The organism is Streptomyces guryensis, assembly GCF_021261325.1.
GTDB classification, from domain to species: Bacteria; Actinomycetota; Actinomycetes; order Streptomycetales; family Streptomycetaceae; genus Streptomyces; species Streptomyces guryensis.
In genome coordinates this window covers 284,245-340,602 of the sequence record NZ_JAJSBI010000004.1, presented here as the reverse complement: position 1 = coordinate 340,602, position 56,358 = coordinate 284,245, and the positions used below count along the sequence as shown (strand labels likewise).

Sequence of the window (56,358 nt, the reverse complement as noted above, 5' to 3'; positions counted from 1 at the left end):
CTGTGACCCTGACCCGGCCCTGTCAAAACGGCCTGCTGGAGGGTCGTATCGCACATCCCCCTCACGGGGGACGGCGATGGGACGCAGCGGAGGAGCGCGCGGTTCCCTTCACATGCGCCGGTCCGCGCCACCGGGCCGTGACGGACCACGGACCCGCACTCAGTGCCCGTAGTCCGTACTCAGTCCCCGTCAGTCCGCACTCAGTCCCCGTAGTCCGACATCGAGTCCAGCAGGCGGGCCGAGTTCGGCGGCACGATCACGCCGTGGATGAGTGACGGGGAGACCGGGCGGGAAGTGATGCGGTCGGGGGCGGCCCAGTGGGGGACCATCCGGGCACAGTCGCCGCGCAGCGACGCAAGGTCGCCTTCCAGGTCGACCGGGACCGGGGCATGGACCTTCAGGTTCGTCATAGCGGAACCGTATGCACGCGGCAGCCGCCCGAGAAAGATCTACTATCGGGTAGTTTTGGCCACTTCAGAGCCCGGCTACGACCCGGTAGCGTGAACTGTCCATTCGCCCTCCCGTCTCCCACAGGAGAGAGTCCCCGCCGTGCGCATCGCAGTCACCGGCTCCATCGCCACCGACCACCTCATGACCTTCCCCGGCCGCTTCGCCGACCAGCTCGTCGCGGACCAGTTGCACACGGTCTCGCTGTCCTTCCTGGTCGACAACCTCGACGTGCGCCGGGGTGGCGTCGGCGCGAACATCGCGTTCGGCATGGGCCAGCTCGGCACGGACCCGATCCTGGTCGGCGCCGCCGGCTTCGACTTCGACGAGTACCGCGCCTGGCTGGACCGGCACGGCGTCGACACCGACTCGGTCCGTATCTCCGAGACCCTGCACACCGCCCGCTTCGTGTGCACCACGGACGCCGACCACAACCAGATCGGCTCCTTCTACACGGGCGCCATGAGCGAGGCCCGCCAGATCGAACTGAAGACCGTCGCGGACCGCGTCGGCGGCCTGGACCTGGTCCTGATCGGCGCCGACGATCCGGAGGCGATGCTCCGGCACACCGAGGAGTGCCGCTCCCGCCAGATCCCCTTCGCCGCCGACTTCTCCCAGCAGATCGCCCGGATGAACGGCGACGAGATCCGGATACTGCTGGACGGCGCCACGTACCTCTTCTCCAACGAGTACGAGAAGGGCCTGATCGAGTCCAAGACGGGCTGGACGGACGCCGAGATCCTCGCCAAGGTCGGCCACCGTGTCACCACCCTCGGCTCCCGCGGTGTCCGCGTCGAGCGCGTCGGCGAGGACCCGATCGAGGTCGGCTGCGCGGAGGAGGAGCGCAAGGCCGACCCCACGGGCGTCGGCGACGCCTTCCGTGCGGGCTTCCTCTCCGGCCTCGCCTGGGGGGTCTCCCTGGAGCGCGCCGCGCAGGTCGGCTGCATGCTCGCCACCCTCGTCATCGAGACGGTCGGCACCCAGGAGTACCAGCTGCGCCGCGTCCACTTCATGGAGCGCTTCACCAAGGCGTACGGCGATGAGGCCGCCGTGGAGGTCCAGAAGCACCTGGCGTAGCCGGCGGCCGCCCGGTCAGGAGATCCGGCGGACCACATAGGCCGAGCCCCGGTCCGCCGGCTCCTCACCCACATACTCCTGGCCCCGCATCTCGCACCACGCCGGGATGTCCAGCCGCGCCGCCTCGTCGTCGGACAGGACCCGCACCGTGCCGCCCACCGGCACGTCCCCGATGACCTTGGCGAGCTCGATGACGGGGATCGGGCAGCGCCTGCCGAGGGCGTCGACGACCAGGGCGTCGTCCTGCCGCACGGTCGCCGCCGCAACCGGCGCCCCCAGCTTCTCGCGCACCTCTGCCACGGCCCCCGGCAGCACCGCCAGGAACCGCTCGACGTCCTCCTCCGGCGTCCCCATGGGCAGCGAAACCCTCACATTCCCCTCACTCAGCACACCCATCGCCTTCAGTACATGGCTGGGCGTCAGCGTGCTGCTGGTGCAGGAGGACCCGGAGGAAACGGAGAAACCCTCCCGGTCCAGCTCGTGCAGCAGGGTCTCCCCGTCGACATAGAGACAGGAGAAGGTGACGATCCCCGGCAGCCGCCGCTCCGGATCCCCGACCACCTCCACGTCCGGCACCGACCGCGGCACACGCACCCGGATCCGCTCCGTGAGCTCCCGCAGCCGTACCGCCTCCTGCTCCGCCTCCGCCCGCACGGCCCGCAACGAGGCGGCCGCCGCCACGATCCCCGGCAGATTCTCGAAACCGGCGGCCCGCCCCGACTCCCGCTCGTCCGCAGGCCCTTGTGACACGAACCGCACACCTTTTCGTACGACGAGCAGCCCCACCCCCGAGGGCCCGCCCCACTTGTGGGCACTGGCCGTGAGCAGCGACCAGTCGCCCTGCACCGGCCCCCACCCCAGCGACTGCGCCGCATCCACAAGCAGCGGCACGCCGGACTCCCGGCACACCGACGCCACTTCGGCCACGGGCTGCTCGGTCCCCACCTCGTGGTTGGCCGACTGAAGACAGGCCAGCGCGGTGTCCGGTCGGAGGGCGTCGGCGTACGACGCAGGCGTCACCCTGCCCTGCCGGTCCACCTCGACCTGCGCGACGCTCCCACCGCCGGCCTCGTGCGCGTCCGCCGCATGGAGCACCGAGGAGTGTTCGACCGCCGACACGATCAGGTGACGCCCGATCCGGTGACGCCCGCCCAACGCCCCCGCGATTCCGGCATGCACGGCCCGTGTCCCGGAAGAGGCGAAAACCAGCTCGTCGGCACGGCATCCCACAGCCTCAGCGGCCGCCTCCCGAGCGGCATCCAGCAACATCCGAGCCCGCCGACCCTCCCGATACAGCCGTGTGGGGTCGGCCCACCCCTCATCCAGAGAGGCCAACAGCGCCTGACGGGCGACGGGATGGAGAGGAGCGGAGGAAGCGGCGTCGAAATAGGGCATACGTAAACGCTATGACGTCCCTGGCTGCAGCGGGCCTACAGGGGCGCGGGGCGATGACATCAACGGCTCCGCCGCGGGGCACGACCGGCCACAAACAACCCGCAGCCGCCAATCCAGCGAACCCCCGGAGTGACTAGGCCCCCCTCCCCGCGAACCCCCGGAGGGCGTCGGCTAGGGTTTGGTCCGCATAAACATCCAAACCCCTGCCCGACGCAGGGCGGCGACCGACCAGCGAGAAGGCCGCAGCCAATACGCGCGGGCGAGACTCTCGGGAAGGCGCTACGTGAGTCCCAACGGCTCCGACCGCTCGCCGCGGCGCCCGATGCGGCGGAAGCTGCTGCAGGCAATGACTGCGGGCCTGGTCCTGGCGACCGCAACCGGTTGCACATCCAAGGACTTCCCTCGCCTTGGATTCCCCACCCCGACAACGGAAGAGGCTCCGCGGATCCTCTCCCTGTGGCAGGGCTCCTGGGCTGCCGCTCTGGCCACCGGCGTGCTGGTGTGGGGCCTGATCATCTGGAGCACGATCTTCCACCGGCGCAGCCGCACCAAGATCGAAGTTCCTCCGCAGACCCGGTACAACATGCCGATCGAGGCGCTGTACACCGTGGTTCCGCTCGTCATCGTCTCGGTGCTGTTCTACTTCACGGCCCGCGACGAGTCGAAGCTGCTCAGCCTCACCGACAAGAAGCCCGCGGTCACGGTGAACGTCGTGGCGTTCCAGTGGAGCTGGGCCTTCAACTACATCGAGCCCGTGCCCGGTGTCAGCGGTGACGCGAAGACCGACAAGAACCTGGACAACATTCCGGACCGGTTCAAGAAGGACTTCCCGGCGAGCGCCGGCGGTGTCTACGACGTCGGTACGCCCGCCACGAAGAACCCGCAGACCGGCAACCCGGGTCCGACGCTGTGGCTGCCGAAGGGCGAGACGGTCCGCTTCGTCCTCACCTCGCGCGACGTCATCCATGACTTCTGGGTGATTCCGTTCCTGATGAAGATGGACGTCGTTCCGGGCCACACCAACTCCTTCCAGGTGACTCCCAACCGGGAAGGCACCTTCAGGGGCAAGTGCGCCGAGCTCTGCGGCGTCGACCACTCCCGGATGCTGTTCAACGTGAAGGTCGTCTCCCCCGAGCGCTACGAGCAGCACCTCAAGGACCTCGCCAAGAAGGGGCAGACCGGTTACGTTCCCGCCGGCATCGCGCAGACGAGCCACGAGAAGAACCGGGAGACGAACAACCTGTGAGCATCCTCAACGACCCCCAGGGTGCCGCGGCAGAGTCCCACTACGCGGACGAACTGCCGGTCCGGCGCAAGCAGCCCGGCAACGTCGTGATCAAGTGGCTCACCACCACTGACCACAAGACGATCGGGACGCTCTATCTCGTCACGTCGTTCGCGTTCTTCCTGATCGGCGGCGTGATGGCGCTGCTGATGCGCGCCGAGCTCGCCCGGCCCGGTCTGCAGATCATGTCGAACGAGCAGTTCAACCAGGCGTTCACGATGCACGGCACGATCATGCTGCTGATGTTCGCTACGCCGCTGTTCGCCGGCTTCACGAACTGGATCATGCCGCTGCAGATCGGCGCGCCCGACGTGGCGTTCCCGCGGCTGAACATGTTCGCCTACTGGCTCTACCTGTTCGGCTCGACGATCGCGGTGGGCGGCTTCCTCACCCCCCAGGGTGCGGCCGACTTCGGCTGGTTCGCCTACTCCCCGCTGTCCAGCGCGGTCAACTCGCCGGGCATCGGCGCCGACCTGTGGATCATGGGTCTGGCCTTCTCCGGCTTCGGCACGATCCTCGGCTCGGTCAACTTCATCACCACCATCATCTGCATGCGCGCGCCGGGCATGACCATGTTCCGCATGCCGATCTTCGTGTGGAACGTGCTGCTGACCGCGGTGCTGGTCCTGCTCGCCTTCCCGGTCCTCGCGGCTGCGCTGTTCGCCCTGGAGGCGGACCGTAAATTCGGCGCGCATGTCTTCGACGCGGCCAACGGCGGCGCGTTGCTGTGGCAACACCTCTTCTGGTTCTTCGGCCATCCAGAGGTGTACATCATCGCGCTGCCGTTCTTCGGCATCATCTCCGAGGTCATCCCGGTCTTCTCCCGCAAGCCGATGTTCGGCTACATGGGCCTGATCGGCGCGACGATCGCCATCGCCGGTCTGTCCGTGACCGTGTGGGCCCACCACATGTACGTCACCGGCGGTGTGCTGCTCCCGTTCTTCTCCTTCATGACGTTCCTCATCGCCGTACCGACCGGCGTGAAGTTCTTCAACTGGATCGGAACGATGTGGAAGGGGTCCCTGTCCTTCGAGACCCCGATGCTCTGGGCGACCGGCTTCCTGGTCACCTTCACCTTCGGTGGTCTGACCGGTGTCATCCTGGCCTCGCCGCCGATGGACTTCCACGTCTCGGACTCGTACTTCGTGGTGGCGCACTTCCACTACGTGGTCTTCGGCACCGTCGTCTTCGCGATGTTCTCCGGCTTCCACTTCTGGTGGCCGAAGATGACCGGGAAGATGCTCGACGAGCGCCTCGGCAAGATCACCTTCTGGACGCTGTTCATCGGCTTCCACGGCACCTTCCTGGTCCAGCACTGGCTGGGTGCCGAGGGCATGCCGCGTCGTTACGCGGACTACCTCGCGGCCGACGGCTTCACCGCCCTGAACACGATCTCGTCGATCAGCTCGTTCCTGCTGGGCCTGTCGATCCTGCCGTTCCTCTACAACGTGTGGAAGACGGCCAAGTACGGCAAGAAGGTCGAGGTCGACGACCCGTGGGGCTACGGCCGCTCGCTCGAGTGGGCCACGTCCTGCCCGCCGCCGCGGCACAACTTCCTCACCCTGCCGCGGATCCGCAGCGAATCCCCGGCGTTCGACCTGCATCACCCTGAGATCGCCGCTCTCGACCAGCTCGAGAACGCGCCTCACGGTGAGAAGGCTCTGGCTGGTGGCAAGGAGGCCGGCAAGTGAAGGTTCAGGGCAAGATGTTCATGTGGCTGAGCTTCTTCGTCCTCGCCACGGCGGTGGTCTATGGCGTGTGGTCGAAGGAGCCGGCCGGTACCACGGCGCTCTTCCTGACCTTCGGTCTGTGCATCATGGTCGGCTTCTACCTGGGCTTCACGGCCAAGCGGGTCGACGTGGGTGCCATGGACAACAAGGAGGCGGACGTCGCGGACGACGCCGGCGAGGTCGGGTTCTTCAGCCCGCACAGCTGGCAGCCGCTCGCCCTCGGGACCGGTGGCGCGCTGGCCTTCCTGTCGATCGCGATCGGCTGGTGGCTGCTGTACTTCTCGGCGCCGATCATCGTGATCGGCCTGTACGGCTGGGTCTTCGAGTACTACCGCGGTGAGAACCGCACCCAGTAGCACGAGCAGAGCGCATCGGGAGCCCGGACACTCCGTGAGGAGCGTCCGGGCTCCCGCTTTTGCACCAATACCGTTCCCTCGTCCGGGTTACCCCGCGCGCCGTCCTTGACGAACGTCCATAGCGTGATGGCCATGACCCACTCTCCGCGCACCCGCACCGTCGTCAGCTGCACGCTGCTGGTGATCGCCCTAGGCGCGGGCGGCACCGCTTGCAGCGGCGGCGGCAACCCGCTGACCGACAAGCCGTACGACGCGACGGACCAGCTCTCCTTCAACGGCCTCGCGGGGGACGGGAAGAAGGCCGACCCGGACAAGCCCCTGGAGGTCACCGCCGAGGACGACGGCCGCATCACGGACGTCACGGCCACGGACGCCGCAGGCCGCTTCGTGGCGGGCGAACTCTCCGCCGACGGCACCCGCTGGCACAGCACCTCCCCGCTCGCCGCCAACGCCCACTACACGGTCCGGGTGAGCACGGAGGACGAGGACGGGGCGCCGGGCCGCAAGGTCCTCACCTTCGACACCAGCATCCCCACCGCCAAGAAGCGCCTGGGCGTGAAGCTCGGGCCCGACTCCGGTGACTACGGCGTCGGCCAGCCCGTCACCGCCCAACTGGACCAGCCCGTCAAGGACAAGGCACAGCGCGCCGTCGTCGAGCGGGCGCTGCGGGTGGACTCCGTACCGGCCGTGCAGGGCGCCTGGCACTGGGTGGACGACAAGGAACTCCACTACCGGCCCAAGGACTACTGGCCCGCCCACGCCACCGTCGAGGTGCACAGCAACCTGGACGGCATCAAGGTCGGCGACCGGCTGTGGGGCACCAGGAGCAAGCCGGTGAAGCTCACCATCGGCGACACGATCATCGCCGTCACCGACGCCGCGGCGCACTCCATGGCGGTGTACAAGAACGGCGAGGACATCAGGGATGTCCCCGTCACCACCGGCAAGCCCGGCTTCGAGACCCGCAACGGCGTCAAGGTCGTACTGGGCAAGCAGTCCTTCGTACGCATGCGCAGCGCCACCGTGGGCATCGCCGAGGGCAGCTCCGACTCCTACGACCTGCCCGTCTACTGGGCCACCCGCCTCACCTGGAGCGGCGAGTACGTCCACGCCGCCCCCTGGTCCGTGGGCTCCCAGGGCTACGCCAACGTCAGCCACGGCTGCACCGGCATGAGCACCGGGAACGCCGAGTGGTTCTTCAACACCGTGCACGAGGGCGACGTGGTGAAGGTCATCAACTCCAACGGCGACACCATGGAGCCCTTCGGCAACGGCTTCGGCGACTGGAACCTCACCTGGAAGAGCTGGCGCACAGGCAGCGCCCTGGTGGGCGGCACACCGGACGGCCCGAGCCCGGACGACGCGGCGAAGCTGAGGCCACAGAGCGTGTGACACGGCCTGAGCGTTTGACGCGGGCTGAGGGGCAGCGGGCCCCCGAGGGGCGCGGGCAACTGCGCGACAGGCCACGACGGACCCGGAGCCGCCAAGGATCCCGCACCCCCGAGTTCCTAGGCGCTCTGCTGAAGTGCCTTCCGCCGCAACAGAGAAGCCAACGCCGCCGCGAACTCCACAGGCTCCACAGGCAACGTCACAGCCGCATCCGCCCGACTCCAGGTGGCCAGCCACGCATCCTGAGGCCGCCCGATCAGCACGAGCACCGGCGGGCAGTTGAACACCTCGTCCTTGATCTGCCGGCACACCCCCATGCCTCCCATGGGCACGGCCTCGCCGTCCAGGACGCAGACGTCGATCCCGCCCCGGTCCAGCTCCTTGATGACGGCGGCCGGCGTCGCACACTCCAGGAACTCGACCACGGGAACATCGGGAGCGGGCCTTCGCCCGGTCGCCAGCCGCACCTGCTCGCGGGTGTTGGAGTTGTTGCTGTAGACCAGCACCGTGGCGGTCGGCTGCATAGTTCCTCCGAGGCGTCAGCGTCGTACGGAAAGGCCCGATGGGGCGGATGTTACTCCGTTCAACACCACGTCAACACCGGTATGGACGGCAGCAACACTCCGAACGGCACCCCCCGGAGTGAGGGCGGGATAAGCGACCGACATAATGTCGGTCGTGGCGACAGCAACGACAGTAGAAACCGGGCACGCGCACCCGTCGGTCAACCGGCCGAACCTCACCAGCGTCGGAACCATCATCTGGCTGAGTTCCGAGCTGATGTTCTTCGCGGCCCTCTTCGCGATGTACTTCACCCTGCGATCGGTGACCGGACCGGATCACTGGAAGGAGATGGCGAGTCATCTCAACATTCCGTTCTCCGCGACCAACACCACGATCCTGGTGCTCTCCTCCCTCACCTGCCAGCTCGGCGTCTTCGCCGCCGAGCGCGGGGACGTGAAGAAGCTCCGGGGCTGGTTCATCATCACGTTCGTGATGGGTGCGATCTTCATCGGCGGTCAGATCTTCGAGTACACGGAGCTGGTGAAGAAGGACGGCATCTCGCTGTCCTCCGACCCGTACGGCTCGGTGTTCTACCTGACCACCGGGTTCCACGGCATGCACGTGACGGGCGGCCTCATCGCCTTCCTGTTCGTTCTCGGCCGCACCTACGCGGCCAAGAGGTTCACCCACGAGCAGGCGACCGCGGCCATCGTCGTGTCCTACTACTGGCACTTCGTCGATGTCGTGTGGATCGGCCTCTTCGCCACGATCTACCTGATCAAGTAGCCGGGCCCGTTCCCGCGTGCGCCTGCGCGGCGCACAACCCGCAAGCATCGACGCAGAAGATCCTGACACCGGGGTAATCCGTGAAAAAGCTCTCCGCACGACGACGCCATCCCATGGCGGCGCTCGTCGTCCTACTCCTCGCGCTGGCATGCACCGGGGGGCTGTACGCCGTGTTCGCACCCGCGAGCAAGGCGCAGGCCGACGAAACCGCCCAGTCTCTCGCCATCGACGAGGGCAAGAAGCTCTTCTCCGTGGGCTGCGCCAGCTGCCACGGCACCGGCGGTCAGGGCACCTCCGACGGTCCGAGCCTCGTGGGCGTGGGCTCCGCGGCCGTCGACTTCCAGGTCGGCACCGGCCGTATGCCGGCCCAGCAGCCGGGCGCGCAGGTCCCGAAGAAGAAGGTCATCTACACGCAGGCCGAGATCGACCAGCTCGCCGCGTACGTCTCCTCCCTGGGCGCCGGTCCGTCCGTCCCGACCAAGGCGGAGTACGGCCCTGACGGTGCTGACATCGCCAAGGGTGGCGAGCTGTTCCGCACCAACTGCGCGCAGTGCCACAACTTCGTCGGCAAGGGCGGCGCGCTGACGCACGGCAAGTTCGCGCCGGACCTTTCGGGCGTCGCCCCGAAGCACATCTACGAGGCCATGCAGACCGGCCCGCAGAACATGCCGTCGTTCCCCGACACCACGATGACGCAGCAGAACAAGAAGGACATCATCGCGTACCTGAACGCGGTCAACGGTGACAACACCGAGAGCCCCGGCGGCCTTGAGCTGGGCGGACTCGGCCCGGTCTCCGAGGGCCTGTTCGCCTGGATCTTCGGACTCGGCGCGCTGATCGCGGTCGCCGTCTGGGTCGCCGCTCGGACCGCAAAGGCCAAGAAGTCATGAGTAGCCAAGACATTCCAGAAGAGAACCTGCCTGCCGAGCACTCCGCAGGACACAACGAGCACGGCGCGGTGACCGTCGCGGACGACAAGAACCCGTTCGCGGACCCCGGTCTGCCGCCCCACGAGCACCGGGTGCAGGACATCGACGAGCGGGCCGCCAAGCGGTCCGAGCGTGTGGTGGCCATGCTGTTCACGGTCTCGATGCTGGCCACGGTCGGCTTCATCGCCTCGTACGTGGCGATCCCGCACGACAAGTCGATCTTCGTGTTCCCGATCGGCCACATCAACGCGCTGAACTTCGCGCTGGGCCTGACCCTGGGTCTCGCCCTGTTCGCGATCGGCGCGGGCGCGGTCCACTGGGCCCGCACCCTGATGTCCGACGAGGAGATCGCCGACGAGCGGCACCCGATCGAGGCGCCCCCCGAGGTCAAGGCCAAGGTCATGGCCGACTTCAAGCAGGGCGCCAAGGAGTCCGCGCTCGGGCGTCGCAAGCTGATCCGCAACACGATGTTCGGCGCGCTGGCCCTGTTCCCGCTCTCCGGCGTCATGCTGCTGCGCGACCTCGGACCGCTGCCGGGGACCAAGCTCCGCCACACGCTGTGGTCCAAGGGCAAGCTGCTCGTCAACGTGAACACGAACGAGCCGCTGCGTGCCTCCGACGTCGCGGTCGGCTCGCTCACCTTCGCCAAGCCCGAGGGCCTGGAGGAGACCGACGAGAACTTCCAGACCGAGATCGCCAAGGCGGCCCTGATGATCGTCCGGCTCCAGCCGGAGAACATCAAGGACAAGCAAGAGCTCGACTGGTCGTACCAGGGCATCGTCGCGTACTCGAAGATCTGCACCCACGTGGGCTGCCCGATCTCCCTGTACGAGCAGCAGACGCACCACGTGCTGTGCCCCTGCCACCAGTCCACCTTCGACCTCTCCGACGGTGCCCGGGTGATCTTCGGCCCCGCCGGTCACGCCCTGCCGCAGCTGCGCATCGGCGTGAACGACCAGGGCTACCTCGAGGCGCTCGGCGACTTCGAAGAGCCCGTCGGTCCTGCATTCTGGGAGCGCGGATGAGCAACAACGAGAGCACCGAGGCACGGCGCGGCAAAGCGCCGGCCGGCGAGCGCGTCGCCGACTGGGCCGACGGCCGGCTGGGGATCTACGGCCTGGCCAAGTCCAACATGCGCAAGATCTTCCCCGACCACTGGTCGTTCATGTTGGGCGAGGTCTGCCTCTACAGCTTCATCATCATCATCCTCACGGGTGTGTACCTGACGCTGTTCTTCCACCCGTCGATGAACGAGGTGGAGTACCACGGCAGCTACATCCCGCTGCAGGGCCAGATGATGTCCGAGGCGTTCAACTCGACCCTGCACATCTCCTTCGATGTGCGCGGCGGTCTGCTGATCCGGCAGATCCACCACTGGGCCGCGCTGATCTTCCTCGCGGGCATGTTCGTGCACATGATGCGCGTGTTCTTCACCGGCGCGTTCCGCAAGCCGCGTGAGGTCAACTGGCTGTTCGGCTTCCTGCTGCTCGTCCTGGGCATGTTCACCGGCTTCACCGGTTACTCGCTCCCGGACGACCTGCTCTCCGGCACCGGTGTCCGCTTCATGGAGGGCGCGATCCTGTCCGTGCCGGTCGTCGGCACGTACCTGTCGATGTTCCTCTTCGGCGGCGAGTTCCCGGGCGGCGACTTCGTGGCCCGCTTCTACTCGATCCACATCCTGCTGCTGCCGGGCATCATGCTCGGCCTGTTGGTCGGCCACCTGATCCTGGTCTTCTACCACAAGCACACGCAGTTCGCGGGTCCCGGAAAGACGAACAACAACGTCGTCGGCATGCCGCTGCTGCCGGTGTACATGGCGAAGGCCGGAGGCTTCTTCTTCCTGGTCTTCGGTGTCATCGCGGCCATCGCGGCGATCGCCTCGATCAACCCGATCTGGGCCATGGGCCCCTACCGTCCGGACCAGGTGTCCACCGGCGCCCAGCCCGACTGGTACATGGGCTTCTCCGAGGGCCTGATCCGTACGATGCCGGGCTGGGAGATCAATCTCTGGGGCCACACGCTCGTCCTGGGCGTGTTCATCCCGCTGGTGATCTTCCCGCTGGTCCTGGTCGCGATCGCGGTCTACCCGTTCGTCGAGTCCTGGGTCACCGGCGACAAGCGCGAGCACCACATCCTGGACCGTCCGCGCAACGCCCCGACGCGTACCGGGTTCGGTGCCGCGTGGATCTCCTGGTACTTCGTGCTGATGATCGGCGGCGGCAACGACCTGTGGGCCACGCACTTCCACCTGTCGATCAACGCGATCACCTGGTTCGTGCGCATCGGCTTCTTCGTGGTGCCGGTCCTCGTGTTCATCGCCACCAAGCGGATCTGCCTCGGCCTGCAGCGCCGCGACAAGGACAAGGTGCTGCACGGGCGCGAGTCCGGCATCATCAAGCGCCTGCCGCACGGTGAGTTCATCGAGGTGCACGAGCCGCTCAGCCAGGACGCCCTGCACACCCTCACCGCGCACGAGCAGTACCAGCCGGCCGAGATCGGCCCGACGGTCGACGAGAACGGCGTCGAGCGCAAGGTCAAGGGCTCCGAGCGGCTGCGCGCCAAGCTCAGCGAGGCGTACTACGGCGAGGAGTCCCAGATTCCGAAGCCGACCGTCGAGGAGTACAGGGAGATCACGAGCGGCCACGGCCACCACTGATCGCTGCGGCTCGCCACAGCCACGGTAGAAGGGCCCTGTCCGGTCTTCGGACGGGGCCCTTCGCCGTGCCCCGAGGCTGGATAGGGTGGGGGTCGGACTCCCCGACGAGTCCACATACTCTTCTACGACACCCAGGAGCGGCCTCATGAGCGCTGTGACCCCCGCTGGAGGCGACACCGCGGCGGGCCGTTCCTGGCCCGAGGTACTGAACGCCCTGCTGTACGGCCGTGACCAGAGCGCCGACGCGACGGCCTGGGCGATGGACCAGATCATGCGCGGTGAGGCGACCGACGCGCAGATCGCCGGCTTCGTGGTGGCGCTGCGCGCCAAGGGCGAGACCGTCGAGGAGATCACCGGTGTGGTCCGGGCGATGTACGAGCACGCCAAGGTCATCGAGGTGTCGGGCCGCACGGTGGACATCGTCGGCACGGGCGGCGACGGCGCCAAGACGGTGAACATCTCCACGATGTCGGCGATCGTGGTGGCCGGAACCGGCGCCAAGGTCGTCAAGCACGGCAACCGCGCGGCCTCGTCGGCGTCGGGTGCCTCGGACGTCCTGGAGAAGCTGGGTGTCAACCTCGACCTCACCCCCCAGCGGGTGGCCGAGGTCGCGGAGGAGGCAGGCATCACCTTCTGCTTCGCGGTGAAGTTCCACCCGGCGCTGCGTCATGTCGCCGCCGCGCGCGGCCAGTTGGGCATCCGGACGGTCTTCAACGCCCTCGGCCCGCTGACCAACCCGGCGAAGGTCAGGTCCCAGGCGGTCGGTGTGGCCGACCCCCGTCTGGCACCGATGATCGCGGGGGTGCTGGCCGAACGCGGCAACTCCTCCCTGGTCTTCCGCGGCGACGACGGCCTCGACGAGCTGACGACCACGGCCACCTCCCACGTCTGGGTGGTCCGCGACGGCAAGGTCACCGAGGAGACCTTCGACCCCCGTGACGTCGGCATCGAGCTGGTCCCGGTGGAGGCCCTGCGCGGCGGCGACCCGTCGTACAACGCGGAGGTCGCCCGCAGGCTCCTCGACGGGGAGAAGGGCCCCGTACGGGACGCCGTACTGCTGAACTCGGCGGCCGCGCTGGTCGCTCTCGACCCGGCCCCCGGGACGCTGGCCGAGCAGATCCGGGCCGGCATGGACAAGGCGGCGGAGTCGATCGACTCCGGCGCGGCCAAGCGGACGCTGGACCGTTGGGTCGCCGCCAGCAACGCGTAGCACAGGACCGCGGTCCCGCAATCCGGACAGGAGTTGCGGGACCGCGATCACTTCACGTACGTTCGTGTTCAGGTCATGAGTGACAGTCATGAGGCCCCGGCCGACTGTCCGGCAACCCTCCGTCCGTGGCGGGGTGCCCCGGGTGAGGACCAGGCCGTAGGCAGCGAGGTCTACGGCAAGCGCGGGCCCCTCTCGAAACCAGGGGTCCTGGTCGTTCGAGGGAGCCTTCTGTGAGCAAGCGAATGCGATAGGGCGTAGAGCCCCGCTTCCGCGTACCCCTTTTCACTTTTTCCCGTGCCGTCGACGCGATCGTCCGGTACGGCGATTCCGCTTGCCCCTCACAGGAGTTCGCCATGTCTGTCTCCACCGCTGCCATCGCCCAGACCGTTTGTGCCCCCCTGCCTGTTCTGGGCCGAGATGTCACCGTCCCGCTCGTCACGGGCGGCGAAGTCACCTACGCCGCGCTCGACTACGCGGCCAGCGCCCCCGCCCTGCAGCGCGTGTGGGACGACGTGGCGGCGTACGCGCCCTACTACGGCAGCGTGCACCGCGGTGCCGGCTACCTCTCCCAGCTGTCGACCGACCTCTTCGAGAACGCCCGCAGGACGGTCGCCGAGTTCCTCGACTGCCGGGCCGACGACCAGCTGATCTTCACCCGCTCCACGACGGACTCCCTCAACCTGCTGGCCCAGGCCCTCCCGGCCGACTGCCAGGTCTTCGTCTTCGAGACCGAGCACCACGCGAGCCTGCTGCCCTGGAAGGACGCCCGGGTCACCTACCTCAACGCCCCGCGCACCCCGCAGCAGGCCGTCGAGACGCTGGAGAAGGCCCTCGCCGCCCGCGACCCCTACGGCCCGGCCCTGGTCTGCGTCACCGGCGCCTCGAACGTCACCGGCGAGCTGTGGCCGGTGCGCGAGCTCGCCGCCGCCGCCCACGCACACGGTGCCCGTGTCGTCCTGGACGCCGCCCAGCTCGCCCCGCACCACCCGGTCTCCGTGCAGGACCTCGACGTCGACTGGGTCGCCTTCTCCGGCCACAAGCTGTACGCGCCCTTCGGCTCCGGCGTCCTGGCCGGCCGCGCCGACTGGCTGCGGGCCGCCGACCCCTACCTCGCGGGCGGCGGCGCCAGCCGCAAGGTCACCCGTCGCGAGGACGGCGGTGTGGACGTGGAGTGGCACGACAGCGCGGCCCGCCACGAGGCCGGTTCCCCGAACGTGATCGGCGTCCACTCCATCGCCTCCGCGTGCAAGGCGCTCACCGAGGCCGGCTTCGACACCCTGGTCGCCCGCGAGCAGCACCTGATCGAGAAGGTCCGCCAGGGCCTCGCCGAGGTCCCCGAGGTCCGTGTCCTCTCCCTGTTCGGCGACGACGCCCCCCGCGTCGGCGTGATCTCCTTCGTCGTCGAGGGCTGGAACAGCTCGCACTTCGCCGCCGCACTCTCCGCCGAGTACGGCATCGGTGTCCGCGACGGCCTGTTCTGCGCCCACCCGCTGGTCCGCACCCTGCTGGGCAGCGACCCGCAGACCCAGGGCGAGTGCGGCGCCCCCGAGGCCGCCCCCGGCGAGAAGTCCCTCAACGCGATCCGCGTCAGCTTCGGCGCCGGCACCCCCGACGAACACGTCGACCGCTTCGTCACCGCCGTGAAGGAACTGGTGGCGGACGGCGCGAAGTGGCAGTACCGCACAGAGGACGGCCGCTGCGTCCCGGCGGTGTGAGCAGCGGCCGTCAGGGGCGCGGGGAACTGCGCGGGCAACCACGGACGGCCCGCAGCCGCACACACTCCGCGCTCCCGCGGACGCCCAGCCAGGCGTCGATCAGGAATCCAGCCCGATGGCGAACGCGGCCTCGAGGTCATGCTGCGAGTACGTCCGAAACGCAACATGCGTATCCGTCGCCTCGACACCGGGGATCTTGCTGATACTCCCGGGAATCACGTCGGCAAGATCCTCATGCTGACGAACCCGCACCATCGCGATCAGGTCGTACGTACCGGTGACGGAAAAGACCTCACTCACGCTCTCCAGCGAAGCGATCCGCTCCGCGATCTCGGGGATCCGGTCCACGCTGGTCTTGATGAGGACGATCGCGGTGATCACGGCTGGTTCTCTCCCTCGGGGGCCGGAGCTGGGGCGGACTTCACTCTAGTCGCACGGCCGAATCGCACCCAGGCGTAGAGGAAGCCCAGGCCGAAGCCCACCAGGTGGGCGAGATAGGCCACCCCCGGTCCCGTCGCCGCATGCCCCGCCGCCAGCCACTGCAGGGCCGCCCAGAAGGGCAGCACGATCCAGGCCGGGAAGCGCAGGGGGAGGAAGAAGAGGAACGGGAGAAGACTGGTCACCCTGGCGCCGGGGAAGAGGTAGAGGAAAGCGCCCAGGACCGCCGAGATCGCCCCGGAGGCGCCGACCAGGGACTGCTGGGACGTGGAATTGGCCGCCGCGTACCCCAGCAGCGCGAGGTAGCCGCAGCCGACGTAGAAGAGCGTGAACTGGGCGCGGCCCATCCGTTCCTCGGTCATCACCCCGAAGACGTAGAGGAAGAGCATGTTGCCGAGCAGGTGCACCCAGCTGCCGTGGACGAACAGGGCCGTGGCGGGGGTCAGGGCGGCCCAGGGGGAGCCCTGGAACAGCTCGGCCGGGACCACGCCCCAGCGGTGGAAATAGGCGCGCTGGGCGGCGAGCAGCGCCTCGCCGGAGCCGTGGACCGGATTGAGGCCCGCTGCCGGTCCGGTGACGAAGAGCAGACCGCACAGGGCGATCAGCGTGTAGGTCACGGGCGCCGAGGGGCGCCGGATCGCTCTGCCGACGGTCGCGCTCCACTTGCCGATCATGAACACAGAGCATGACGTAACGGGACGCAGTCGCACAGACCGCCTCGCCGCCGCGGACGGGCGGGCGGTGAGTCGGCACCAGGCCGTAGGGTTACGAGCCACACGCCCGGGGAAGCTCGGGCGTCACTGACAATAGAAGGCCTAGAAGGAAAGAGCACAGGCACGATGACGGTTCCTCTCCCGACCGCCACGACGCGGTGGCGCTGCACCCTCTGCGGCAACCTCACGCGTTTCGACGTGACCCGCTCGTCGAAGGTCGTCGAGTACGTCCACCTCGATCTGGCCGGTGAGCCCAAGGTCGAGGAGCGCGAGGTGGTCAGTGAGACCATCGAGTCGGTGCGCTGCCGCTGGTGCAACGCGGTGGACCAGGTGGAACTCGTGGACAGGCCGGGCGCCGACTCCTGAGCGGAGCGGCCCCACAGGTAATGGGGTGTGACGGATGGTGGAGACCACAGGCGGGGGGCCGGACGACGGCACCGCCGAGGTGCTTGACCGTCCGCTGCCCGACGGAGTGCGCCGCAGGGTCGTCCAGATCGTCTCGGACGGCTTCGGCGGGCTGACCGTCGGCGAGCTGCCCGCGCAGCTCCGGCAGTACGCCCGTTTCGCTCCGAACCGGCGGGCCAAGTTCGCCGGCAACGCGATGGCGGCCGCACTGGAGACCGATCCGCTGTTCCGGCAGCGCATCGGGGAGAAGCTCAGAGAGGCCCAGCCGGAACTCGCCGGCGCCCTCGACTCCGGCTCGCCGCCCCCGGCCGCGGATCCGCTCGACGTGGCGGCCGCGGCCTATGTTCTGCGGCCCACCGGCTGGGTGAAGCTCGTGACCGCGGCCGGCGAGGAGGCCCAGCGGGCCGACGCCGAGCGCGCCGACGAGGAGAGCCGGGCCGAGCTGGAGCGCTTGCGCGAGGAGCTCGGCCGGGCCCGGGAGCAGACCCGGACCGACACCGAGCGGTTGCGCGCCGAGCTGGACGCGGCCAAGAAGGAGGCCGACTCGCTGCACCGCAAGCTGCGGGCGGCCCTCAGCGACGTCAAGCGGGGCGAGGCCGCCCTGCGCAAGATCCAGGGCGAGATCGAGACCGTACGCGCCGAGGGGCAGGCACAGGTGTCCGCCGCCGAGAGCGAGTCGCGGCGCCTGAAGTCGCGGCTCGGGGAGGCTGAGGCCGCCCTGGAGGCCACGCGCAAGGCAGCGCGCGAGGGGCGCAGTGTCGAGGACATGCGCGTGCGCCTGCTTCTGGACACCGTCCTGGACGCGGCCCAGGGGCTGCGCCGGGAGCTGGCGTTGCCGCCCGTGTCCGTACGGCCGGCGGAGACCGTCGATGCGGTCGAACCAGGACGAATGACCCCGAAGGACATCGCAGCGCGCGCTTTGTCCGAGAACGACCCCGCGATCCTGGACCAGCTGCTCGAACTGCCGCAGGCGCATCTGGTCGTCGACGGTTACAACGTCACTAAAACGGGTTATCCCCAAATGCCACTGGAGAAGCAGCGGTTGAGGCTGCTCGGCCAGCTCTCGCAACTCGCTGCACAGACCGGCGCCGAGGTCACCTGCGTCTTCGACGGGGCCGAGCTGGCCGCTCCCGTGCTGCTCGCGCCGCCGCGCGGAGTGCGGGTGCTGTTCTCCAAAGCGGGCGTCACCGCCGACGAGTTGATCCGCCAGCTGGTGCGTGCGGAGCCGCCCGGGCGGCCGGTCATCGTCGCCTCCACGGACCGCGAGGTGGCCGACGGAGTGGCCCGCGCGGGGGCCCGTCCGGTCGCCTCGGCGATGCTCCTGAAGCGGCTCTCCTGAGCCCCTTCCCGGGCCGCTGTCCCGAAGGTCGAACTTCTAGGTTTAATGCCCGAATTGGCGCAATCGTCACGCAACGTAGCGTCAACCTGGCGTCACCGCATGTGGGTTATGTGCAAAGAATGCATTGCGTCACTAGGATTTTTCACGCGAGGATTTGAAGTGATCACAGGAAGGTCACTAAGGTCTGGCCTCGAACCTCCGAACGGGTGATCACTCACAAGAAGGAGCCCGCGTCCGTGGCGTCCCATCGTCGACCGAAGCAGCCGAGCCGGGCTCGCGTGACTGTGCTCACCACCGCAGCTGCTGCCGCTGTTGCTATCAGCGCCCAGGCCGCGAACGCCGCGCCGAGCGAGAAGCCCTCCAAGGACGAGGTCAAGGCCAAGGTCGACAAGCTGTACGAGGAGGCCGAGCAGGCCACCGAGAAGTTCAACGGCGCCAAGGAGAAGCAGCAGAAGCTCCAGAAGGAGATCTCCACGATCCAGGACAACGTCGCCCGGGGTCAGGAAGAGCTCAACGGGCTGCGCGACTCGATCGGCCTGGCGGCGGCCTCCCAGTACCGCACCGGCACCATCGACTCGTCCCTCCAGCTCTTCCTGTCGTCGAACCCGGACGACTACCTGGACAAGGCGTCCACCGCCGACCAGCTCAACGCCCAGCAGGTCGAGGCGCTGAAGAAGATCCAGGAGAAACAGCGCGAACTCGCCCAGGAGCGCGCCGAGGCCTCCGACAAGCTCAAGGACCTCGCCTCCACCCGCACCGAACTGGGCAAGAAGAAGCAGGACATCCAGGGCAAGCTCGCCGAGGCGCAGAAGCTGCTCAACTCGCTCACGGCCGCGGAGCGCGCGTCGCTCGCCGCCGCCGACGCCCGCGCCAGCCGCTCGGCCAGCGAGCGGGTGGACCTCGGCAACGCGACCGCCGCCTCGGCCCGTGCGCAGGCGGCCTTCCAGGCCGCCCAGACCCAGCTCGGCAAGCCGTACGTCTACGGCGCCACCGGCACCGCCTCCTACGACTGCTCGGGCCTCACCTCCTGGGCCTACGGCCAGGCCGGTGTCTCGATACCGCGCACCTCGCAGGATCAGGCCAACGCCGGCACCCGGATCTACTCCGAGAGCCAGCTCAAGGTCGGCGACCTCGTCCTCTTCTACGGCGACCTGCACCACGTCGGCCTCTACGCGGGCAACGGCATGGTGCTGCACGCCCCGCGCACCGGCACCGTCGTGCGCTACGAGGCGATCAGCGACATGCCGTTCCAGTTCGGCGTCCGGATCTGACACGCACCCCTGAGGATCCGTTTCGAGATCAGGACACTGGTCCGCCCGAACGGGCGAATTACCTGAACCCGCACTGACCCCACGCCCCGCCCATGACCTGCGTCAGAGGCGGGGCGTCACGTTGCGTGGCCACGGAGGTCTTTGGCCGGTGCCCGACCGCGGGGCTACTGTCTGCCGCGTTTCCCCGCTGAGGCGGGGAGGCAGTCCTTGTCGCCAGCGGAAGGAGCGCGGCTTCCCGTGGGGTCTCATCGCCGCCTTGCACCGACGTCCGGGTTCAACCGGGGCGCCGGCACCGCCCTGTGTGTGCTGTCCGCCGCGGCCTCCGCCCTCGGCGCCGTCCCGGCCGACGCCGCTCCGTACGACCACACCCGGGCCGAGGTGGACCGCCTCTACGCGGAGGCCGAGAAGGCGACCGAGGCCTACAACAAGGCCGACGAGCACGCCGACACTCTGCGCAGACAGGTGAGCGACGCGCAGGACCTGATCGCCCGGCAGCAGGACCGCATCAACACCATGCGGGAGTCGCTCGGTTCGCTGGCCGTCGCCCAGTACCGCTCCGGCGGCCTCGATCCGACCCTCGCCCTGCTCTTCTCCGACAACCCGGCCGACTACCTCGACAAGGCCTCTGTGCTCGACCGGATCACCGCCGAGCAGACCGGCGAACTCAGGGACCTCCAGTCCGAGATGCGCAATGTCGCCCAGGAACGCGCCGAGGCGGTCGGCAAGCTCGCCGAGCTGGACAGGAGCCGCAAGGCCGTCGCCACCCACAAGAAGATCGTCGAGCGGAAACTCGCCGAGGCCCGCCGGCTGCTCAACTCCCTGCCGTACGGGGAGCGTGCCGCCTACGGCCGCGCCTCCCGGGGCGGCCGCGGCGACCTCTTCCCCGACTTCGGCAGCGCTCTCCCGGCCTCGGCCCGCGCGGCCGCCGCGATGGCCGCCGCCCGCTCCGCACTCGGCACGCCGTATGTCTGGGGCGCCACCGGCCCCTACGGCTTCGACTGTTCGGGCCTGATGCAGTGGTCGTACGCGCAGGCCGGAGTCCAGCTGCCGCGCACCTCGCAGGAGCAGGCGTACGCCGGTCGGCAGATCCCGCTCTCCGAGGCGCGCCCCGGTGACCTGGTCATCTACCGGTCCGACGCCAGCCATGTCGGGATGTACATGGGAAACGGTCAGGTGATCCACGCGCCCTACCCCGGCGCGCCCGTGCGCTACGACCCCGTGGACATGCTGCCGGTGTCCTCGGTCACGAGGGTCTGACCAACCGCCCCTGTCGGCCTTACGATCGGAAAGTGGCTGGTCGTGGGCGGGCGTCGAGGTTCTCAGTGGTGGCGCTCGTGCTGCTGCTCGTCTCGCTGGTGGCGTGCGGCGGGCGGCCGCCCGCCGGCGGTGCCGAGGCCGATCTGCAGCGGGTGCTCGACCGGCGGTCCACCGCGGTCCTCGACCGCGACCGGACGGCCTTCCTGAAGACAGGCGCGCCGGGCTGGTTCGAGAACCTGCGCGGAGTGCCGCTGGCGTCCTGGTCGTACCGTGTGACCGCCCTGCGCCGCACCGGCGACAAGGCCACCGCCGACGCCGAACTGCGCTACCGCATCGAGGGATACGACAACGCACCCGTCACCGTCGGCCGCACCCTGGCCCTCTCCCGGGAGACCGGCGGACGGTGGTACGTGGACGCGGACACCCCCGCCAGGAAGTCCGCCCAGCAGCTGTGGGACCAGGGCCCCGTGACCGTCGTACGCGGCAGCCACAGCATCGTTCTCGGCACCGGGCAGTCCAGCGAGTCGCTGCACTCGTACGCCGACCTCGCGGACCGTGCGGTGCCGGCCGTGTCCGGGGCCTGGGGCACCGACTGGGCGGGGCACGTGGTGGTGCTCGTGCCGGGGTCGGTGGAGGGCATGGCGGGGCTGCTCGGCTCGCCCGCCTCGCAGTACCGCGGGATCGCGGCGGTCACCACGGGCGAGGTGGGCGGCCCGCCGACCGCGCCCGCGGACCGCATCATCGTCAACCCGGACGCGTACGCCCTGCTCGGCCCGCTGGGCAAGCAGGTCGTGCTCACCCACGAGGCCACCCACGTGGCGACCCGTGCCCACACCAACGCCGCCACCCCGCTGTGGCTGTCCGAGGGGTACGCCGACTGGATCGGCTACCTCGGCACCGGCCGCACCGCGGCCGAGGCCGCGCCCGAGCTGTCGCGCGCGGTGACCGAGGGACACGTGCCGCAACTCCTGCCCACCGACAAGGACTTCGGCTTCAGCGGCGACGCGACGAAGCTGGCGCAGGCCTACGAGGGCGGCTGGATGGCCTGCAGGCTGATCGCACAGCAGTGGGGCCTGGAGCGGCTCGGGCAGTTCTACCGGGCGGTCGGTGACCACCAGCAGCGGGCGGGCTCGGTGGAGGGCGCGATGAGGCAGGTACTGGGGACGACGCCGGAGAAGTTCACCGTGCAGTGGCGGGACTATCTCCGGGCCCAACTGGGCTGATCCAGCCGGACGACGGCCTCGCCGAGCCGGGCGCACTCGGGGCCGGCCTGCCCGGTCCTTCTCAGGAGGAAGCCGAGGTCTCCCAGGTGCGGGCGGCCTGCGCGGGCAGGGGCGGGACGGGGTCGCGGGAGACCGTCGACCGCCACAGTTCCACGGCGCCGAGCACGGCGGCGACGACCAGCAGGCCGTTGCGGACGACGAGGAGGGTGACACCGAGCCTGTCGCTCGCGACGACGTGCACGAACCAGAGGGGGAACTCCAGCACCGTCACGAACGCGGCGGCGAGGACCAGAGCCACCGGCACCCTCATCCGGCTGCTCCTGAAGCACAGGCAGACGGCCGCCGTACCGACCAGCCACACCATGTACTGCGGGCTGATCACCCGGCTGGTGACCGTGAACATCAGCACCCCCACGAAGGCCGCGTCGGCGAGCGTGTTCGGCAGGAACCGGGTCGCCATCAGCCGCCACAGCAGCAGCCAGCCGAAGACGACACCGGTCAGGAACAGGGCAGCCGAGCTGACCAGACCGACATACGGGCCGAGGAACTCGATCGAGCCGTAGTTGAGCTGCACCTGGCCGTTCCAGCCGAAGTGCCGGGCGATGTGGAAGACGAGGGAGCCCAGCGACTCCACCTCGGTGCCGCGGTTGCGCTGGAAGGTCAGAAAGGCGAAGGCGCCGGGCATGGTCACCGCGAACACCGCCGCCAGCGCGGCCACGGCTGCCACCGCCCAGGCCCAGGTGCCGCGCTTGCGCACGCCGACCAGCAGGAGCGCCGGCCACACCTTCAGCATCGCCCCGAAGCCCACGAGCAGCCCCATCACGCGCGGATGCCGGGCGCCCGCCAGCAGCCCGGCCACGGCCACCGCGGTGACCATCACGTCGTAGCGCGCGTACACGGTCGGTCCGAGCAGCGGTACGCCCAGCACCCACACCCAGGCGCCGCGCAGGGTCTTGCCGGGGCGCAGGCCCGCGTATGCGAGCAGCGCCAGGACGACCAGGTCCGCCAGGAAGGCGAGGACGAAGAAGGCCGTCGCGTAGTCGAGGAAGCCCAGCAGCGCGGGGGAGAGGATCGGGAGGGCGGCGGCGGGCGGGTACTGCCAGGTGACGTCGTCCAGCGGGAAGGTGCCGTGGCGCAGGGTCTCGTACCAGCCCTGATAGATCACGGACACGTCGCTCGTGACGTCCGGACCTGGGAAGACGAACACCTTGAGGACGAACAGCAGCAGCATCGCCCTGGTCAGGCCCCAGGTCACCAGCAGCGCCGCAAGGGTCCGCCTTCCACCCGCAATGTCCACCGGAGCCCCGTTTCAGTCCGCTTCCCGTTCCGGTCTTGAGGGGAACATGATGTCCTGTACAGCTGTGTGCTTGCCATAAACGTGGCCGTGCCGAGCTGTGCGCGACCCGTTGGATAAGGTCGGCGGCGATGCACAAGACCCTGATCGTGACGAACGACTTCCCGCCCCGCCCGGGCGGTATCCAGGCGTTTCTGCACAACATGGCGCTGCGGCTCGACCCCGAGCGGCTCGTCGTCTACGCGTCCACCTGGAAGCGCGGCAAGGAAGGGATCGAGGCCACGGCCGCCTTCGACGCCGAGCAGCCCTTCACCGTCGTGCGCGACGCCACGACCATGCTGCTGCCCACGCCGGGCGCCACCGGGCGGGCCGTCGGGCTGCTGCGCGAGCACGGCTGCACGTCGGTGTGGTTCGGGGCGGCGGCCCCGCTCGGCCTGATGGCGCCGGCCCTGCGCAAGGCGGGCGCCGAGCGGCTGGTGGCCACGACCCACGGTCACGAGGCCGGGTGGGCGCAGCTGCCCGCCGCGCGGCAGCTGCTGCGCCGGATCGGGGAGTCGACGGACACGATCACCTACCTCGGCGAGTACACGCGCTCACGGATCGCCGCCGCGCTGACACCTCGGGCGGCCGGGCGGATGGTGCAGCTGCCGCCGGGCGTCGACGAGAAGACCTTCCACCCCGGGTCGGGCGGCGACGCGGTCCGGGCGCGACTCGGCCTCACCGACCGGCCGGTGGTCGTGTGCGTGTCCCGGCTGGTACCGCGCAAGGGCCAGGACACCCTCATCCTCGCCATGCCTCGCGTCCTGGGCGCCGAGCCGGAGGCGGTACTGCTGATCGTCGGCGGCGGGCCCTACGAGAAGGACCTGCGGCGGCTGGCCCACGAGACCGGCGTCGCCGACTCGGTCCGCTTCACGGGCCCGGTCCCCTGGTCCGACCTCCCGGCCCACTACGGCGCCGGAGACGTCTTCGCCATGCCCTGCCGCACGCGCCGGCGCGGGCTGGACGTGGAGGGCCTGGGGATCGTCTACCTGGAGGCATCGGCGACGGGCCTCCCGGTGGTCGCGGGCGACTCGGGTGGCGCCCCGGACGCGGTACTCGACGGCGAGACCGGCTGGGTGGTGAGGGGCGGCTCCGCCGAGGAGGCAGCCGACCGGATCGTGGTGCTCCTGGGGGACGCGGAGCTGCGGCGGCGGATGGGGGAGCGCGGCAGGGAGTGGGTCGAGGAGAAGTGGCGCTGGGATCTGCTCGCCGAGCGGCTGAAGGCGCTCCTTTAGGGGCGCGGGGAACTGCGCGACAAGCCACGAATCACCCGCAGACGCCAGATTGGGTACCCGGCGCCCCAAAAGGCGCCCCAAACCGGCAGAACCCCTAGGCGGAACGCGAAAATCCGCCCATGCTGCGCACATGACAGCAAAACTGATACAACGTCAGCTGACGAGACGTCAAATCCTCGGCATGATTGCCCTGCAGACGGCGGCCACGGCCGGCCTCACCCGCATCGGACTGCAGTCCGACCACGCAGCCGAACCCGACGCAGTCGACTCCGCCCCGGCGATCGTGGTCGGTTCGGGCTACGGCGGCGCAGTCGCTGCCCTCCGCCTCGGCCAGGCCGGCATCCGCACCCTCGTCCTGGAGATGGGCCGCCTCTGGAACACCCCCGGCTCCGACGGCAAGATCTTCTGCTCCACCGCCGCCCCGGACCAGCGCTCCATGTGGTTCCGCAACCGCACCGAGGCCCCGCTGGCCAGCTTCCTTTGGCTGGACGTCGTCAACAAGGACATCACGCCGTACCCCGGCGCCCTGGACCGGGTGCACTTCGACAACATGTCCGTGTACGTCGGACGCGGCGTCGGCGGCGGTTCCCTGGTCAACGGCGGAATGGCGGTCACGCCGCTCCAGTCGTACTTCACCGAGCAGTTCCCCACCGTGGACGCGAGCGAGATGTACAACACGTACTTCCCGCGGGCCCGCTCCATGCTCGGCGTCAACACCGTCGACCCCACGTGGTTCGAGTCCACCGAGTGGTACCAGTTCGCCCGGACCTCCCGTAAGGCCGCGGCGAACACCGGTCTGAAGACCACCTTCGTCCCGAACGTCTACGACTTCGACTACATGCAGCGCGAGGCGGCCGGAACGGCGACCAGGTCCGCGCTCGGGCAGGAGGTCATCTACGGCAACAACTACGGCAAGCGGAGCCTCGACAAGACGTACCTGGCCTCGGCGCTCGGCACCGGGAACGTCACCATCAACACCCTGGAGAAGGTGAAGGCCGTCAGCCGGGCCGGTGACGGGAGCTGGACCCTGACCGCGGACCGGATCGACAACACCGGCGCGGTCGTCGAGACCAAGCAGTACAGCTGCACGTACCTCTTCCTCGGCGGCGGCAGCCTCGGCACCACCGAACTCCTCGTCCGGGCACGGGACACGGGTGCCCTGCCCGCGCTGAACTCCAGCGTCGGCGCCGGGTGGGGGACCAACGGCAACACGATGCTCGGCCGCGCCAACCACATCTGGGACACCACCGGCGCCAACCAGTCGACCATGCCGGTCATGGGCATCGACGACTGGGCCAACACCGACAATCCGGTCTTCGCGGAGATCGCCCCGCTGCCGATCGGGTTCGAGACCTGGGTCAGCCTCTATCTGGCGATCACCAAGAACCCGGAGCGGGCGAGCTTCACGTACGACTCCTCCACCGGCTCGGTCAAGCTCGGCTGGAGTGCCGCGCAGAGTGCCGTCTCGGTGGCCATGGCCAAGAAGCTGTTCGACCGGATCAACTCGGCCAACGCGACCATCTACCGCTACGACCTCTTCGGCTCCTCCAGCAAGATCTTCGCCGACGACTTCTGCTACCACCCGCTGGGCGGCTGCGTCCTCGGCAAGGCGACCGACAACTACGGCCGGGTGAAGGGGTATTCGAAGCTGTACGTCACCGACGGCTCGCTGGTGCCGGGCTCGATCGGCGTGAACCCGTTCGTCACGATCACCGCGCTCGCCGAACGGACGATGGCGCGGGTCCTCGTGGAGGACACCGCGCCATGAGCCGTCGTCGGACCGGAGCGTGCTACTTCGCGTAGATCGCCTCGATCTCGTCCGCGTAGTCCTTCGCCACCACATTGCGCTTGAGCTTCAGGGACGGCGTCAGGTGGCCCGACTCCTCCGTGAACTGGGAGGACAGAATGCGGAACTTCCGCACCGATTCCGCCTTCGACACCGCGGCGTTGCCGTCGTCGATTGCCGACTGGATCGCGGCCTGCAGGTCCGCGTCCTCGCGCAGCGACGCCGCGGTGGACCCCGCCGGCTTGCCGTGCTCGGCGGCCCAGCGGCCCAGGAACTCGTCGTCGATGGTGACCAGCGCGCCCACGAACGGCCGCCCGTCGCCCACCACCATGCACTCCGCGACCAGGGCGTGCGCCCGGATGCGGTCCTCGATCACGGCCGGGGCGACGTTCTTGCCGCCCGCGGTGACGATGATCTCCTTCTTGCGGCCGGTGATCCTGAGGTAGCCGTCCTCGTCGAGGGTGCCGATGTCACCGGTGTGGAACCAGCCGTCGGCCAGCGCCTCCGCGGTCGCCGCCTCGTTGTTCCAGTACCCCTTGAACAGGTGCTCGCCGTGCAGCAGCACCTCGCCGTCGTCCGCGATACGGATCACCGAGCCGGGCAGCGGCTGGCCGACCGTGCCGATCTTCTGGCGGTCCCAGGGGTTGAAGGCGGTGGCGGCGCAGGACTCGGTCAGGCCGTAGCCCTCCAGGACCGAGAAGCCGATGCCGCGGAAGAAGTGACCCAGGCGCTCGCCCAGCGGGGCCCCGCCCGAGATGGCGTACTCGCCGCGGCCGCCGAGCACGGCGCGCAGCTTGCTGTAGACGAGCTTGTCGAACGTCTTGTACTTGATCTTCAGGCCGATCGACGGGCCGGACGGGGTGTCCAGCGCGCGGCTGTAGGCGATCGCGGTGTCCGCCGCCTTGTCGAAGATCTTGCCCTTGCCGTCCGCCTGCGCCTTGGCGCGCGCCGAGTTGTAGACCTTCTCGAAGACGCGCGGGACGCCTAGGATCAACGTCGGCCGGAACGAGGCCAGTTCGTCGGTGAGGTTCTTGATGTCCGGGACCAGGCCCAGCTTGATCGGCGCCATCATCGGCGCGATCTGCACCAGCCGGCCGAAGACGTGGGCGAGCGGCAGGAACAGCAGCACGGAGCAGTCACCCGTGCGGAACAGCGGGCGCAGCCGCTCCACGATGTTGCCGCACTCGGCGAAGAAGCTGCGGTGGGTGAGCACACAGCCCTTGGGGCGGCCGGTGGTGCCGGAGGTGTAGACGATCGTCGCCGGGTCGTCCGCCCGCGCCAGCGAGCTGCGGTCCTCGACCATGGCGTCGGTGACGTCCTTGCCGAGGTTGCCGAGCTCCTCCAGCGCGCCGGCCTCGATCTGCCAGACGTTCTTGAGGGCCGGCAGCGACTCGCGCACCGACTCGACGGCGGCCGCGTGGTTGTCCAGCTCGATGATCATGGCGGTCGCGCCCGAGTCGGACAGGATCCACTGCACCTGCTCCGGCGAGCTGGTCTCGTACACCGGCACGGTGACCGCGCCCGCACTCCAGATCGCGAAGTCCAGCAGTGTCCACTCGTAGCGGGTGCGGGACATCAGGCCGACCCGGTCGCCGGGCTGGACGCCGGAGGCGATCAGTCCCTTCGCGGCCGCGTGCACCTCGGCCAGGAAGACGGTGGCCGTCACGTCCTGCCAGGCGCCGCCCACCTTGCGGGCGATCACGGCGACGTCGGGATGCTGCGCGGCGTTTCTGCGGACGATGTCGGTCAGATTGCCGTCCGCAGGGACCTCGTACAAAGCCGGAAGGCTGAACTCGCGCAAGACTGCTGCTCCTCATAGGGCGCCGGCGCCACGACGTTGTGTGATGCGACGGTGCGTCCAAGGCTCGGGCAGGTGCTCAGAGATTCAGTGGTTGAAATGCTGAGCACGACTGGACTGCCCGGACGTTACCCGCCGGTATGGCTTCTTCGACAGGGGGTCCCGGCGAGATGTTCGCTGCGTCACACAGGTTGGTGTTCCTTTGCGTACGGTAGTCCACCGACTAACTGACTAGCCAGTAACGGCAGGACCGGCCGCCACTGTTCACGTACACCCCACACGCTTACCCTTGATCGCCATGGCATCCACACCCCCCGGCGGCCGCAGGACACGTGTCCACGTGGTCAGCGACGTGCACGGCAACGCCCGTGACCTGGCCAGAGCCGGCGAGGGCGCCGATGCCCTGATCTGTCTGGGCGACCTGGTCCTCTTCCTCGACTACGCCGACCACTCGCGCGGGATCTTCCCCGACCTGTTCGGCGAGGAGAACGCCGACCGCATCGTCGAGCTGCGCACCGCCCGCCGCTTCCAGGAGGCACGGGAGTTCGGGGCCCGGCTGTGGGGCGGCATCGGCACGGACCGGGCCGCCGCGATCGAGCAGGCGGTGCGCAAGCAGTACGCCGAGATGTTCGCGGCCTTCCCCACACCGACGTACGCCACCTACGGCAATGTCGACATGCCGCCCCTGTGGCCGGAGTACGCCCGCCCGGGTACGACCGTTCTCGACGGCGAGCGCGTGGAGATCGGCGGCCGCACCTTCGGCTTCGTCGGCGGCGGCCTCAAGTCCCCCATGCGCACCCCGTACGAGATCAGCGACGAGGAGTACGCGGCCAAGATCGAGGCCGTCGGCGAGGTGGACGTGCTGTGCACCCACATCCCACCGGAAGTGCCCGAGCTGGTGTACGACACGGTGGCGCGCCGCTTCGAGCGGGGCAGCCGGGCGCTGCTGGACGCGATCCGCCGCACCCACCCCCGCTACGCGCTGTTCGGCCACGTCCACCAGCCGCTGGTGCGACGCATGCGGATCGGGGCCACGGAGTGCGTGAACGTGGGGCACTTCGCGGGGACCGGGAAGCCCTGGGCGCTTGAATGGTGAATGAACGCAGGTGGGGGTGAAGGCGGGCGCCGACGTGCGCGGTAGCCTTCACGCTGCGCGCACCGTGCGCACCACGACCTCTTTACCGGCCCGCATCTGGAGGAGCCACAGCGATGGCGGAACACACCAGCTCGAGCATCACGATCGAGGCGGCACCGGCCGATGTCTTGGCGGTGATCGCAGACTTCGCCCGCTACCCGGACTGGACCGGCGAGGTGAAGGAGGCGGAGGTCCTCGCGACGGACGCCCAGGGCCGCGCCGAGCAGGTCCGCCTCGTCATGGACGCCGGCGCGATCAAGGACGACCAGGTGCTGGCGTACACCTGGACCGGTGAGAACTCGGTCTCCTGGACCTTGGTCAAGTCCCAGATGCTGCGGGCGCTCGACGGGTCGTACATCTTGAAGTCGGCGGGGGCGGCGGCGACGGAGGTCACCTACCAGCTGACGGTGGACGTCAAGATTCCGATGCTCGGGATGATCAAGCGCAAGGCTGAGAAGGTCATCATCGACCGGGCGTTGGCCGGGCTCAAGAAGCGGGTGGAGTCGGGGGAGAAGTAGGTCTCGCCGCAGGGGTGCGGGTTCGTCGCCGGGTGCGGGTGCGGGTGCGTTTGGGCTGGTCGCGCCCACGCGGCGGAGCCGCACATTGACGCAGCCCCGTGCCCCTGGGGCGGTCTCCGTTACCGTTCAGCCTCATGCGCACCATCCTGATCACCGGGCCTGGCGGTAGCGGTCGTACGACCATCGCGGCCGCCACCGCTCTGGCCGCCGCTCGCGCGAGCACCCGCACGCTCGTCCTCAGCGCCGATCGCACCGACACCCTGGGTGCGGTGCTCGGTGCCGCGACGGGAGCCGCCCCGGTCACCGTCGCCCCGAACCTCACCGCCTGGCGCCCCGACGCCGCCGCCGGTTTTCGGGACGACCTCACCTCCTTCCAGGAACGCGCTGCCAACGTCCTCGATCTCCTCGGGGCCTCCCGGCTGGATGCCGAGGAGGTCACCCCCCTCCCCGGTGCCGAGGAGCTGACCCTGCTGCGTGCCCTGCGGGACGCGGCGCTCGCGGAGGCCCACGACCTGCTCGTCGTCGATCTGCCGCCCATCACAGAGGCGCTCGCCCTGCTCGCCCTGCCCGAAGAACTGCGCCGCTATCTGCGCCGGCTGCTGCCGCCCGAGCGGCAGGCGGCCCGGGCCCTGCGTCCCGTTCTCGGGCGGCTGGCCGGGATTCCCATGCCCTCGGAATGGCTGTACGAGACGGCCGCCCGCTGGGACACGGAACTCGGCGCCGTCGAGGCGGTCCTCGCCGACCGGGACACCGTCGTACGGCTGGTAGCCGAACCGGGGCAGGCCGGTGCGGACGCCGTACGCTCCGCCTCCCTCGCCCTCGCCCTGCGCGGACTGCGCCCCGACAGCGTGGTGGCCAACCGGGTGCTGCCGGAGGGCGCGCACGGCTGGCTCGCCGGGCTCGTCGCCCAGCAGCGCAAGGCCCTGGAGGAGTGGCAGGAGCCGTACCACGTCCGGACGGTCGCCCACCTCGGCCGCGACCCGCGCGGCACGGACGACCTCGCCGCGCTCGCCGTCCCCGGCGCCCTGGACGTCAACGACACGACCTCCACCGTGGAGTGGCCCGTCGTCGACCGGCTGGCCGACGACGGCGTGCTCGTCTGGCACATCCCCCTGCCCGGCGCCATACGCGACGACCTGGACCTCATCCGGCGCGGCGACGAACTCGTCGTGGCGGCAAGCCAGTTCCGCCGTATCGTTCCGCTGCCGTCCGTCCTGCGCCGCTGCACCGTCGAGGGGGCCGCGCTGCGCGGGGGCGAACTGCGCATCCGGTTCGTGCCCGACCCGGATCTGTGGCCCCAGAGGCCGTGAACCACGTACGCCCATTCGGGTAACGTCGTAGAGACGAACCGTAGTCAGGAGGTCGTCATGAGCGAAGAGCGCCCCTCGTCCGACGCCGGAGAACACGAGGTGATCGACGAGGTACGGGCGACCGACGCCGACGCCTGGGCGAAGGCGTGTGCCGAGGACCTCGCGGCGGAGAAGGCCCGCCGCCGCGCCGAGTACGGCCAGCCTCCGATCTCGGCCGGCGAGGAACTGCGCAAGCTCGTCGACGCCGTCTCGGAGAAGCTGTCGTCGATCCAGTCGCCGCTGCTCGGCTCCGTCGCCGGACCGGCCGCCCAGCAGGTGGTGAAGCAGGTCGTCCAGCAGGCGAAGGCCGCGGTCGAGCCCGTCATCGAACGCAATCCGGACGTCTTCGACCATCTCGCAGCCGCGGGCAACGAACTGCTCGCTGCCTACCGCTCCGCCGTCCAGGCCCAGGAACAGCGCTGGACGGCCCGTACGACGGACCTGCACAAGGATCTGGACGAGCGCCGAGACGGCGACGAGGGCGGCACCGGCCCCGGGCAACGCATCGACCTGGACTGACACCTCCCCCGGACCCCTCCCTCGGGCCCCGCCGTCCTGCTCCCGCCTGCCCAGCGACTGGACGTCAAGGCCTTGGCGGGCAGGGCCTCGGGTACGGTTGGCCGTAGCGGGGCTCGACCGGAACTGAGGGATTCATGGGACTCACCATCGGCGTCGACATCGGCGGCACCAAGATCGCGGCCGGCGTGGTCGATGAGGAAGGCAACATCCTCTCGACGTACAAGGTGCCGACCCCGGGCACGCCCGAGGCGATCGTGGACGCCATCGCCTCCGCCGTGGAGGGCGCACGCGCCGGGCACGAGATCGTGGGTGTGGGCATCGGTGCGGCCGGTTACGTCAACCGCCAGCGCTCGGAGGTCTACTTCGCGCCCAACATCGACTGGCGCAACGAGCCGCTGAAGACGAAGGTCGAGGCCCGCGTGGGCCTCCCGGTCGTCGTGGAGAACGACGCCAACGCGGCCGCCTGGGGCGAGTACAAGTTCGGCGCGGGCAAGGGCCACCGCAACGTCATCTGCATCACCCTCGGCACCGGCCTCGGCGGCGGCATCATCATCGGCAACAAGCTGCGCCGCGGGCACTACGGCGTGGCCGCCGAGTTCGGCCACATCCGCATGGTGCCGGACGGCCTGCTCTGCGGCTGCGGCAGCCAGGGCTGCTGGGAGCAGTACGCCTCCGGGCGCGCCCTCGTCAGGTACGCCAAGCAGCGCGCCAACGCCACCCCCGAGAGCGCCGAGATCCTGCTCGGCCTCGGTGACGGCAGCCCCGACGGCATCGAGGGCAAGCACATCTCCATGGCCGCCCGGCAGGGCGACCCGGTCGCCGTCGACTCCTACCGCGAGCTCGCCCGCTGGGCCGGCGCGGGCCTCGCCGACCTGGCCTCCCTCTTCGACCCCTCCGCCTTCATCGTCGGCGGCGGCCTCTCAGACGAGGGCGAACTGGTCCTCGACCCGATCCGCAAGTCCTACAAGCGCTGGCTGGTCGGCGGCAACTGGCGCCCGGTCGCCGAGGTCATCGCCGCCCAACTGGGCAACAAGGCGGGCCTGGTGGGCGCGGCAGACCTGGCCCGGGAGCCGGACCCCATCATGTGACGGCCACCGCTTGCCATACGGCCACGGTGTTCTCTCAGGGGGCGCGGGGCACCGCGCGACAAGCCACACTCAACCGGCACTCGCGCACTCACCTCGCGCCCTGCCCCATTGGGCGTAGATTGATCACATGGAGCTGCTGCCCAACTCCCACACGGAACCGGACGGTTCAGCCGTCATCAGGGTCCTGAGCTACAACATCCGCTCAATGCGAGATGACACGGACGCCCTGGCAAGGGTGATCACCGCCTGCGCCCCCGATCTCGTCCTCATCCAGGAAGCCCCCCGCTTCTTCCGCTGGCGCAAGAAACTGGCCCGTCTCGCATCGGCCGCAGGCCAGGTCATCCTCACCGGAGGTGCCACGGCCTCCGGCCCGGCGATCCTGTGCACCCTGCGCGGGGCCGTCGAGCGTACCGAGGACGTCCTCCTCCCGCTCACCCCCGGCCTGCACCGCCGCGGCTTCGCGACCGCGGTGGTCCGTTTCGGCGGCGCCCGCCTCGGCGTGCTCAGCTGCCACCTCTCCCTGCAGGCGGAAGAGCGGTACGAACAGGGCGGCATGCTCCTGGACCGCCTGGCCGGCCTCGGGGCGGAGCACGCGATCGCGGGCGGCGACCTCAACGACCGGCCAACCGGCCGGACCTTCAGCCGCCTCGCCGACGGGCTGCAGGACTGCTGGGCCACCACCCCCTGGGGCGGCGAATTCACCTCGACGCCGACCACGCCGTTCCAGCGCATCGACGCGATCTTCGCCACCAAGGGCATCGAGGTGCTCGGCTGCGGCGTCCCGCGGGGGCATGCCGGGGTGGCTGAGACCGACCTCGTGAGGGCGACGGATCACCTGCCCGTGCTGGCCGCACTTCGCGTGCCCGCTTCCTGAGCCACACCCGCCGGACGGGGTCCGGCGCCGTCGCCCGAAGCCTGTGAGGCCCCTGGGGCCGAGCAGTGCGAGGGCGGCGTCGAGAGGTACTGCCCTGAGGGCGGCCACGGACCACGTTCCGGTCCTGGCCGCCCTCAAGATCCCGGGGAGCTAGACGACGGCGCCGCGTCCCGGATCGTCGTTGTCCTCGTCGTCCGTCTTCATCCGCATCACCAGCGTGGCGAAACCGCCCAGGAAGCCGCCGATGCCGAGCGTGGCCAGCCACCAGGTCATGTCCCAGCTGAGCAGCACCGCCAGCAGGAGCAGGATCGGACCGCCGATCACTCCCAGCCAGGCGAACTTAGCGGTCGCGTCGGCGGTGGGCAGTGGCGGCGGCTCCGGCGGTACGAAGTGACCCTCGTCGTCCTCGTCGAAGTCGTCCTCGGACGGCTCGGCGGCCGTGTAGTCGCGCGGGCCGACGCCAGGGGCGAAGGAGACGGAGCCGCCCAGGGGCTTCTTGGGCTTCTCCTGCTTCGGCGCCTCACCCTCGGAGTCGTCGTTGGTCTCCGGCTCGAGCAGGGCCAGGTCCTCGACCGACTTGAACGGCTTGGTGCCCGGCGGGTCCTTCGGCTCGTCGCCGTAGCCGGCGACGATCGCGGCCCACGCGGCGTCCTCGTCGAAGGGGACGCCCTGCTCCTCCGGCTCGCGGTCCTCGCGGTCCGAGTCGTGCTCAGCCACCTGCGGCCGTCCCTTCCTTGCCGACACTGGGTGCGAGCCGGCCGATGAACGCGAGGCTCTCTTCGAAAATCCGGTCCGCATCGTGGTCCAACGTCGCCACGTGGTAGCTCTGTTCCAGCAGGATCTCCGTCACGTCCCTCGACGAGACCCGGCCGAGGATCCGCGCCGAGTCGGCCGGCGGCACGACGTGGTCCTGCGGGCTGCGCAGCACCAGCAGCGGCTGCGTGACCTGCGGCAGCTCGCCGTCGACCAGCCGGAAGAAGGTGCGCAGGGAGTGCGCCGCGTGCAGTGGAACCCGGTCGTAGCCCAGCTCGGCGCTGCCCTCCTTCGCGATGTCGCTGGCGATCCCCTTCGTCGTCCGCACGAGATGACGGGCCACCGGAAGGGCGTACGGCGAGATGCCGTGCATGCGGTTCGCCGGGTTGACGACCACCACGCCGGAGACCGCCTCCCCGTGCTTCGCCGCCAGGCGCAGCGCCAGGGTGGCGCCCATGGACAGGCCGGCCACGAATACCTCGCCGCAGCGCTCGCGCAGGGACCGCAGCTCGCGGTCCACCTCGGCGTACCAGTCCTGCCAGCCGGTGAGCTGCATGTCCTCCCAGCGGGTGCCGTGCCCGGGCAGCAGCGGCAGCGAGACCGTGAGGCCGTGCTCGGCGAGATACTCGGCCCAGGGGTGCAGCGACTGGGGGGAACCGGTGAAGCCGTGGCAGAGGAGGACGCCTACCTCCCCGCCGTCGTGGCGGTACGGCTCGGCTCCAGGAAGGACCGGCACCTTCGGTCTCCTGTTCATGAGAGTTGAGAGTGACGTGAAGTCCAGGTGCTTCACCGTACGCGACCGCACTGACACCGACCAGGGTCGTCGGCTCCTTTGACAGTGCTCCGGGTTAAGGTCTGATCGACGGAAACAGGAGGCACACGGGTGTTGTACGGCACGATGAAGGTTGCCATCGGAGGACCGCTGAAGGTCGCCTTCAGGCCCTGGGTGGAAGGCCTCGAGAACATTCCTGCGGAGGGTGCCGCCATTCTGGCGAGCAATCATCTTTCCTTCTCCGACTCGTTCTTCCTGCCCGCGGTCCTCGACCGCAAGGTCACCTTCATCGCCAAGGCCGAGTACTTCACCACGCCCGGCGTGAAGGGCCGGCTGACGGCCGCCTTCTTCAAGGGCGTCGGCCAGCTCCCGGTGGACCGCTCCGGTGCGCGCGGCGCGGGCGAGGCCGCGATCAAGAGCGGCCTCGAGGTCCTGGAGCGCGGCGAGCTGTTCGGTATCTACCCCGAGGGCACGCGCTCGCCCGACGGCCGCCTCTACCGGGGCAAGCCCGGTGGCCTCGCGCGCGTGGCGCTCGCCTCCGGCGCGCCGGTCATCCCCGTCGCGATGATCGACACGGAGAAGATCCAGCCGCCGGGCAAGGTCATGCCCAAGCTGATGCGCCCGGGCATCCGTATCGGCAAGCCCCTCGACTTCGGCCGCTACCAGGGCATGGAGCACGACCGCTTCGTGCTCCGCGCGGTCACCGACGAGGTCATGTACGAGATCATGAAGCTCTCCGGCCAGGAGTACGTCGACATATACGCGACCGCGGCGAAGCGGCAGATCGCGGAGGCGGCGAAGGCCGAGAAGGAACAGGCCAAGGAACTGGAACTGGCCAAGAAGGAGCAGTCCGGGGCCTAGGCTCCCGGTCGAGGGGGGTGGGGGGCATGCCCAAGCGCGAGCGTGTCATGAGGATGTCGGTCGAGCAGCCGCTGTGGCGCGCCCTCACCGGGTACCGGGTGCTCACGATGCTGTACGCGGTCGGCCTGTTCGCCACCGCCTACGACGAGTACGACAGCGCGGGCATCGCCATCGCCTACTACGTCGTCCTGTTCGTGTGGACGCTGGCGACCCTGCCCCGGGTGCAGAGCGCGGCCGCCTGCACCAAGCGCTTCCTCGCGGTCGACCTGGCCATCGCTCTCACCGGCATCCTCCTCACCCCGCTGGCCGCCAATGAGCAGCACGTCCACAGCGGCGGCCCCACCCTGCCGTCGATATGGACCGCCGGCTCGGTCCTCGCGTACGCCATCAAGGGCGGCTGGCGCTGGGCCGCGTTCGCGTCGACGCCGGTCGCCGCCGCCAACCTGATCGAGCGCGGCGCCCCCGCCCGCGACACCATCCACAACGTGATCCTGGTCTGGGTCGCCTCCATCGCCATCGGCTACGTCGTCGAGGTCGCCCGCGCCTCCGAGCGCACCCTCGCCCGGGCCCTGGAGATCGAGGCCGCGACGAGGGAGCGGGAGCGGCTCGCCCGCGACATCCACGACGGCGTACTGCAGGTGCTGGCCATGGTGCAGCGGCGGGGCCTGGTGATCGGTGGGGAGGCGGCGGAGCTGGGCCGGATGGCCGGTGAACAGGAGGTCGCGCTGCGCACCCTGGTCTCCGGCGGGCTGGTGCCCGTCTCCCGGGTGTCGGAGGACGCCGCCGAGGGAGCGGTCGTACGGGCCGTGGAGGAGCCGTCGTACGACGAGGACGGGCCGGTGGACCTGCGGGCGCTGCTCGCCCCGTACGCCGCCGCGAAGGTCAGCTTCGCCGAACCCGGAGCCGTCGTACTGCTGCCCAGGCCCGCCGCGAAGGAGCTGGCCGCGGCCGTCGGCGCCGCCCTGGACAACGTGCGCAGGCATGCCGGCGAGGACGCGCGCGCGTGGATCCTCGTCGAGGACGAGCCCGACGAGGTCGTGGTGACCGTACGGGACGACGGACCCGGCATCCCCGAGGGGCGGCTCGCGCAGGCCGAGGGCGAGGGGCGGCTCGGTGTCGCCCTGTCGATCCGGGGCCGGCTGCGCGAACTCGGCGGCAGCGCCGAGCTGATCTCGGTGCCCGGACAGGGCACCGAGGTCGAACTGAAAGTACCGAAGGACGCGAAGGACCCACGGGGGAAGGCAGAGCGGCGATGACGGATTCCACCGACGAGGGGCAGGGCGCGATCAGGGTCATGGTGGTCGACGACCACCCCATGTGGCGCGACGCCGTCGCCCGCGACCTGGCCGAGTCCGGCTTCGACGTGGTCGCCACCGCGGGCGACGGCGACCAGGCCGTACGGCGGGCCAAGGCCGCCGGCCCCGACGTGCTGGTGCTCGACCTGAACCTGCCCGCCAAGCCCGGCGTCCAGGTCTGCAAGGAGCTCGTCGGCCACAACCCTGCGCTGCGCGTCCTGGTGCTGTCGGCGAGCGGCGAGCACGCCGACGTCCTGGAGGCGGTGAAGTCCGGTGCCACCGGCTATCTGCTGAAGTCGGCCTCCACGGACGAGCTGCTGGACGCGGTGCGCCGCACGGCCGTCGGCGACCCGGTGTTCACGCCGGGCCTGGCCGGCCTCGTCCTTGGCGAGTACCGCCGGCTGGCCTCCGAGCCCGCGCCCGCACCGGACACCGGCCAGCCGGGCGCCCCGCAGCTCACCGACCGCGAGACCGAGGTGCTGCGCCTGGTCGCCAAGGGCCTGAGCTACAAGCAGATCGCCGAACGCCTGGTCATCTCCCACCGCACGGTCCAGAACCACGTCCAGAACACCCTCGGCAAGCTCCAGCTGCACAACAGGGTGGAGCTCGTCCGGTACGCGATAGAGCGCGGACTCGACGACGAGTAGGAGCTAATGGCCGCGAGAGCTTGACGGCGGGTAAACCAACCGCCCGCCGATTCACCGGAATTGCCCTTCCCGCCCATCCCTCTGTGACCTGGATCACCATTAGCGTGGCTGTCACCAGGCAACTGCGGCGAAGGGACATTTCCATGCGGGTCGGAGTACTGACCGGAGGCGGCGACTGCCCCGGACTCAACGCCGTCATCCGGGGCATCGTCCGCAAGGGCGTGCAGGAGTACGGCTATGACTTCGTCGGCTACCGGGACGGCTGGCGCGGACCGCTCGAAGGCGACACCGTCCGCCTCGACATCCCCGCGGTGCGTGGCATCCTGCCCCGCGGCGGCACCATCCTCGGCTCCTCGCGCACCAATCCGCTGAAGCAGGAGAACGGCATCCGCCGGATCAAGGAGAACCTCGCCAAGCAGGAGGTCGAGGCGCTCATCGCGATCGGCGGCGAGGACACCCTGGGCGTCGCGGCGCGCCTCACCGACGAGTACGGGGTCCCCGTCGTCGGCGTGCCGAAGACGATCGACAACGACCTCTCCGCCACCGACTACACCTTCGGCTTCGACACCGCGGTCGGCATCGCCACGGAGGCCATCGACCGGCTGCACACCACCGCCGAGTCCCATATGCGGGTCCTGGTCTGCGAGGTGATGGGCCGGCACGCCGGCTGGATCGCCCTGCACTCCGGCCTCGCGGGCGGCGCCAACGTCATCCTCATCCCCGAGCAGCGCTTCGACCTCGAACAGGTCTGCGCCTGGATCACCTCCCGCTTCAAGGCCTCGTACGCCCCCATCGTGGTCGTCGCCGAGGGTGCCATGCCCAAGGACGGCGACGTGGTCCTCAAGGACGGGTCGCTGGACTCCTTCGGGCATGTCCGCCTGTCCGGGGTCGGCGAGTGGCTCGCCAAGGAGATCGAGAAGCGCACGGGCAAGGAAGCCCGCACCACCGTCCTCGGGCACATCCAGCGCGGCGGCACCCCCAGCTCCTTCGACCGCTGGCTGGCCACCCGCTTCGGCCTGCACGCCATCGACGCCGTCCACGAAGGCGACTTCGGCAAGATGGTCGCCCTGCGCGGCACCGACATCGTCCGCGTCCCGATCGGGGAGGCGACGGCGAAGCTGAAGACGGTGGACCCGAAGCTGTACGAGGAGGTCGGGGTCTTCTTCGGCTGACGCCGGTGAACCAGCCCGTCCGGGGGAACAGCCCCCGGACGGGCTCACTGCTACAAGGCCGGCCGCCTCTCCGAGCACGCGCTGGTGCCGCGCAGTCGAGCCACCAAATCCCTGACGACAGCTGCCCCGTTCAGCGTCAGGATCGACTCCGGGTGGAACTGCACTCCGGCGAACCCGGGCCCTCGTACGGCGTGCACCTCCCCGTTCGCGGCCCGGCAGACCTCGACGTCGTGCGCGGCCAGCTCGCCGGCCGCCTCGTCGTCGCAGCGCGCCACGAAGCTGTTGTAGAAGCCGACGGTCTCCGTCCGCCCGAACAGCTCGATCGTCGTCTGCGCCCCCTGGAAGGGAACATCCTTCCGTACGATCTCCAGACCCAGCTCGGCGGCGATCAGCTCGTGCCCGAGGCAGACGCCGAGCACGCCGTGCCGGTTCTCCCGGACCACCTCGGCGGTCAGCTCCCGCAGGAACCGCATCTTGGGGTCGTCCAGGTCGGCGGGGTCACCCGGGCCCGGGCCCAGAACGAGCGGACCCTCGTGCGCCAGCATGGCCCGGCGCAGCCCGGGTTCGTCGAAGCGCCGGACGGTCACCTCCAGCCCGCTCGACCGCAGGACGTGCGCGAGCATCGCGGTGAAGGTGTCCTCCCCGTCGACCACCAGGGCGTGTCCGGTGAGCTGCGCGGACCGCTCCTGCATCCGCAGCCAGAACGGGGCGAGCGAGGCCCGGCGCCCGTCGAGCGCCGCACGCACGCGTGGGTCGTCGGCGAGACGTACGCGCGCGTGCTCCTCGCGCGGCCGTGACGGACGAACTCCCAGGGCCGCCAGCACGCCCGCCGCCTTCGCATGCGTCTCCGCGACCTCGCTCGCCGGGTCCGAGCCTCTTACGAGGGTGGCGCCGACCGGCACCCGCAGCCGCCCGTCCGCGTCGATGTCGGCGGTGCGGATGAGGATGGGGGAGTCGAGGGTCTGGGCGCCGCCGGAGTCCCGGCCGAGCAGCGCGAGGGCGCCGGCGTAGTAGCCGCGCCCGCCGACCTCGTGCCGCTCGATGACCCGGCAGGCGTTCTGCACGGGCGAGCCGGTGACGGTGGCCGCGAACATGGTCTCCTTGAGCACCTCGCGCACGTCCAGCGAGGACTTCCCGCGCAACTCGTACTCGGTGTGCGCGAGATGGGCCATCTCCTTCAGCCGCGGGCCGACCACGACCCCGCCCATGTCGCCGACGGTGCACATCATCTTGAGTTCCTCGTCGACGACCATCGACAGCTCCTCGATCTCCTTGCCGTCGGCGAGGAAGTCGAGCAGGTGCTCGGGCGTCGGGCCCTCGGCGGGATATCGGTACGTCCCGCTGATCGGGTTCATGACGACCGTGCCGCCGGACATCCGGACGTGCACCTCGGGGCTGGCCCCGACCAGCGTCCGGTCCCCGGTGTGGACGACGAACGTCCAGTACGCGCCCCGCTCGCCCTCCAGCAGCCGCCGGAAGAGCGCGAGGGCGTCCCTGCGGGAGAACCCGGGGATCCCGCCCTCGTACGTCCGCCGGATCACGAAGTTGGCGCCCTCGCCCTGCCCGATCTCCTCCCGCAGCACCCGCCCGACGATCTCGCCGTACTCCTCGTCGTCGACGTCGAAGCCGCCGCCCGCCACGCGCACGTCGTGCGCCGGGAGCTGCGCGAGGGCGTCGGGGAGCGGGATCTCGTACGACTCCTCGGGGGTGAGGAAGGCCAGAGGCGTCCCGTCGTCACGGACGTCGAAGCCGCGTTCGCGGATCTGGCGGAAGGGGACGAGCGCGAGGCCCTCGTCGGGGAGGTCGGCCAGGCGGTCGTACGTAGCCACCGGGCCGAGGAGCAGCTCGACCGTCTGCTCGTCGTGGCCGGGGGAGCGCCGGCGGAGCAGGGCGAAAGGGCGGGGGTCGTGCAGGAGCCGTACGAGATCCATGGTTCCTCTTCCGTCGATGTCGAGCGATGTCGAGCGATATCGAGCTCTGCCGAGTCGATGTCGATGTCGGTGAGGAACGGCCCCGGAAACGCCGAAGGCCGCCCCTCGGGCGGCCTTCGCGAAGTCTTGCGTACGCGCAGTCAGTGGGCCGCCGGATGAGCGGTCCACCACCAGTTCTGGGTCGAATGCGCGAACATGGCAGGCACCCTACCGCACCACCGCGCTGTCCGGACGGTGATCCCTCCGTCTCACCAGTCGAGCGGAGGGAAAAGCAGTCGACACGACCCCGTAATGTTTACGGGGTGACCGTGAACGCTAAGACCAGCGCGAGCGCTGGCAACACCTGGCGAGATCTGCCCGCGGCGCAGCAGCCCGAGTACCCCGACACCGAGGCTCTGCGCGCAGTCGTTGCGGACCTCGAGTCGTATCCGCCGCTCGTCTTCGCGGGCGAGTGCGATCAGCTGCGCGCCCGGATGGCGGCCGTCGCCAAGGGAGAGGCGTTCCTCCTCCAGGGCGGCGACTGCGCCGAGGCCTTCGACGCGGTGTCCGCCGACCACATCCGCAACAAGCTGAAGACGCTGCTGCAGATGGGCGCCGTGCTGACGTACGCCGCCTCGGTGCCGGTCGTGAAGGTCGGCCGTATCGCCGGCCAGTACTCCAAGCCGCGCTCCAAGCCGACCGAGACCCGCGACGGCGTCACGCTGCCGACCTACCGCGGCGACTCCGTCAACGGCTTCGACTTCACCGAGGCCGCCCGGATCCCGGACCCCGAGCGGCTGAAGCGGATGTACAACGCCTCCGCCTCCACGCTCAACCTGGTGCGCGCCTTCACCACCGGCGGCTACGCCGACCTGCGCCAGGTGCACGCCTGGAACCAGGACTTCGTGAAGTCGTCCCCGTCCGGCCAGCGCTACGAGCAGCTGGCCCGGGAGATCGACAACGCGCTGAACTTCATGCGGGCCTGCGGCACCGACCCCGAGGAGTTCAAGACCGTCGAGTTCTACTCCTCGCACGAGGCGCTGCTGCTGGACTACGAGTCGGCGCTGACCAGGGTGGACTCCCGCACCGGGCAGCTGTACGACGTCTCCGGGCACATGGTGTGGATCGGTGAGCGCACCCGCCAGCTGGACGGTGCGCACATCGAGTTCGCGTCGAAGATCCGCAACCCGATCGGCATCAAGCTGGGCCCGACGACGACTGCCGAGGACGCGCTGCAGTACATCGAGCGCCTCGACCCGGACCGCGAGCCGGGACGGCTGACCTTCATCGTCCGTATGGGCGCCGACAAGGTCCGCGACAAGCTCCCCGAGCTGGTCGAGAAGGTCAGCGCCTCCGGCGCGACCGTCGCCTGGATCACCGACCCGATGCACGGCAACACGTATGAGGCGGCCTCCGGTCACAAGACCCGCCGTTTCGACGACGTGCTCGACGAGGTCAAGGGCTTCTTCGAGGTCCACAAGGGCCTGGGCACCCACCCGGGCGGCATCCACGTCGAGCTCACCGGTGACGACGTCACCGAGTGCGTGGGCGGCGGCGACGAGATCTTCGTCGACGACCTGCACCAGCGCTACGAGACGGCCTGCGACCCCCGTCTGAACCGCAGCCAGTCCCTCGACCTGGCGTTCCTCGTCGCGGAGATGTACCGGGATCAGTAACCGCTGGTCAGAGCAATTTCAGAGCAATTTCAGAGCAATGGGGCGCGGATCACATGCGATCCGCGCCCCTCTGCACTTTTGCGGGATCCGGGCGACGGGTAAGGTTAGGTTAGCCTCACCGATTAATCGGGACGGCACCATTTCTTTCCCGGCGGGAGGTGAACCGCGTGTTCGTCTGCAGTTGTTTCGGCGTCACGGAGCAGCAGGTCAAGAAGCACGCGGAGGACGGTGCCTGCACCCCCCGCCAGATAGCGTCGGCCTGCAAGGCGGGCACGGACTGCGGTTCGTGCGTACGCCGTATCCAGGCACTGCTGGGCAGGGACGCGTGCCCGCGACGGGACCTCGCCGACCGGGGCAAGACGGTGCTGTCCGAGATCGCTGACCTCGAGGAAGCCGCCTAGCTCTCGGCAGCTGCAGGCCGGTCTCAGCTCTCCGGCTGCTCGATCAGCTGCGCGATGTAGAGCGCCTCGCCGAGCTTCTCGACCAGTTCCAGCTGGGTGTCGAGGTAGTCGATGTGGTGCTCCTCGTCCTCGAGGATCGACTCGAAGATGTTCGCGGACGTGATGTCCCCCTTGGTCCGCATCACCTCGACGCCCCGCTTGAGGCGGTCGATGGCCTCGACCTCGATCTGCCGGTCGGCCTCGAACATCTCCTTGACGGTCTGTCCCACGCGCACGTGGAAGAGCCGCTGGTAGTTCGGCAGCCCCTCCAGGAAGAGGATCCGGTCGGTGAGCACCTCCGCGTGCTTCATCTCGTCGAACGACTCGTGCCGCGTGTACTTGGCGAGCTTCGTCCAGCCGAAGTTCTCCTGCATCTTCGCGTGCAGGAAGTACTGGTTGATCGCGGTCAGCTCGCCGGTGAGCTGCTCATTGAGGAATTCGATGACCTCGGGGTCGCCCTGCATCGCAGAGGCTCCTTCCAAGCGGGGGGGAACTGGCAGGTTGCGCCGCATGATTGCACCGGTGAGGAAGATCGTCCAGTAAGTCTTCGCTTAGTAAGTAAGTGCATGCTTAGTGCTAATTGCCCCGGTTTGGCTGGGCCGGTCAAGCGCACCGTCCGAGGTCTGTCAGGATGGAGTCATGGGTCAGCCGGTGGAGCGTGAATCGGGAGAACGCGATTCAGGAGGAGCAGCACAGTCCGAGCTTCCCCCGGGGCAGCGCCTGCAGCGCGGCTGGCCGGTCACGCATTACGGGCCCGTTCCCAAATTCCGCCCGGAGCGCTGGGAGTTCAGGGTCTTCGGTGCCACCGCGGACGGCGAGAAGCGCTGCTGGGCCCACGAGGAGTTCACGGCTCTGCCGTACACGACCGTCGTCGCCGACCTGCACTGCGTCACGAAGTTCAGCATGCTCGGCGCCGAATGGGGCGGCATTCCGGCTCGTACGATCCTGGAGCTCGCACCGCCCGCGCCGGCGGTCACCCATGTGATGGTGTGGGCCGAATACGGATTCAGTTCGAACCTCCGCCTGGCGGACTTCGCGTCCGAGGGGACCATCTTCGCCACCCACAAGGACGGCGAGCTGCTGACGGCGGAACACGGCTTCCCGCTGCGCCTCGTCGTGCCCCATCTGTACGCCTGGAAGGGCCCCAAGTGGGTGCGCGGCGTCGAGTACATGACCGCCGACCGCCGCGGTTTCTGGGAGGAGCGCGGCTACCACAACGTCGGCGACCCGTGGAAGGAACAGCGCTACTCCTACCAGGAGGAGCCCGGGGACGGCCCCGAGCTCTGATCCCGGTCCTCACGGGTCAGTGGTGGTACCCGTGCACCACCGCGTGGCCCTTGCCGCGGCCGATCATCCACTTGTTGACGGGCGTCGTCACGAAGAAGGCGAGCGCGAGCGAGATCGCGAGCGAGCCCCAGAACAGCAGGTCGGCCAGTTGCGCGTCCATCGCGTCCGGCCACAGCACGATCACGCCGTTGTCGATCAGCTCCATCACGGCGATGGACAGGGTGTCCGCGGCCAGCGCCACCCGGAAGGCCGTACGGAAGTCGACGCCGGCCCGCAGCACCCCGCGCAGCGTGAGCGAGTAGCCGAAGAAGAAGGCCAGGACGATGGCGAGGATCGTCGTCGGGACATTGCCCCAGCCGAACGCCGTGCCGATCACCATGCCGAGCACCTCGCCGATGGCGCAGCCGGTGAGGCAGTGGAGGGTGGCCTGCGCGGCCATGCTCCAGGTGGCGGCCGCCGGGCGATGGTGTGCCTCTGCGTGTGCGTGTGCGTGTGCGTGTTCGTGTGCGTGAGTGTGCGCGTGTGCCTCGTGCTGCACGACTGCCCCCAATGTCAGGTAACGGCTCCTGTACCGACCAAGAACCACATACCCCCAGGGGGTATTCCGGAACGGGTCAGCAATCGCGCAGTTTCTTCAGCCGCTCCACATCGGCCGCATGCCCCTCCTTGCCGCCGGGCGTCTCGATGATCAGCGGTACGCCCTCGGTCGCGGGGTGGGTCATCAGCGCCCGGAACGGGTCCTCGCCGATGTGGCCGGCGCCGATGTTCTCGTGCCGGTCCTTGTGTGCGCCGACCACGTCCTTGGAGTCGTTGGCGTGGATCAGCTTCAGCCGGCCCTCGCCGACCGTGTCCACCAGCAGATCGAGGGTCTGGTGCATGCCGCTCGGACCGGTCAGGTCGTGTCCGGCCGCGAAGATGTGGCAGGTGTCCAGGCAGACGCCCAGCTTCGGATGGGCGTCCAGCGCCTCGAAGTACGGCCCGAAGTCCCAGGTCCGCGAGCAGAGCGAGGCGCCCTGCCCGGCCGTCGACTCCAGCAGCAGGAACGGATCGTCGTCGTGGGTGAGTTCGTCCAGCAGCGGCAGCAGGTGCTCCCGTACCTGCTTGAGGGCCACGGACCGGTCCCGGCCGCCCGTCGCGCTGCCTGTGTGCACGACCACGCCGAGCGCCCCGATCTCCCGCCCGCGCCGCAGGGAGTGCCGCAGGGACTCCACCGACTTCTCCGCGGTCGCCTCGGTGTGCGAGCCGAAGTTGATCAGATACGGGGCGTGGACGTACGCCGGGATCGACTCGGCCGCGCACGCCTCGCGGAACTCCGCGTCCTGCCGCGGATTGCCGGCGGGCGTCGCCCAGCCGCGCGGGTTGGCGACGAAGACCTGCACGGTCTCCGCCTTCAGGTCGTGGGCGTAGGACAGACCCACGGAGTGGAGACCACCGGCCACGGGGACGTGGCCGCCGACGGGGTTGCGCGACTGCTGACTCTTCACCCGTTCAGGGTGTCATGCGCCGCGGCCTGCTCCGTCACCTGATCTTGATGGTGATCGTCGACCCCTTGGGGGCCGTCTCCCCGCCCTTCACGGACTGGTTCTTGACGGTGTCGCCGAACAGGCCGAGCAGACCGCGGTCCTCCTCGACCTTGAAGCCGGCGCCCTCCAGGGCCTTGTGCGCGTCGTCCACGCTGTCGCCGGTGACGTCCGGGACCTCGACCATCTCCGGGCCCTTGGACAGCGTCAGCGTCACCGTGTCGCCGTCGGCTGCCTGGCTGTCGCCCGCGGGCGTCTGGGCGGCGACCTGGCCCTTGTCGTACTCGGAGTTGATCTGCGCGGCGGCCACCTTCACCGTCAGGCCGGCGTCCTCCAGGTCGGACTTGGCGGACGCCAGGTCCTCACCCGTGACGTCCGGGACGTCCACCGGGCTGCCCTTGCTGACCACCAGGGCGATCGCCGAACCCGCGTGCCGCTTGGTGCCCGCGTCCGGGGACGTGGAGATCACGGAGCCCTTGGGGACCTGGTCGCTGAACTCACGGGTGACCATGCCGGGTTCGAGGCCGCTCTTCTTCAGCTGGGCCCTCGCCCGGTCCAGCGGCCGCCCCGACAGGTCGGGCACCTGCACGGTCTCCGGTCCGTCGGAGATGGTGAGCGCCACGGACGCGTTGTCGCGGATACGGGCGCCGGGCGCGGGGTCCGAGCTGATGACCGTGCCCCGCTGCACCGTGTCGCTGTAGGCGTGCTTGACCGAGCCGAGGTCGAGGCCGGCCTTCTGCAGTTGCCGGGTGGCCTGCGTCTGGGTCTTCGCCAGTACCAGCGGGACCTTGGTGAACTGGCCGGAGTTGATGTACCAGACGCCCGTGCCGACCCCGAGGATCAGCAGCACGGCGACCAGGACGGCGAGCGGACCGCGCCGGGAGCGCGCGCCGCGGCGCCGCGGCGGCAGCGGCGGGGGTGTCTCCAGCCGGCTGGTGCGGTGGAGCCGGTCCTCGTCCTCGTTCACCGGCAGCAGGCGCGGCACGGTCAGCGAGCGCGGGATCACGCTCGTACGGTCCTCGGCGATGTTGCGGTGGTCCGAGGCGAAGGCCTGCGGCGGTATCGCGTCCAGCTGGTCCGCGCTGAGCGCGGCGCGCACCTCGCGGGCCTGCGCGAGCAGCGCCACCGCGTCCTGCGGGCGCAGGCCGGGGGTGCGGGCGGTGGCCGACGCGACCAGCTCGTCCAGCCGGTACGCCAGGCCCGGCACGGCGGCCGACGGCGGCGGGACGTCCTCGTGGATGTGCTTGTAGAGGACGGTGGCCGGGGAGTCCCCGGCGTGCGGGCGGTCGCCGGCCAGCATCTCGTACAGGACGACCCCGCACGCGTACACATCGACCCGGGGGTCGGCCGTGCCGTGTTCTATCTGCTCGGGAGCGAGGTAGGAGACGGTGCCGAGGACGGTGCCGGTGGTGTTGGTGACCGTGTCCACGGACCGGACGAGCCCGAAGTCGGCGACCTTGACCCGGCCGTCGTCCCCTATCAGCACGTTCTCCGGCTTCATGTCCCGGTGCACGAACCCGGCGCGGTGCGCGGCGCCGAGGGCGGCGAGCACCGGCTCCAGGATGTCCAGGGCGGCGCGCGGCTGCAGCGCCCCGCGCTCGCGCAGCACGTCGCGCAGGGTGCATCCGGCGACGTACTCCATGGCGAGATACACATACGACCCGTCGGTGCCCTGGTCGAAGATCTGCACCACGTTCGGATGCGCCAGCCGCGCGACCGACTTCGCCTCGCGGATGAACCGGTCGACGAAGGTGCCGTCGGCCGCGAGCGTCGGGTGCATCACCTTGAGCGCGAGCACGCGGTCGAGGCGGGTGTCCAGGGCCCGGTAGACCGTGGCCATCCCGCCGACCGCGATCCGCGCGTCCACGCGATAGCGCCCGTCGAGCACCTGCCCGACCAGAGGGTCCTGAAGGGTCGTATCCACGCAGGTGAGTGTACGAGCCGCGACTGACAGAGCTGACGGTTCGGGTGAGATCGGAGCGGGACTGCAGCCGACCTGTGACGGACGTCGCACCGGCTCCCGGATCTCGTCGAACGCGCGTTCAGTCAGAAGGCGGGGCGTTCGGGATCGAGGTGCGCTCGCCCCTCGTGGGGCGAGGACGCCTCGGCGAAGTGGCGGCGCGGGATACGGCCCGCCCGGTACGCCAGGCGCCCCGCGTCCACCGCGTGCTTCATGGCCTCGGCCATCAGCTGCGGCTCCTGCGCCCGCGTCACCGCTGAGGCGAGCATCACACCCGCGCACCCCAGCTCCATCGCGAGCGCCGCGTCCGAGGCCGTACCGGCGCCCGCGTCCAGGATCACCGGCACGCGCGCGTGCTCGGTGATCAGCTGGAAGTTGTGCGGGTTGCGGATGCCGAGCCCCGAGCCGATGGGTGAGCCGAGCGGCATGATCGCCGCACAGCCGACGTCCTCCAGCTTGCGGGCGAGCACCGGGTCGTCGTTGGTGTACGGCAGCACGGTGAACCCGTCGTCGACGAGGGTCTCGGCGGCGTCCAGCAGCTCGATCGGGTCGGGCAGCAGGGTGCGCTCGTCGGCGATCACTTCGAGTTTGATCAGTTCGGTGCCGAGCGCCTCGCGCGCGAGGCGGGCGGTCAGCACCGCCTCCCCGGCGGTGAAGCAGCCCGCCGTGTTCGGCAGCACCCGGATGCCGAGCTTCTCCAGGACGGACAGCACCGAGCCGTGGACCGAGGGATCCACCCGCCGCATCGCGACCGTCGTCAGCTCCGTGCCGGACGCCGCCAGCGCCCGCTCGAGGACCTCCAGGCTGGGGGCACCGCCGGTGCCCATGATCAGGCGGGACGTGAAGGACGTACCGCCGATGACAAAGGGGTCGTCGGCCATGGGTCAGCCTCCTTGGACGGCGGTGAGGACCTCGACGCGGTCCCCCTCGGAGAGGGACGTCGACGGCCACTGCGCGCGCGGGACGACGGTTTCGTTCAGGGCGGCGGCCACTCCGGAGGGAGCCGGGGTCAGCGCGCCTACGACGGTGTCGAGAGCCGTGCCGGCAGCGAACCGGCGGGGCTCTCCGTTGACGGAGATGTTCATGCGGGCTGCTCCAGGAGCGCGAAACGCTTGGGGGTGAACGGGCGGGCCTCGTCCGGGAGTTCACCGGTGGCCAGGGCGTGCGCCATGGCGTCGCCGGTGACCGGGGTGAGCAGCACGCCGTTGCGGTAGTGGCCGGTGGCCAGCAGCAGACCGGGCAGTTCCGTCGGGCCCAGCAGGGGCGCGTTGTCCGGGGAGCCGGGGCGCAGACCGGCCCGCGTCTCCGTCAGCGGCAGCTCGGTGATCCCGGGGACCAGCTCGTGCGCGTCGCGCAGCAGCTCGTACACCCCGCCCGCGGTGACCGTCGTGTCCCAGCCCAGCTCCTCGCTGGTCGCGCCGACGACCAGCTCGCCGCTCTCCCGCGGCACCAGGTAGACATGGCTGCCGCGGACGACGGCGCGCACCGTGCGGCTCAGGAACGGCGCGTACCGCTTCGGCACGGTCAGCCGCAGCACCTGCCCCTTCACCGGCCGTACGGGCGGCAGCACCTCGTCAGGGACGCCCGCGAGCCGCCCGCTGAGGCTGCCGCCGGCCAGCACGACCTGCCCCGCGCCCAGCTCGGTGCCGTCCGCCGTGGTGACCCCGGCGGCCCGCTCCCGTACGACGTGGAAGCGCTCGGCCCACACCCGGTGGAAGACCACGCCCGCCCGCTCGCACGCGACCACCAGCGCGCGTGCCAGCCGCCGCGGGTCGATCTGGTGGTCGCCGTCCACCCGGAGGCCGCCGCGCACGCCCGGTGCGAGCATCGGCTCCAGGCGCCGGCACTCGCGCCCCGACAGCCACTCCGACTCCAGGCCCGACTCCCGCTGCAGGGCGTGCAGTTCGCGCAGATGGGCGCGGTCGTCGGCGTCCAGGGCGACGGCGAGCGTGCCGCACTGGCGGTAGCCGAGGTCCTGGCCGGTGAGGTCGCTGAGCTCGGCCACGAAGCCCGGGTAACGGCGGGCCGACTCCAGATTGAGGCCGAGCAGGGTCTGCTCGCCGTAGTGCAGCTCCGTGACCGCGGCCAGCATCCCGGCGGCCACCTGGGCGGCCCCGCCGCCCGGCTCCGGGTCCACGACGGCCGTGGCGAACCCACGCTGCGCGGCCCGCCAGGCCGTGACCAGGCCGATGATTCCGCCCCCGATGACGAGGACGTCTGACGTACGTGACGACATGGGCGTCCAGCCCCTCCCTTCGCCGGCATGACCCGGATCAGGTTCGTACGGTCGGAGGCCGCCAGCCTCCCTCTCAGCCCGGTGCGTCCGGGCTCCCGCGAGTGCTTGTACGTTGGCCACCCTAGCCCGACCCTCCGCGCCTCTGTAAGGGAGCCTTCCGTCATGCCCCGCTCGCTGGACGGCCTCGTCCTCGCTCCGGTAGCCGACCAGGCCCCAGGTCAGGTGGGTGCGCGGACCCGGTTCACGTACCACGAGCAGGACGGCGAGATCTGGGCCGAGTACGCGGGCGGCGACGTCGTGCGCGGGCATCTGGTGGGTACTCGGTCAGATGACCGGCTGGACTTCCGATACGTCCAGCTGGGGCATGACGGGACGACGTCCTCGGGGCACTGCCTCTCGGCAGTCGTGGAGCTGCCGGACGGGCGGGTGCGGCTGGAGGAGACCTGGGAGTGGGAGTCGCAGTCGGGCAGCGGGACCAGCGTTGTGGAGCAGGTCACTGAGTACGACTCCTGACTGACAAACAGTCAGTTGTCTATGGTGATCAGGTGAGTGAGCAGACGCGGGAAGTGAGCACGTCGCAGGCACGGCGCGTGGTCGTCGTCGGCGCGGGCATGGCGGGTGTCCAGACGGCCGTCGCCCTGCGCGAACAGGGCTTCACCGGCACCGTGACACTGATCGGCGCCGAGCCCCACCAGCCGTACGACCGGCCGCCGCTGTCCAAGGCCGTCCTGCTCGGCAAGTCCGAGGGCTCCGCCTTCGACGTCGACTTCGAGGCGCTCGGCATCGAGCTGCGGCTGGGGTGCGAGGTGCTCGGCGTGCGCCCCGGAGACCACGAGCTGGACACCGAGAGCGGGCTCGTGCCGTACGACGTCCTGGTCCTCGCGACCGGCGCCGAACCGATCACCCTGCCGGGCACCGAGGGCGTGCCCGGCGTGCATCTGCTGCGCACCCTGGACGACGCCGAGCGACTGCGGCCCGTGCTGGCCAGGCAGCACGACATCGTGGTGGTCGGCGCGGGCTGGATCGGCGCGGAGTTCGCCACGGCCGCGCGCGAGGCGGGCTGCGCGGTGACCGTCGTGGAGGCGGCGGACCGGCCGCTCGCGGGCGCGCTGCCCGCGGAGGTCGCCACGCCGATGGCCGCCTGGTACGCCGACGCGGGTGCCGCGCTGCGCACGCACGCGCGCGTGGAGCGCATCGAGCCCGGCGCGGTCCTCCTCGACGACGGCTCCCGGCTGCCCGCCGGCGCGGTTGTGGTCGGCATCGGCGCGCGCCCCGCCACGGGCTGGCTGGGCGGCGCCGGCATCGAGCTCGGCGCGCACCGTGAGGTCGTCGCCGACGCCCACCTGCGCACCTCGGCACCGGACGTATACGCCGTCGGCGACTGCGCCTCCTTCCCTTCCGGGAGGTATGGCGAGCGCCTGCTGGTCCACCACTGGGACAACGCCCTCCAGGGCCCGCGCACGGTGGCCGCGAACATCATCGGCGAGACCACCGGCGAGCCGCCGGCCGTGTACGACCCGGTCCCGTACTTCTGGTCCGAGCAGTTCGGCCGCTTCGTCCAGTACGCAGGCCACCACGCCTCCGCCGACACGACGCTGTGGCGGGGTGATCGCTCGGGCCCCGCCTGGTCCGTCTGCTGGCTCCGCGAGAGCCGCCTGGTCGCCCTGCTGGCGGTCGGCAGGCCGAGGGACCTGGCGCAGGGCAGACGGCTGATCGAGGCAGGCACCCCGATGGACCCGGAGCTGCTGGCGGACCCGGCGCGGCCCATGAAGTCGGCCACGGCGTAGTACGCGGGACGGCCGCCATGGCGTAATGCAAAACCCCAGGTCGGAAGGTTTTGGCTTCCGACTGTCAGTGCGGGATGGCAGGCTTGAGTCCGTGACCGAGATTGACGCAAAGATCGATGTTCTCGTCCCCGCCTGGCTCACCCTCCCCGACATCGCAGAGATGCTCGATGTCGAGGTGACGCGTGTGCGGCAGCTGGTCAAGGAGGGCCAGCTCATCGCCGTACGCCGAGGTGAGAACCGCGCGCTGCACGTCCCCGCCGCATTCATCGACGAGGCCGAGCAGAAGGTCGTCAAGGGCCTGACCGGGACCCTGACGCTCCTGAGGGACGACGGCTTCACCGACGAAGAGATGATCGAGTGGCTCTTCACCCCCGACGACAGCCTGCCCGGCACCCCTGCGCAGGCGCTCAGCGAGAATCGCGGTACGGAGGTGAAGCGCCGGGCCCAGGCGCTCGCCGTCTGATCCGAACAGGCTGAACCGAACACAGGCTGAACCGAAAACCGTCCGGCGTACGGGCCCGGGGCCGCGCAGGCAGGGTGGGCCGCGGCCGTGGTTCACTGCGGCCCGCAGCAACCAACGGCCCGGCCGGCCCACGGGCCCGTACGCCGCCGACCAGGAACGACACCCACGGGGGATCCTCGTATGCCCGACACCGCCGACACCGCACGCGCCGAGTTCGCCGACGCCCGCGTCTACCTCTGCACGGACGCCCGCAGGCGCCAGGGCGACCTTCCGGAGTTCCTGGACGCCGTCCTGGCGGGCGGTGTCGACATCGTGCAGTTGCGCGACAAGGGCATGGAGGCCGCCGAGGAGCTGGAGCACCTCAAGGTCTTCGCCGACGCCTGCGCCCGCCACGGCAGGCTTCTCGCCGTCAACGACCGCGCGGACGTCGCGCACGCCGCCGGCGCCGACGTGCTCCACCTCGGCCAGGGCGACCTCCCGGTCCCCGCCGCCCGAGCGATCCTCGGCGAGGACGTCCTCATGGGCCGTTCCACCCATGCCGAGTCCGAGGCCGCCGCGGCAGCCGTCCAGGAGGGCGTCGACTACTTCTGCACCGGCCCCTGCTGGCCGACCCCCACCAAACCCGGCCGCCACGCCCCCGGCCTCGACCTGGTCCGGTACACCGCCTCCCTGGGCACCGCCCGTCCCTGGTTCGCCATCGGCGGCATCGACCTCGGCAACCTGGACGAGGTGCTCGAGGCCGGCGCCCGCCGCGTCGTGGTCGTCCGGGCGATCACCGAGGCCGAGGATCCGGGCGCGGCGGCGCAGGAGTTCGCGAAGCGGCTGCGGAGCGCGTAGCGCGTGGCGCGGTGCCCGATCGGGCCCGTCGTCCGACGGATTGTCGGATGGACGTCAGGCGGATTGTCCGATGGGAGTCCGTCGGGTTGTCCGACGGAATGCGCGGCAGCTTGTCGGACGGAATGGCTGGCAGCTTGTCCGAAGAATGTCCGGAGGGTTGTCCGATAGGTGGACAACAAATCGACAAATCGGGCAAATATCCTCCATCCGGTTGGGGGACCGCCGCCCCCTGACTAACCTGCGGGTATGGCCCTCGGAACCGCATCCACCAGGACTGACCACGCCCGCACGGTGCGTGACATGCTCGCGACCGGCAAGACGACGTTCTCGTTCGAGTTCTGGGCTCCGAAGACGGAGAAGGGCGAACGGAACCTCTGGAACGCGCTTCGCAGGGTCGAGGCCGTGGCCCCCAGCTTCGTCTCCGTGACGTACGGCGCGGGCGGCTCCACCCGCGCGGGCACGGTGAAGGCGACCGAGCAGATCGCCGCCGACACCACGCTCACCCCGGTCGCCCACCTCACCGCGGTCAACCACTCCATCGCCGAGCTGCGCAACATCATCGGCCGGTACGCCGACGCCGGGATCCGCAACATGCTCGCGGTGCGCGGCGACCCGCCCGGCGACCCCATGGGCGACTGGGTGCCGCACCCGACAGGCCTGAGCTACGCTGCCGAGCTCGTCCAGCTCATCAAGGACTCGGGCGACTTCTGCGTGGGCGTCGCGGCCTTCCCGGAGATGCACCCGCGCTCCGAGGACTGGGACACGGACGTCGCCCACTTCGTCGACAAGTGCCGGGCCGGCGCCGACTATGCCATCACACAGATGTTCTGGCAGCCGGAGTCCTATCTGCGGCTGCGCGACCGGGTCGCCGCGGCCGGCTGCGACACCCCCGTCATCCCCGAGGTCATGCCGGTCACCAGCGTGAAGATGCTGGAGCGGTTGCCACAACTCAGCAACGCCGTCATCCCCGCCGCCCTGAAAGAGCGGATCCTCACAGCAAAAGACGATCCGACCGCTGTACGCTCCATTGGCATCGAATTCGCCACGGAGTTCTGCGCGCGGCTGCTGGCCGAGGGAGTGCCCGGACTGCACTTCATCACGCTCAACAACTCCACGGCGACGCTGGAAATCTACGAAAACCTGGGCCTGCACCACCCCCCGCAGGCCTAGACCGGCCGCACGGGTATGCGACACACTGCGTAGCGGCGACTCGGAGAGGGGCGTACATGGGCTGGACGGTCCTCTACATCGCGTTCGGCATCGTCGCGCTGTGGCTGCTGGGTGAGGTGCTCCTGCAGTACAAGGCGCGACTGCGCTGGCGGCTGCTCGCTTTCGCCGGTTTCCTCGGCGTCGTTCTCGGGGTGCTGATCCCGTCCGTGATCGTCATCGGTCTCGGCGCCGCGGCCTTCGCGGTCGGCCAGACCTACGTCACGCTGTCGTTCCGCCGCGGCTTCGCGTCCGGCTGGGCGGTCAGCCGGACGGGCATCGCGGGCGTCGGCAAGCGCGGCCGCGGCGAACCGGAGCACCAGGACCCGACCCTGGAGGTCTCCGACCTTCAGCCGGACGATGACGGCCACGGCGACCAGGGCGCCTACCACCCCGACGGCCTGTCCTACGGCAACGAGGACGACTACGACCGCGACGACGTCTTCACGCCCGCGCGCTCCGCCCAGCCCTCACCGGCCGAGTCCACCGCGGTCTACGAGCCGCAGCCCCTGCCCGAGGACACCGGCTCCTACGGCATATACAGCGACTCCGCGTACGCCGGCGCCGACGCGTCCTACGCGAACACCGGTCAGGCCCAGGAGCAGTACGCGACGGCCGCGCAGGGCGCCGACCAGTCCTACGGGTACGACTACTCCGGCTACAACCAGCAGCAGTACGGCTACGACACCACCGGCCAGCAGCAGTACGCCGCCTACTCCGACCCGTACATCGGCACCCAGACCTACGGCGGCGGCTACGACGCCTACGGTCAGTACGGTCAGCAGGGCTACGGCCAGGACCAGTACGCCACCGGCACCTACGACGGCCAGACCCCGTCCGGCGGTGTGTGGGTCCCGCAGCAGCGCACCGACGAGGCCTACGGCGCCGAACTCCCGCAGGAGCAGCCCTACCCCTACCAGGACAACGGGCATGGACAGGGGCAAGGTCAGGCTCAGGGGAACGGTTACGACGAGCAGTACCGTTTCTGAAGGCGAAGTACCGTTTCTGAGGGCCTCTCAGGCCGGGGCGCTCACTGGGAACCCCGGAACTCCGGCCCCTCCACGATCAGACCGGCCACCAGCGCGCCCGACATACCCGCGTGCGGCAGCCCCCCGCCGGGGTGCGACCAGCCGCCGACCCGGTACAGCCCGGGAAACCGGGTGGTATTGGCCGGGTGCAGGAAGCGCCCTTCCCCAGCGGCCAGGGAGGGGGCGGACACGCCCCCGGAGCCGGCGTCCGTCCCGCCGTCGCCGGGCGTCCGCACCTCGCGCCACAGCAGCCGCTCGCGCAGCCCGGGTATCGCGGCCTCGGCCGCCGTGACGAGCAGGTCCGCGAGACGTTCGCCCCACTCGGACCGGTGCCGGTCGGACTCCGCCGCCACCACTGCGGACAGGACCACGGACTCGTGCTCCGCGTCCGGTCGCAGCGCCGGATCGTCCGGCCGCAGCACGGCCACCGTGGGCCGCACGGGCTCGTCCGCCTGCGCGTGCAGAGACTCCAACTCGGCCGTGCGGTCGGGCGCGTGTACGACCGTGTGATGAACCGCACCGGCCTCCCGCGGGCCGCGCAGCGCCAGCAGCACGGTGAAGCGTCCGGGGCGTGCTGCCGTGTCGGGTCGCACATCACCGTCGTCGTCGAGCCGACGCTCTGTCAGCCCCCGCAACCGTAGGGGGTGCACACCGGCGACCACATGGTCCGCCTCCGCCACGCTTCCGTCCGCCAGCTCCAGACCGGCTGCCCGGCCGTCCTTCTCCAGCACCCCCGTCACCTCGGCGC

At 69.9% G+C, this 56,358-nt stretch carries 56 protein-coding genes and 2 riboswitches (1 of these 58 only partly in view); of the genes, 37 read left to right on the top strand and 19 right to left on the bottom strand.

Annotation, left to right across the window (positions count from 1 at the left end; all coding sequences use genetic code 11):
• Positions 1 to 200 precede the first annotated feature (200 nt).
• Entirely contained in the window at positions 201 to 410 is a 210-nt protein-coding gene (locus tag LJ657_RS11080) for a hypothetical protein (RefSeq protein WP_232648266.1), read from the bottom strand.
• A gap of 139 nt (positions 411 to 549) precedes the next feature.
• Between LJ657_RS11080 and LJ657_RS11075 the strand changes: the two genes are divergently transcribed.
• On the top strand, positions 550 to 1,524 hold the full coding sequence (locus LJ657_RS11075) for a carbohydrate kinase family protein (protein WP_232648265.1): 975 nt from the start codon (positions 550 to 552) through the stop codon (positions 1,522 to 1,524).
• A gap of 15 nt (positions 1,525 to 1,539) precedes the next feature.
• On the opposite strand, the gene LJ657_RS11070 is transcribed toward LJ657_RS11075, so the two are convergent.
• Entirely contained in the window at positions 1,540 to 2,919 is a 1,380-nt protein-coding gene (locus LJ657_RS11070; RefSeq protein ID WP_232648264.1) for a cysteine desulfurase/sulfurtransferase TusA family protein, read from the bottom strand.
• A gap of 283 nt (positions 2,920 to 3,202) precedes the next feature.
• On the opposite strand from LJ657_RS11070, the gene ctaC reads away from it, so the two are divergent.
• The 4 genes from ctaC to LJ657_RS11050 all read left to right on the top strand — a co-directional run bounded on the left by ctaC (position 3,203) and on the right by LJ657_RS11050 (position 7,682).
• A complete protein-coding gene (ctaC, locus tag LJ657_RS11065) occupies positions 3,203 to 4,165 on the top strand; it encodes an aa3-type cytochrome oxidase subunit II (RefSeq protein WP_232648263.1) in 963 nt (320 codons plus the stop codon).
• The gene (gene ctaD, locus LJ657_RS11060) at positions 4,162 to 5,895 is read left to right on the top strand and encodes an aa3-type cytochrome oxidase subunit I (protein ID WP_232648262.1); all 1,734 of its coding nucleotides are present in this window, start codon (positions 4,162 to 4,164) and stop codon (positions 5,893 to 5,895) included. The genes ctaC and ctaD overlap by 4 nt, the downstream gene beginning before the upstream one ends.
• The gene (locus LJ657_RS11055) at positions 5,892 to 6,290 is read left to right on the top strand and encodes a cytochrome c oxidase subunit 4 (protein WP_232648261.1); all 399 of its coding nucleotides are present in this window, start codon (positions 5,892 to 5,894) and stop codon (positions 6,288 to 6,290) included. The genes ctaD and LJ657_RS11055 overlap by 4 nt, the downstream gene beginning before the upstream one ends.
• Positions 6,291 to 6,422: 132 nt before the next feature.
• Positions 6,423 to 7,682, top strand: coding sequence for a L,D-transpeptidase (locus LJ657_RS11050; RefSeq protein ID WP_232648260.1), 1,260 nt, complete (start codon positions 6,423 to 6,425; stop codon positions 7,680 to 7,682).
• Positions 7,683 to 7,798: 116 nt separating this feature from the next.
• Here LJ657_RS11050 and LJ657_RS11045 read toward each other — a convergent pair whose 3' ends face one another.
• Entirely contained in the window at positions 7,799 to 8,203 is a 405-nt protein-coding gene (locus LJ657_RS11045) for a response regulator (protein ID WP_232648259.1), read from the bottom strand.
• A 145-nt stretch (positions 8,204 to 8,348) separates the two neighbouring features.
• Between LJ657_RS11045 and ctaE the strand changes: the two genes are divergently transcribed.
• The 6 genes from ctaE (at position 8,349) to LJ657_RS11015 (ending at position 15,479) form a co-directional block, all read left to right on the top strand.
• Positions 8,349 to 8,969, top strand: a complete 621-nt coding sequence (gene ctaE / locus LJ657_RS11040; protein ID WP_019062389.1) for an aa3-type cytochrome oxidase subunit III — start codon at positions 8,349 to 8,351, stop codon at positions 8,967 to 8,969.
• A gap of 80 nt (positions 8,970 to 9,049) precedes the next feature.
• The gene (gene qcrC, locus LJ657_RS11035; protein ID WP_232648258.1) at positions 9,050 to 9,859 is read left to right on the top strand and encodes a cytochrome bc1 complex diheme cytochrome c subunit; all 810 of its coding nucleotides are present in this window, start codon (positions 9,050 to 9,052) and stop codon (positions 9,857 to 9,859) included.
• Entirely contained in the window at positions 9,856 to 10,923 is a 1,068-nt protein-coding gene (gene qcrA, locus LJ657_RS11030; protein ID WP_232648257.1) for a cytochrome bc1 complex Rieske iron-sulfur subunit, read from the top strand. The genes qcrC and qcrA overlap by 4 nt, the downstream gene beginning before the upstream one ends.
• Positions 10,920 to 12,554, top strand: a complete 1,635-nt coding sequence (gene qcrB, locus LJ657_RS11025) for a cytochrome bc1 complex cytochrome b subunit (protein ID WP_232648256.1) — start codon at positions 10,920 to 10,922, stop codon at positions 12,552 to 12,554. The genes qcrA and qcrB overlap by 4 nt, the downstream gene beginning before the upstream one ends.
• 145 nt (positions 12,555 to 12,699) lie before the next feature.
• Positions 12,700 to 13,764, top strand: coding sequence for an anthranilate phosphoribosyltransferase (gene trpD, locus LJ657_RS11020; protein WP_232648255.1), 1,065 nt, complete (start codon positions 12,700 to 12,702; stop codon positions 13,762 to 13,764).
• Between the two features lie 71 nt (positions 13,765 to 13,835).
• Positions 13,836 to 13,952: riboswitch (SAM riboswitch) on the top strand.
• A 165-nt stretch (positions 13,953 to 14,117) separates the two neighbouring features.
• On the top strand, positions 14,118 to 15,479 hold the full coding sequence (locus LJ657_RS11015) for an aminotransferase class V-fold PLP-dependent enzyme (RefSeq protein WP_232648254.1): 1,362 nt from the start codon (positions 14,118 to 14,120) through the stop codon (positions 15,477 to 15,479).
• A 99-nt stretch (positions 15,480 to 15,578) separates the two neighbouring features.
• Here the strand turns inward: LJ657_RS11015 and LJ657_RS11010 are convergent, their stop codons facing one another.
• A complete protein-coding gene (locus LJ657_RS11010; protein ID WP_232648253.1) occupies positions 15,579 to 15,860 on the bottom strand; it encodes an Lrp/AsnC family transcriptional regulator in 282 nt (93 codons plus the stop codon).
• Positions 15,857 to 16,591, bottom strand: coding sequence for a rhomboid family intramembrane serine protease (locus LJ657_RS11005; RefSeq protein ID WP_232648252.1), 735 nt, complete (start codon positions 16,589 to 16,591; stop codon positions 15,857 to 15,859). The genes LJ657_RS11010 and LJ657_RS11005 overlap by 4 nt, the downstream gene beginning before the upstream one ends.
• A 165-nt stretch (positions 16,592 to 16,756) precedes the next feature.
• Between LJ657_RS11005 and LJ657_RS11000 the strand changes: the two genes are divergently transcribed.
• The 5 genes from LJ657_RS11000 (at position 16,757) to LJ657_RS10980 (ending at position 22,125) form a co-directional block, all read left to right on the top strand.
• On the top strand, positions 16,757 to 16,996 hold the full coding sequence (locus tag LJ657_RS11000) for a hypothetical protein (protein ID WP_009309707.1): 240 nt from the start codon (positions 16,757 to 16,759) through the stop codon (positions 16,994 to 16,996).
• Between the two features lie 34 nt (positions 16,997 to 17,030).
• Positions 17,031 to 18,374 carry an NYN domain-containing protein gene (locus tag LJ657_RS10995; protein ID WP_232648251.1) on the top strand — a complete coding sequence of 448 codons (1,344 nt, stop codon included), beginning with the start codon at positions 17,031 to 17,033 and terminating at the stop codon, positions 18,372 to 18,374.
• Between the two features lie 236 nt (positions 18,375 to 18,610).
• The gene (locus tag LJ657_RS10990) at positions 18,611 to 19,645 is read left to right on the top strand and encodes a C40 family peptidase (protein ID WP_232648250.1); all 1,035 of its coding nucleotides are present in this window, start codon (positions 18,611 to 18,613) and stop codon (positions 19,643 to 19,645) included.
• A gap of 237 nt (positions 19,646 to 19,882) precedes the next feature.
• Entirely contained in the window at positions 19,883 to 20,902 is a 1,020-nt protein-coding gene (locus tag LJ657_RS10985) for a C40 family peptidase (protein ID WP_232648249.1), read from the top strand.
• Positions 20,903 to 20,934: 32 nt separating this feature from the next.
• Entirely contained in the window at positions 20,935 to 22,125 is a 1,191-nt protein-coding gene (locus tag LJ657_RS10980; protein WP_232648248.1) for a hypothetical protein, read from the top strand.
• 61 nt (positions 22,126 to 22,186) lie between these two features.
• On the opposite strand, the gene LJ657_RS10975 is transcribed toward LJ657_RS10980, so the two are convergent.
• Positions 22,187 to 23,422: a glycosyltransferase 87 family protein gene (locus LJ657_RS10975; RefSeq protein ID WP_232648247.1), complete on the bottom strand. Its 1,236-nt coding sequence runs from the start codon at positions 23,420 to 23,422 to the stop codon at positions 22,187 to 22,189.
• A gap of 128 nt (positions 23,423 to 23,550) precedes the next feature.
• Between LJ657_RS10975 and LJ657_RS10970 the strand changes: the two genes are divergently transcribed.
• Positions 23,551 to 24,693, top strand: a complete 1,143-nt coding sequence (locus tag LJ657_RS10970; protein WP_232648246.1) for a glycosyltransferase family 4 protein — start codon at positions 23,551 to 23,553, stop codon at positions 24,691 to 24,693.
• 130 nt (positions 24,694 to 24,823) lie between these two features.
• Positions 24,824 to 26,461, top strand: coding sequence for a GMC oxidoreductase (locus LJ657_RS10965; protein ID WP_505016515.1), 1,638 nt, complete (start codon positions 24,824 to 24,826; stop codon positions 26,459 to 26,461).
• Between the two features lie 22 nt (positions 26,462 to 26,483).
• Here the strand turns inward: LJ657_RS10965 and LJ657_RS10960 are convergent, their stop codons facing one another.
• The gene (locus LJ657_RS10960) at positions 26,484 to 28,280 is read right to left on the bottom strand and encodes an AMP-dependent synthetase/ligase (RefSeq protein WP_232648244.1); all 1,797 of its coding nucleotides are present in this window, start codon (positions 28,278 to 28,280) and stop codon (positions 26,484 to 26,486) included.
• A 337-nt stretch (positions 28,281 to 28,617) separates the two neighbouring features.
• Between LJ657_RS10960 and LJ657_RS10955 the strand changes: the two genes are divergently transcribed.
• The 6 genes from LJ657_RS10955 to LJ657_RS10930 all read left to right on the top strand — a co-directional run bounded on the left by LJ657_RS10955 (position 28,618) and on the right by LJ657_RS10930 (position 33,760).
• Positions 28,618 to 29,373, top strand: a complete 756-nt coding sequence (locus tag LJ657_RS10955) for a metallophosphoesterase family protein (protein ID WP_232648423.1) — start codon at positions 28,618 to 28,620, stop codon at positions 29,371 to 29,373.
• 113 nt (positions 29,374 to 29,486) lie between these two features.
• Positions 29,487 to 29,930, top strand: a complete 444-nt coding sequence (locus tag LJ657_RS10950) for an SRPBCC family protein (protein WP_232648243.1) — start codon at positions 29,487 to 29,489, stop codon at positions 29,928 to 29,930.
• A gap of 134 nt (positions 29,931 to 30,064) precedes the next feature.
• A complete protein-coding gene (locus LJ657_RS10945) occupies positions 30,065 to 31,240 on the top strand; it encodes an ArsA family ATPase (RefSeq protein ID WP_232648242.1) in 1,176 nt (391 codons plus the stop codon).
• Positions 31,241 to 31,297: 57 nt separating this feature from the next.
• Positions 31,298 to 31,798 (top strand): DUF5304 domain-containing protein, encoded by a 501-nt coding sequence (locus tag LJ657_RS10940; RefSeq protein ID WP_232648241.1) that lies wholly within the window; start codon positions 31,298 to 31,300, stop codon positions 31,796 to 31,798.
• Positions 31,799 to 31,932: 134 nt separating this feature from the next.
• On the top strand, positions 31,933 to 32,886 hold the full coding sequence (locus LJ657_RS10935) for an ROK family glucokinase (RefSeq protein WP_232648240.1): 954 nt from the start codon (positions 31,933 to 31,935) through the stop codon (positions 32,884 to 32,886).
• Between the two features lie 127 nt (positions 32,887 to 33,013).
• Positions 33,014 to 33,760 carry an endonuclease/exonuclease/phosphatase family protein gene (locus LJ657_RS10930; protein WP_232648239.1) on the top strand — a complete coding sequence of 249 codons (747 nt, stop codon included), beginning with the start codon at positions 33,014 to 33,016 and terminating at the stop codon, positions 33,758 to 33,760.
• A 150-nt stretch (positions 33,761 to 33,910) separates the two neighbouring features.
• Here LJ657_RS10930 and LJ657_RS10925 read toward each other — a convergent pair whose 3' ends face one another.
• The gene (locus tag LJ657_RS10925) at positions 33,911 to 34,477 is read right to left on the bottom strand and encodes a hypothetical protein (RefSeq protein ID WP_232648238.1); all 567 of its coding nucleotides are present in this window, start codon (positions 34,475 to 34,477) and stop codon (positions 33,911 to 33,913) included.
• Complete coding sequence (locus tag LJ657_RS10920) at positions 34,470 to 35,249, bottom strand: alpha/beta hydrolase (RefSeq protein WP_232648237.1); 780 nt, start codon at positions 35,247 to 35,249, stop codon at positions 34,470 to 34,472. Before LJ657_RS10920 ends, LJ657_RS10925 begins: the two co-directional genes overlap by 8 nt.
• Positions 35,250 to 35,396: 147 nt before the next feature.
• Here LJ657_RS10920 and LJ657_RS10915 point away from each other — a divergent pair, with 147 nt between their 5' ends.
• The 4 genes from LJ657_RS10915 to LJ657_RS10900 all read left to right on the top strand — a co-directional run bounded on the left by LJ657_RS10915 (position 35,397) and on the right by LJ657_RS10900 (position 39,260).
• On the top strand, positions 35,397 to 36,146 hold the full coding sequence (locus tag LJ657_RS10915) for a lysophospholipid acyltransferase family protein (RefSeq protein ID WP_232648236.1): 750 nt from the start codon (positions 35,397 to 35,399) through the stop codon (positions 36,144 to 36,146).
• A gap of 26 nt (positions 36,147 to 36,172) precedes the next feature.
• On the top strand, positions 36,173 to 37,402 hold the full coding sequence (macS, locus tag LJ657_RS10910) for a MacS family sensor histidine kinase (RefSeq protein WP_232648235.1): 1,230 nt from the start codon (positions 36,173 to 36,175) through the stop codon (positions 37,400 to 37,402).
• A complete protein-coding gene (locus LJ657_RS10905; RefSeq protein ID WP_232648234.1) occupies positions 37,399 to 38,088 on the top strand; it encodes a response regulator in 690 nt (229 codons plus the stop codon). Before macS ends, LJ657_RS10905 begins: the two co-directional genes overlap by 4 nt.
• A gap of 143 nt (positions 38,089 to 38,231) precedes the next feature.
• Positions 38,232 to 39,260 (top strand): 6-phosphofructokinase, encoded by a 1,029-nt coding sequence (locus LJ657_RS10900; protein WP_232648233.1) that lies wholly within the window; start codon positions 38,232 to 38,234, stop codon positions 39,258 to 39,260.
• Between the two features lie 50 nt (positions 39,261 to 39,310).
• On the opposite strand, the gene LJ657_RS10895 is transcribed toward LJ657_RS10900, so the two are convergent.
• Both LJ657_RS10895 and LJ657_RS48920 read right to left on the bottom strand, forming a co-directional pair.
• Positions 39,311 to 41,191 (bottom strand): anthranilate synthase family protein, encoded by a 1,881-nt coding sequence (locus LJ657_RS10895; protein WP_232648232.1) that lies wholly within the window; start codon positions 41,189 to 41,191, stop codon positions 39,311 to 39,313.
• A gap of 140 nt (positions 41,192 to 41,331) precedes the next feature.
• Positions 41,332 to 41,388: a trp operon leader peptide gene (locus tag LJ657_RS48920; RefSeq protein WP_071528813.1), complete on the bottom strand. Its 57-nt coding sequence runs from the start codon at positions 41,386 to 41,388 to the stop codon at positions 41,332 to 41,334.
• Positions 41,389 to 41,493: 105 nt separating this feature from the next.
• Here LJ657_RS48920 and LJ657_RS10890 point away from each other — a divergent pair, with 105 nt between their 5' ends.
• Together LJ657_RS10890 and LJ657_RS10885 are read left to right on the top strand one after the other, a co-directional pair.
• Positions 41,494 to 42,846 (top strand): class II 3-deoxy-7-phosphoheptulonate synthase, encoded by a 1,353-nt coding sequence (locus tag LJ657_RS10890; RefSeq protein WP_232648231.1) that lies wholly within the window; start codon positions 41,494 to 41,496, stop codon positions 42,844 to 42,846.
• 167 nt (positions 42,847 to 43,013) lie between these two features.
• A complete protein-coding gene (locus LJ657_RS10885) occupies positions 43,014 to 43,247 on the top strand; it encodes a (2Fe-2S)-binding protein (protein WP_232648230.1) in 234 nt (77 codons plus the stop codon).
• 23 nt (positions 43,248 to 43,270) lie between these two features.
• Here LJ657_RS10885 and bfr read toward each other — a convergent pair whose 3' ends face one another.
• Positions 43,271 to 43,750: a bacterioferritin gene (bfr, locus tag LJ657_RS10880; RefSeq protein ID WP_232648229.1), complete on the bottom strand. Its 480-nt coding sequence runs from the start codon at positions 43,748 to 43,750 to the stop codon at positions 43,271 to 43,273.
• 175 nt (positions 43,751 to 43,925) lie between these two features.
• Here bfr and LJ657_RS10875 point away from each other — a divergent pair, with 175 nt between their 5' ends.
• On the top strand, positions 43,926 to 44,573 hold the full coding sequence (locus tag LJ657_RS10875) for a sulfite oxidase-like oxidoreductase (RefSeq protein ID WP_232648228.1): 648 nt from the start codon (positions 43,926 to 43,928) through the stop codon (positions 44,571 to 44,573).
• 16 nt (positions 44,574 to 44,589) lie between these two features.
• Here the strand turns inward: LJ657_RS10875 and LJ657_RS10870 are convergent, their stop codons facing one another.
• From LJ657_RS10870 to thiO, 6 genes are all read right to left on the bottom strand, one after another.
• Positions 44,590 to 45,111: a DUF4396 domain-containing protein gene (locus LJ657_RS10870; RefSeq protein WP_372487898.1), complete on the bottom strand. Its 522-nt coding sequence runs from the start codon at positions 45,109 to 45,111 to the stop codon at positions 44,590 to 44,592.
• A gap of 76 nt (positions 45,112 to 45,187) precedes the next feature.
• Positions 45,188 to 46,057, bottom strand: coding sequence for a deoxyribonuclease IV (locus tag LJ657_RS10865; protein WP_232648226.1), 870 nt, complete (start codon positions 46,055 to 46,057; stop codon positions 45,188 to 45,190).
• Between the two features lie 34 nt (positions 46,058 to 46,091).
• Positions 46,092 to 48,017 carry a Stk1 family PASTA domain-containing Ser/Thr kinase gene (gene pknB / locus LJ657_RS10860; protein WP_232648225.1) on the bottom strand — a complete coding sequence of 642 codons (1,926 nt, stop codon included), beginning with the start codon at positions 48,015 to 48,017 and terminating at the stop codon, positions 46,092 to 46,094.
• A 122-nt stretch (positions 48,018 to 48,139) separates the two neighbouring features.
• Positions 48,140 to 48,934, bottom strand: a complete 795-nt coding sequence (locus tag LJ657_RS10855) for a thiazole synthase (protein WP_232648224.1) — start codon at positions 48,932 to 48,934, stop codon at positions 48,140 to 48,142.
• 3 nt (positions 48,935 to 48,937) lie between these two features.
• Positions 48,938 to 49,138: a sulfur carrier protein ThiS gene (gene thiS / locus LJ657_RS10850; RefSeq protein WP_232648223.1), complete on the bottom strand. Its 201-nt coding sequence runs from the start codon at positions 49,136 to 49,138 to the stop codon at positions 48,938 to 48,940.
• Entirely contained in the window at positions 49,135 to 50,289 is a 1,155-nt protein-coding gene (gene thiO, locus LJ657_RS10845; protein WP_232648222.1) for a glycine oxidase ThiO, read from the bottom strand. The genes thiS and thiO overlap by 4 nt, the downstream gene beginning before the upstream one ends.
• A riboswitch (TPP riboswitch) is annotated at positions 50,287 to 50,398 on the bottom strand. (Overlaps the previous gene by 3 nt.)
• 53 nt (positions 50,399 to 50,451) lie before the next feature.
• Here thiO and LJ657_RS10840 point away from each other — a divergent pair.
• The 6 genes from LJ657_RS10840 (at position 50,452) to LJ657_RS10815 (ending at position 55,571) form a co-directional block, all read left to right on the top strand.
• Positions 50,452 to 50,802 carry an avidin-fold protein gene (locus LJ657_RS10840; protein WP_232648221.1) on the top strand — a complete coding sequence of 117 codons (351 nt, stop codon included), beginning with the start codon at positions 50,452 to 50,454 and terminating at the stop codon, positions 50,800 to 50,802.
• 32 nt (positions 50,803 to 50,834) lie between these two features.
• Complete coding sequence (locus LJ657_RS10835; RefSeq protein ID WP_232648220.1) at positions 50,835 to 52,076, top strand: NAD(P)/FAD-dependent oxidoreductase; 1,242 nt, start codon at positions 50,835 to 50,837, stop codon at positions 52,074 to 52,076.
• A 91-nt stretch (positions 52,077 to 52,167) separates the two neighbouring features.
• On the top strand, positions 52,168 to 52,539 hold the full coding sequence (locus LJ657_RS10830; protein WP_232648219.1) for an Rv2175c family DNA-binding protein: 372 nt from the start codon (positions 52,168 to 52,170) through the stop codon (positions 52,537 to 52,539).
• Positions 52,540 to 52,719: 180 nt separating this feature from the next.
• Complete coding sequence (thiE, locus tag LJ657_RS10825; RefSeq protein WP_232648218.1) at positions 52,720 to 53,376, top strand: thiamine phosphate synthase; 657 nt, start codon at positions 52,720 to 52,722, stop codon at positions 53,374 to 53,376.
• Positions 53,377 to 53,622: 246 nt separating this feature from the next.
• Positions 53,623 to 54,546, top strand: a complete 924-nt coding sequence (gene metF, locus LJ657_RS10820) for a methylenetetrahydrofolate reductase [NAD(P)H] (protein WP_232648217.1) — start codon at positions 53,623 to 53,625, stop codon at positions 54,544 to 54,546.
• A 56-nt stretch (positions 54,547 to 54,602) separates the two neighbouring features.
• Positions 54,603 to 55,571, top strand: a complete 969-nt coding sequence (locus LJ657_RS10815; protein ID WP_232648216.1) for an SCO2102 family sporulation regulator — start codon at positions 54,603 to 54,605, stop codon at positions 55,569 to 55,571.
• Between the two features lie 41 nt (positions 55,572 to 55,612).
• Here the strand turns inward: LJ657_RS10815 and LJ657_RS10810 are convergent, their stop codons facing one another.
• Positions 55,613 to 56,358, bottom strand: the 3' portion of a protein-coding gene (locus tag LJ657_RS10810; RefSeq protein ID WP_232648215.1) for a phytoene desaturase family protein. Its footprint extends 754 nt past the window's final position; the window shows 746 of its 1,500 coding nt (coding positions 755–1,500); the start codon falls outside the window, past its right edge — the gene reads right to left on this strand; its stop codon occupies positions 55,613 to 55,615.

Bases quoted from the DNA above. Each gene is read 5' to 3' on its own strand.
- thiO (WP_232648222.1), bottom strand. From the start codon at position 50,289: ATGTCGTCACGTACGTCAGACGTCCTCGTCATCGGGGGCGGAATCATC.
- LJ657_RS10945 (WP_232648242.1), top strand. From the start codon at position 30,065: ATGCGCACCATCCTGATCACCGGGCCTGGCGGTAGCGGTCGTACGACC.
- LJ657_RS10900 (WP_232648233.1), top strand. From the start codon at position 38,232: ATGCGGGTCGGAGTACTGACCGGAGGCGGCGACTGCCCCGGACTCAAC.
- LJ657_RS11070 (WP_232648264.1), bottom strand. From the start codon at position 2,919: ATGCCCTATTTCGACGCCGCTTCCTCCGCTCCTCTCCATCCCGTCGCC.
- metF (WP_232648217.1), top strand. From the start codon at position 53,623: ATGGCCCTCGGAACCGCATCCACCAGGACTGACCACGCCCGCACGGTG.
- LJ657_RS11000 (WP_009309707.1), top strand. From the start codon at position 16,757: ATGACGGTTCCTCTCCCGACCGCCACGACGCGGTGGCGCTGCACCCTC.
- qcrB (WP_232648256.1), top strand. From the start codon at position 10,920: ATGAGCAACAACGAGAGCACCGAGGCACGGCGCGGCAAAGCGCCGGCC.
- LJ657_RS10940 (WP_232648241.1), top strand. From the start codon at position 31,298: ATGAGCGAAGAGCGCCCCTCGTCCGACGCCGGAGAACACGAGGTGATC.
- thiS (WP_232648223.1), bottom strand. From the start codon at position 49,138: ATGAACATCTCCGTCAACGGAGAGCCCCGCCGGTTCGCTGCCGGCACG.
- thiE (WP_232648218.1), top strand. From the start codon at position 52,720: ATGCCCGACACCGCCGACACCGCACGCGCCGAGTTCGCCGACGCCCGC.
- bfr (WP_232648229.1), bottom strand. From the start codon at position 43,750: ATGCAGGGCGACCCCGAGGTCATCGAATTCCTCAATGAGCAGCTCACC.
- LJ657_RS11050 (WP_232648260.1), top strand. From the start codon at position 6,423: ATGACCCACTCTCCGCGCACCCGCACCGTCGTCAGCTGCACGCTGCTG.
- LJ657_RS11080 (WP_232648266.1), bottom strand. From the start codon at position 410: ATGACGAACCTGAAGGTCCATGCCCCGGTCCCGGTCGACCTGGAAGGC.
- LJ657_RS11045 (WP_232648259.1), bottom strand. From the start codon at position 8,203: ATGCAGCCGACCGCCACGGTGCTGGTCTACAGCAACAACTCCAACACC.
- trpD (WP_232648255.1), top strand. From the start codon at position 12,700: ATGAGCGCTGTGACCCCCGCTGGAGGCGACACCGCGGCGGGCCGTTCC.
- LJ657_RS11015 (WP_232648254.1), top strand. From the start codon at position 14,118: ATGTCTGTCTCCACCGCTGCCATCGCCCAGACCGTTTGTGCCCCCCTG.
- LJ657_RS10935 (WP_232648240.1), top strand. From the start codon at position 31,933: ATGGGACTCACCATCGGCGTCGACATCGGCGGCACCAAGATCGCGGCC.
- ctaE (WP_019062389.1), top strand. From the start codon at position 8,349: ATGTCGGTCGTGGCGACAGCAACGACAGTAGAAACCGGGCACGCGCAC.
- qcrA (WP_232648257.1), top strand. From the start codon at position 9,856: ATGAGTAGCCAAGACATTCCAGAAGAGAACCTGCCTGCCGAGCACTCC.
- LJ657_RS10815 (WP_232648216.1), top strand. From the start codon at position 54,603: ATGGGCTGGACGGTCCTCTACATCGCGTTCGGCATCGTCGCGCTGTGG.
- LJ657_RS10965 (WP_505016515.1), top strand. From the start codon at position 24,824: ATGACAGCAAAACTGATACAACGTCAGCTGACGAGACGTCAAATCCTC.
- LJ657_RS10995 (WP_232648251.1), top strand. From the start codon at position 17,031: ATGGTGGAGACCACAGGCGGGGGGCCGGACGACGGCACCGCCGAGGTG.
- LJ657_RS11005 (WP_232648252.1), bottom strand. From the start codon at position 16,591: ATGATCGGCAAGTGGAGCGCGACCGTCGGCAGAGCGATCCGGCGCCCC.
- LJ657_RS10930 (WP_232648239.1), top strand. From the start codon at position 33,014: ATGGAGCTGCTGCCCAACTCCCACACGGAACCGGACGGTTCAGCCGTC.
- LJ657_RS10970 (WP_232648246.1), top strand. From the start codon at position 23,551: ATGCACAAGACCCTGATCGTGACGAACGACTTCCCGCCCCGCCCGGGC.
- LJ657_RS10905 (WP_232648234.1), top strand. From the start codon at position 37,399: ATGACGGATTCCACCGACGAGGGGCAGGGCGCGATCAGGGTCATGGTG.
- LJ657_RS10950 (WP_232648243.1), top strand. From the start codon at position 29,487: ATGGCGGAACACACCAGCTCGAGCATCACGATCGAGGCGGCACCGGCC.
- macS (WP_232648235.1), top strand. From the start codon at position 36,173: ATGCCCAAGCGCGAGCGTGTCATGAGGATGTCGGTCGAGCAGCCGCTG.
- LJ657_RS10895 (WP_232648232.1), bottom strand. From the start codon at position 41,191: ATGGATCTCGTACGGCTCCTGCACGACCCCCGCCCTTTCGCCCTGCTC.
- LJ657_RS10875 (WP_232648228.1), top strand. From the start codon at position 43,926: ATGGGTCAGCCGGTGGAGCGTGAATCGGGAGAACGCGATTCAGGAGGA.
- LJ657_RS10855 (WP_232648224.1), bottom strand. From the start codon at position 48,934: ATGGCCGACGACCCCTTTGTCATCGGCGGTACGTCCTTCACGTCCCGC.
- LJ657_RS10840 (WP_232648221.1), top strand. From the start codon at position 50,452: ATGCCCCGCTCGCTGGACGGCCTCGTCCTCGCTCCGGTAGCCGACCAG.